Source organism: Verrucosispora sp. ts21, from assembly GCF_002879555.1.
Lineage (GTDB): Bacteria > Actinomycetota > Actinomycetes > Mycobacteriales > Micromonosporaceae > Micromonospora > Micromonospora gifhornensis.
In genome coordinates, this window is sequence record NZ_PNOZ01000030.1 from 1 (window position 1) to 57671 (window position 57671).

Here is a 57671-nt window from a genome sequence, read left to right on the forward strand (position 1 = left end):
CGACTCACCCCGGCCAACAACTGACCACCTCAACAACCAAGATCAGCCGTTAACTTGACACTCCCCATCACAACGCCCCCCGTCGATCAAGAAAATTGATCGACACGCTAAACACCCCACCGACGCCCACACAAGAGCATGATCGACAACCGTCCGTTAAGGACGGTCACAGGCCGCACTTATCAGGCGGGCCATCGGATCACACCTGCCGCCGAGTATCGCCACAAAGCGCGCATCAAGGGCCTACCTCTTCGCCCGCTCAGCCAACACCTTCACGCAACGCGATCTTCAGAAAATTCTCAGCAAGAAGGGGGTTACGGTCGGAGGCAGCCTCCGACCTACTACAAGTCATCTGCAATCAGGAGGACTGGGCAGAACGCCCATAGTCGGACAACTTACCGCCACCGATAATCTCATGATCGAGGCCACAAGGTGGTGGGTGGGTAAGCTCGATTGGGTACAAAACGCACCCATGACGATGTCGCCAGAGGTAGCAGCCATGTCCAGTCAGCCGTCCGTACCCGTCGACGTCGACGTCGCCCGCCTGCGTGAGGTGCTGGACGGGCCGTGGGTCGAGGTCCGCGAGGCCCACCGCTCAGAACTCGACGACAGCTTCCTGCCGGTGTACGGCGAAAGCGGCGACCAGGCACGGGAGCGGATCACCGGGCTGCTGTCCCGGCTGCCGGTCACGATGGGCATGCCCGCCGCCTTCCCCGCCGAGTACGGCGGCCGGTCCGACATCGGCGCCTCGATCGTGGCCACCGAGATGCTGGCCCAGGTCGACCTGTCCCTGATGGTCAAGGCGGGCGTGCAGTGGGGCCTGTTCGGCGGCGCCGTGCTGTCGCTGGGCACCCGGCGGCACCACGACGCCTACCTGCGCGACATCGTCGCCGGGGACATCCTCGGCTGTTTCGCGATGACCGAGACCGGGCACGGCTCGGACGTGCAGCAGCTGCGCACCACCTGCACGTACGACCCGGCCACGCAGGCCTTCGACCTGCACACCCCGCATCAGGCGGCCCGCAAGGACTACATCGGCAACGCGGCCCGCGACGGCCGGATGGCTGTCGTCTTCGCCCAGCTGATCACCAACGGGCAGCGGCACGGCGTACACGCCTGGCTGGTCCCGATCCGCGACGCGCAGGGCAATCCGATGCCCGGGGTGACCATCGGCGATGCGGGCCCCAAGGCCGGTCTGCTCGGTGTGGACAACGGGCGGCTCAGCTTCGACCACGTCACCGTGCCCCGGGACATGCTGCTGGACCGGTACGGCCAGGTGGCCGCCGACGGCACCTACTCCAGCCCGATCGCCGACGACTCCCGACGCTTCTTCACCATGCTCGGCACCCTGGTTCGGGGCCGGGCGAGCGTGGGTGGCGCCGCGGCGGCGGCCACCAAGGTGGCGCTGACCGTCGCGGTGCGCTACGGCGACCTCCGCCGCCAGTTCAGCAGCCCCGACGCCGAGCGCGAGGTGCTGCTCAACGACTACCTGGCCCACCAGCGCAAGCTGCTGCCGGCGCTGGCCACCACGTACGCCCTGCACTTCGCCCAGGCCGAGCTGGTCGCCGCGATCGACGAGGTGCAGGGCGGCGACGGCCCGGTCGACGAGCGTCGGCAGCGGGAGCTGGAGTCGCGGGCCGCCGGTCTGAAGGCCGCGCAGACCTGGCACGCCACCCGCACCATCCAGATGTGCCGCGAGGCGTGCGGCGGGGCCGGCTACCTGGCCGAGAACCGGCTGCCCGGCCTGAAGGCCGACACCGACGTCTTCACCACCTTCGAGGGCGACAACACGGTGCTGTTGCAGCTGGTGGCCAAGGGTCTGCTCACCGGCTACCGGGACGAGTTCGGTTCGCTGGACGGCTGGGGTCGAGCCTCGTTCGTCGCCGAACAGGTCCGCGAGATGGTGTTGGAGCGTACCGCCGCACGGGCGCTCATCGAACGGCTCGTCAGCGCCGTGCCCGGCCGCGACGAGGAGGTGGCGGTCACCGACCGCGGCTGGCAGCTCAAGGCGTTCGAGGACCGTGAACGACACCTGCTCGACGGTGCGGTCCGGCGGCTGCGCAACGGCGCCAGCACCAAGAAGGACCGGCCGTTCGACATCTTCAACGACGTGCAGGACCACGTTCTGGCCGTCGCCGCCGCGCACGTCGACCGGGTCACCCTGGAGGCGTTCGTCGCCGGCATCGAGGCCACCTCGGATCCGGCGGTCAAGGCGCTGCTGTCCCGGGTCTGCGACCTGTACGCGCTCAGCGTCATCGAGACCCACAAGGGGTGGTTCCTGGAGCACGGCCGACTCACCCCGGCCCGCGCCAAGGTGATCACCGCTGTGGTGAACAACCTGCTCAAGGAGCTACGCCCGCAGATGGGCACGCTTGTGGACGGGTTCGGCATCCCGCAGACGTGGTTGCACTGCGCCATCCTGCGTGAGGAGGCCGACCGGCAGGAGGCCATGGCCGCCCACGACGCCGCCGGTGACCCGCAGACCGTCGCGGCGTAGTCGGGCCTACTTCCCGACTGTTCAGTAACGGACCGTGGCGACCACAACCGCGAAACGGCACCGGATCCTGGGGCCACACCCTCGTCGACGGGAGCCCCTGGTGATCTGGATCATCGAGAGCAAGAGCAAGCTGAGCCGAGTGTTCGCGGCCGACCTCAAGCGCCTGAGGGCCAATACGGCGGTCGCGGCACACGTCTCCCGGTCCGTGCTCAACAGCACGATCGCCGAGGTGCAGACCCCACTCGCGCCTGCGCTCGCGCCGGACGAGCCGGTGCTGGTCCTCGCCCACTCCGGCTACGACATCGACGACCGGCACGGCAGGGAGGCACCCTGGATCGGCGGGCGCTGGCTGGACGAGTTCGTCCAGGACGTCACGCTGAAGTTCACCCCCGCCGGTCTCAGTGGCCGAACCCTCTGGTTCCTGGTCTGCCACACCGGGCACGACATCACCGCGCTGGCCGACCACCTGGTCGCCGCGGGGGTGGACAACGTGACGATCTACATGCCGACGGACTTCATGTACATCAGCAACACCGGGATCCCGCACGTGCTGCTGAGCGGGGCCGACCTCGCCACCGTCAACAAGGACGTCGCCAGGTGCGACAGCGACTACCTGAGCATCCAGGGCTCGCAGCCCACCGGCAGCTACTGGGCCGGCTGCTCGATCAGCGGGCAGGTGGTCACCAAGCTGTCCGCGACGACGGTCGAGGACGCCGTCCGGGAACAGTTCGACCCGGACGGGGACGAGGCCTGAGGCCAACATGGCCGGGGACCCGAACGCGGTCCCCGGCCGCCTGCGGACGGTCGGGGACAGCAGCGGTCAGGTAGCCGGCCCGGCGGCAGGGTGTCGGCCGGGTGTCGGTCAGACGCCGAAGCCGACGCGCTTGTTGCCGCCGGTGCTGACGCCACGGATGGCCAGGGCGGCGTCCAGCGCGGCGACGGTGGACGCCCAGCCCTTGTCCTCCGCGGAGCCGGGCAGCCCGGCCCGGTCGCGGGCCTGGTCGAGGGTGTCGACGGTGAGCACCCCGTGCGCCACCGGCTTGCCCTCGTCGAGCGCGACCCGGGTCAGCCCGTCGGTGACCGACCGGCAGACATAGTCGAAGTGGGCGGTGGCGCCGCGTACCACCACGCCGAGGGCGACCACCACGTCGCAGCGGCGGGCCAGGGCCTGGGCCACCACCGGCAGTTCCACCGAGCCGGCCACCCGGGCCACCACGGCCTGCGCTCCGCACGCCTGCGCGGCGGCCACCGCCCGGTCGAGCATGTGGTCGGTCAGCTCGCCGTGCCAGCGTGCGGCGACCACGCCCACGGTCATTCCCGACGCGTCGACCGGGGTCGTCCCCGGCTCACCGAAACCCGCCATCTGTCCTACGCTCCGATCTCGTTGCCGGCCACCGGACGACCCATCGGGGCCTCGGCGGTCTCGTCCACATCGAGCAGGTGCCCCATCCGGTCCCGCTTGGTGCGCAGGTAGCGCACGTTCTCCGGGTGGGTGCGCACCGGCAGGCTCTCCCGGCCGGTGACGGTGAGCCCGTAGCCTTCCAACCCGGCCCGCTTGGCGGGGTTGTTGGTGAGCAGCCGCATCGAGCGCACCCCGATGTCGTAGAGGATCTGCGCGCCGGTGCCGTAGTCCCGGGCGTCGGCGGGCAGACCGAGGTCGAGGTTCGCGTCGACCGTGTCGCGGCCCTGGTCCTGCAACTGGTACGCCTGCAGCTTGTGCAGCAGCCCGATGCCGCGCCCCTCGTGACCACGTACGTAGAGCACCACGCCCCGCCCCTCCTTCGCCACCCGGTCCAGGGCGGCGTTGAGCTGGGGACCGCAGTCACAGCGCACCGAGGCGAAGGCGTCTCCGGTCAGGCACTCGGAGTGCACCCGGACCAGCACGTCCCGGCCGTCACCGATCTCCCCCATCACCAGGGCCACATGCTCGGCCGAGTCGGTCTCGCTGCGGTAGCCCAGCGCCCGGAACACCCCGTGCTCGGTGGGCATCCGGGCGTCGGCGACCAGTTCGACCTGCTTCTCGATGCGACGCCGGTAGGCGATCAGGTCGGCGATGGTGATCAGGGACAGCGAATGCTCGGCGCAGAACTTCTCCAGGTCCGGCAGGCGCATCATGCTGCCGTCGTCGTTGACCAGCTCGCAGAGCACCCCGGCGGGTCGCAGACCGGCCAGCCGGGCCAGGTCGACGGCCGCCTCGGTGTGTCCGGCCCGCCGCAGCACCCCGCCCGGGCGGGCCCGCAACGGCACCACGTGCCCGGGCCGGGCCAGGTCGGCGGGCCCGGTCGACGGGTCGGCGAGCAGCCGGATGGTGTGCGCCCGGTCGGCCGCCGAGATGCCGGTACTCACCCCTTCCCGGGCATCCACCGTCACCGTGTACGCCGTCTGCCGGCGGTCCTGGTTGGTGTGATGCATGGGCGGCAGGTCCAGCCGGTCGCACTCGTCCTCGGTCAGCGGTACGCAGATGAAGCCCGAGGTGTGCCGCACGGTGAACGCCAGCAGTTCCGGGGTGGCCAGTTCGGCGGCGAAGATCAGATCGCCCTCGTTCTCCCGGTCGGGGTCGTCGACCACGACGACCGGCCGACCGGCGGCGATGTCGGCGAGGGCCTGTTCGATGTCGGTGAAGGGTCCCGGCTCGCTGTGCTCGGTCATGCGACGGCCTCCGCGTAGGTGGATGGAATCGGGACGGACGCCGCGGTGGTGGCCCGCGTGGTGCGCCACCGGCTGCCCTCGGCGGTGAGCGACCGGCCGAACGCGCCGGTCACGACGCCACCGGGCCGGGCACGGGCGCGACGGCCGGGCGGGCGCCGAGCAGCCGCTCGACGTACTTGGCCAGCACGTCCATCTCCAGGTTGACCGGGTCGCCGACGGCTCGGGTGCCGAGGGTGGTCAGTGCCAGGGTGGTCGGGATCAGGCCGACGCTGAACCAGTCGTCGCCGACCTCGGCCACGGTCAGCGACACCCCGTCGATGGTGATCGAGCCCTTCTCCACCACGTACCGCGACAGCGCCACGGGCAGGCGGAACCGGACGGTCTCCCAGCGCGGTGCGGGTTCCCGCGCGAGCACCTCACCGACGCCGTCGACGTGCCCCTGCACCAGGTGACCGCCGAGGCGGCTGCCCAGCGCGGCGGCACGCTCCAGGTTGACCGGGTCCCCGGCACGCAGCGCGCCCAGCGCCGAGCGGCGCAGCGTCTCGCCCATCACGTCGGCGGTGAACACCCCGCCGTCGACGTCGACGACGGTCAGGCAGACGCCGTTGACCGCGATCGAGTCGCCGTGCCGGGCGTCGGAGGTGACCAGGGGGCCACGGACCGCGACCAGGACGGAGTCCTGCGCCGTCGGGGTCACCCCGACGACCTCACCCAACTCCTCGACGATGCCGGTGAACATGCCTAGCCCTCCCTCTTGCGGGGCAGCGCGGTGATACGTAGATCGGGACCGATCTGCGTAACGTCGGTGATCTCCAAGTCGATGGCCTCGGCGATGGTGGTCACACCGGCGTCGACCAGAGCCGCCGGGCCCGCGCCGAGCAGCCGGGGTGCGAGATAGCCGACGACCCGGTCGACCAGGCCGGCGGCGAGGAACGCCCCGGCCAGCGTCGGCCCGCCCTCCAGCAGCACGGCCCGCACCCCCTTGGTGTGCAGGCCGGCCAGCAGCGCGTGCAGGTCCACCCCGCCGTCCGGGCCGGCGCCCACCTCGGCCGCGGTGGCGATCCAGGTGCGGGCGGCGGCGTCGCGGACCTGGGCGTCGAGCGGGGTACGCCCGGCGGAGTCGACCACCACGCGCAACGGTTGCCGGATGGCCAGGCTGCCGTCACGCAGGTTGCGCACGGTCAGTCGCGGGTCGTCGGCGAGGACCGTGCCCACCCCGACGATCACCGCGTCGACTGTCGCGCGGAGGGCGTGCACGTCCATCCGGGCCGCCTCGGACGTGATCCACATGCTGGTGCCGTCGGCCGCCGCGGAGCGGCCGTCGAGCGTCGCCGCGTACTTCCAGATCACGTACGGCCAGCCCCGGCGCATCGCGGTCAGCCAGGCGACATTGCCGTTCTCCGCTTCGGTGGCGCGTACCCCCAGGTCGACCCGGATGCCGGCGGCCCGCAGCGTCGCCGCACCCCCGGCGGCGACCGGGGTGGGGTCCGGCACCGCGATCACCACGCGCGCCACCTGCGCCTGCACCAGGGCGTTGCTGCACGGGCCGGTGCGACCGGTGTGGTCGCAGGGCTCCAGGGTGACCACCGCGGTGCCGCCCTTCGCCCGGTGCCCGGCCTGGGCCAGCGCGACGATCTCGGCGTGCGGCCCACCGGCGTACGCGTGGAAGCCCTCGCCGACCACCTCGCCGTCGGCGTCGAGCAGCACACAGCCGACCACCGGATTGGGACTGGTCGTGCCGAGCCCGCGCGCCGCGAGTTCGATCGCGCGACGCATCGCCTCGTCCACGGAGACGCTCGCCATCGCCTGACCCCTGCCCTCTCGCTGTCCAGGGCGCGGGCGGGGAGGCGACAGGGCAGGCATGCGGGCGGAATCCGGGAACGGCACAGCCGCCCCGGCAGGGAGGGTGCGCACGCCACGACACGGCGAGCACCGACCCCTTCCGATCCGCGCGCTGTCTCCCATCCGGACTGTCTGGGCGCGGACGAGCCGCACCCAACCGTCGGCCCCGGATTCTCACCAGGTCCACCGGGCGGACGAACCGCTCCCGGGTCGCGGGCTTACCACAGTCGGACCGTGGATCACCGCCGGTTCGGAATTACACCGAGTCCCGCCAGCGCGTGGTGGGTACTGAGGGAAAGTCTTACACGGCGAGTGGGTGGTTTGGCCAGAGCGGCGAGCTACTTCACATGACGCTGATTCGGATCGGAGACGCCGCGCCGACGATCCACCGCCACGTACGAACCGGGCTGGCTCTTGGCCACGCTCTTCATCTCCGAGGCGATGGTCATCGCCTCAAGTGGGCTGGTCAGACGCTTGTCGGCGTCGGAAACGCAGACCCCGATGGACAGCGTCACCAAAGCCGCTTTTCGCATGTTTCCGCGCCGGTCCTTCAGCTCCACGTACCCCCGTTCGCGGTCCGTGGGGTCGTACAGCGCGTCGGCCGCCTTCTCGAAATCTGCGGAAACTCGGGACGTCAACGCCAGAACCTGATCCGGGGTACAGACGAACACGAAGTCGTCACCGCCGACGTGACCGAGGAAGGCCGGCGGCGGCGCCACCGAGACCACCGCCTGGTGCAGGGTCCGGGCCAACGCGGCGATGAAGTCGTCGCCCCGGACGAACCCGTACCGGTCGTTGACGCTCTTGAACCGGTCGATGTCGATGTACCCGACCGCGTAGTCGGTGCCGCTGCGGACCCGGTCGGCGATCTCCCGGCGGATACGGCTGTTGCCCGGCAGCCCGGTCAGCGGGGAGACCTCACGGAACTCCTTGTTGCGGCGCAGCGTCGAGGTGACCCGGGCCAGCAGTTCCAGGGTGTCGAAGGGCTTGACCAGATAGTCGTCAGCGCCCGCGCTGAGCCCGTTGACCTTGTCCTGGGTCATCCCCTTGGCGGTCAACATGATCACCGGCAGGACCGCGGTCATCGGGTCGGCCCGCAGCCGCCGGGTCAGCTCCAGACCGTCGATGCGAGGCATCATCAGGTCCACCACGGCGAGATCGGGACGCTGCCGTTCGATCAGCTCCAACGCCTCCTGACCGTCGCTGGCCAGCATGACGTCGAAACCGTGCAGCCGCAGGTTGAACTCGACGAAACGGGCGATGTCCTCGTCGTCGTCGACGACGAGGATCACGTCCCTGCGGTCACCGGCGGCCTCCACCTCACTGCCCGTCGGCCGCGCGCTCCGCCAACTGCCGCAGCCGGCGTACCGCCTCGGCCGGATCGTCGGCGCCGTAGACCGCGGTGCCCGCGACGAACGCGTCGGCACCGGCCGCCGCGGCCTGCTCGATGGTGTCGGCGGCGATCCCACCGTCGACCTCGATGCGCAGTTCCAGGTGGCCGGCGTCCCGGTGCCGGCGGACAGCGCGGACCTTGTCCAGCAGCTGCGGAATGAACCGTTGACCACCGAACCCGGCCTTGATCGTCATCACCAGCAGCGTGTCGAAGTTCGGCAGCAGGTCCAGGTACGGCTCGATCGGGGTGTCCCGGTCGATCGCCAGTCCCGCCTTGGCCCCGGCCGCACGCAGATCCTTGGCCAGCGCCACCGGATCGTCACACGCCTCGGCGTGGAAGGTGACGTTGTAGGCACCGGCGTCGGCGTAGCCGGGCGCCCACCGCTGCGGATCTTCGATCATCAGGTGGACGTCGAAGGGGATCTCGGTGGCGGCGCGCAGGCTCTGCACGACCGGCAACCCGATGGTCAGGTTCGGCACGAAGTGGTTGTCCATCACATCGACGTGCAACCAGTCCGCGGCGTTCTCGACGGCACGGACCTCTTCGGCGAGGCGGGCGAAATCAGCGGCGAGGATGCTCGGCGCGACGATCAGCGGCGGTACGGTCACGCGGCCAGTGTACGAAGGCGGCCAGCGACCGCCGGCAGCACGGCACCATCTGACGGACACCGCGTGACCCAGAGGTGACCAATGGTGCAGAATGGCACCCGCCGGAGGCGATGGCACGGTGCGCGGGTGGTCCCGACTGGCCAGACGGGGAAATCGCGGCGACACTCCATCCGGGACGGTGACGGTAACGTGCAGGCCGATTGGCACGGGAGCCGACAACCGGGCACCGGCTCCCGGAAAGGGCGGACGATGCGACGGTGGTTCGCAGCGCTGGCGTTGGCGAGCGCGGCTGCGATTGCACTGAGTGGCTGTGTACGGCAGGGCGCGACGGACGGCGACCTCACCGACGACTGGCCCGCGCTGCGCGTGCCGACGATGTTCGTCCCGGCGACCGACGCCTGCCTGCCGCGGGTCACCGCGATCGTGCAGGCGAGCACCTACGAGACGGTCGACTGCGCGCGTAACCATCTGGCCGAGGCGGTGCACGTCGGCGCGTTCACCGGACGGGCGGCCAACGGTCCGCGACCCGAGCCCGGTTCCGCGGCGCTGCGCACCGCGCGGGTCGAGTGCGACCAGCGGGCCCGGCTGGTGCTCGGCGGCGACTGGCACGTCGCCCGGCTGACCCTGAACATCGCCCTGCCGTCGGTGTCGGCCTGGAACGGCGGCGCGCGCTGGTTCCGCTGCGACCTGAGTGAGACCGACAGCATCGACAACACCCGGCCGGTCAACCGCACCGGCAGCCTGCGCGGGGCGCTGATCGGCGACTCGCCGCTGGTGCACCGCTGCTTCGACCCCAAGCTGATCGGCAACAGCCTGAACTACATGGCGCCGGTGCTGTGCACCGAGCCGCACGGCGCCGAGTTCGTCGGGGTGTACACCGAGCGGGACATGACCTGGGACGAGTTCAGCAACTCGGCCGGCCAGGCACACCGCCGTTGCATGTCGCTGATCGCCGAGTACGCGGACGTACCGAACAACTCCGACCTGCCCTACCGCGCCGGCTCGATCTTCTATCCGCCGTCGCAGCGCGAGTGGGAGGAGGGCGACCGGGGCGTGCGCTGTCTGTTGTGGAGCGACGATCGCAAGCTCACCGGCTCGATGCGGGGGGTCGGCCCGCAGGGACTCCCCGTGACGTGATCACCGTGCCGTATGCTGCCGCTGCGCGAGCCGGCGGGCGGGGCGAGCGCGGACGGCGGGAGGGCCGACGGGGATGCGACGATGGCTGACCGGAATCGCGCTGGGCACGGTGGTGACGCTGGCGCTGGCCGGCTGCACGAAGCCGGCCGGGATCGACGGCGACCTCAGCGACGACTGGGCACCGATGGCCGCGCCCGCCGTGTTCACCCCTGAGTCGCCGACGTGTCACGCCCAGCCGGAGGCGATCGGCTATGTCCGCGCGTACGCCCCGGTGGACTGCGATCAGCCGCACCGGGCCGAGACCCTGCACGTCGGTACGCTGCCCTCGGCCGACACACCGACGCCACCGGGATACGACAGCGACCCGATGCGTACCGCCTTCGCCGAGTGCGACCGTGAGGTGCGTACGGCCCTGGGGGCCGACTGGCGGAGCGGCCGGATCGGGATGAGCGTCGTCTTCCCCGCACCGGCGGCATGGACCGGCGGAGCACGCTGGTTCCGCTGCGACGTGACCGAAGACCGTGGCCTGGACGCCCCGATCCCGGTAGAACGCACAGCCAGCCTGTCCGGGGCCCTGGCCGGGCCGTCGCCGCTGCGGCATGGTTGCTTCGACGCCAAGACCAGCGACGACGAGGTCACCGAGATGGTCGCCGTGAAGTGCACGGCGCGGCACCGGGCCGAGTTCGTCGGCGTCTGGAAGGCGCCGAACAGCAGCTATCGGGCTTTCCTGGACAACGCCGAGCGGACCCATCGCAACTGCCGCAGCCTGGTCGCGAAGTTCGCCAAGGTGCCGGACGACGACAACGTCCAGTACCGCGTCGGCACCATCTTCTACCACCCCAGCGAGACCGGGTGGCACAGCGGCAACCGGGGCGTGCAGTGCTTCCTGTGGAGCGGCGAGCGCGTCCTCACCCGTTCGATGAAGGGCGCCGGCAGCCGAGCCCTGCCGATCACCTGAGGCGACCGGCCGGGCTCGGCCTCAGCTGCGGCGCAGCACGGCGAGGAACATCGCGTCGGTGCCGTGCCGATGCGGCCACAGCTGCACCGTCGGCCCGTCCCCCAGCCCCGGCATCCCCGCCGGCAACAACGGCCGGGCGTCGACGAAGTCCACCGAGGCCCCGGACCGGCGGGCCGCCTCGGTGACCGTCACATGGGTCTCCACGGTGTGCGGGGAACAGGTCACGTAGGCCACCACGCCACCCGGACGGACCGCACGGAGCCCGGCGGTGAGCAGCTCGCGCTGCAACCGGGTCAACGCCGGCAGGTCCGAGGGCTGACGCCGCCACCGCGACTCCGGACGGCGGCGCAGCGAACCCAGACCAGTGCACGGGGCATCGACCAGCACCCGGTCGAAGTGCCCCTCAGGCAGCTTCGGCTCGGCGCCGACCAGCCGCCCGTCGGTGTGCAACACGGTCACCGGCAGGCCACGGGTGGCACCCTCGACCAGACGCGCCCGATGCTCGGCCACCTCCACCGCGGTCACTCGCGCGTCGCGCTGCGCGGCGAGCGCGCCGAGCAGCCCCGCCTTGCCGCCCGGCCCGGCGCACAGGTCGAGCCAGCGGCCGTCCGGGCCGTCGATCGGCGCCACCGCCAGAGCGTTGGCGACGAGCTGGGAACCCTCGTCCTGGACGTGGGCACGCCCGTCGGCCACCGCCGGCAGGTCGCCGGGGGCACCGCCACCGAGATAGACGGCGTACGGCGAGAAGGCGCCCGGCGCGCCACCGGCGGCGTCGGCGAGCTCGACCGGGTCGGCGAGACCCGGGCGGGCGCACAGGTGCACCGGTGGGCGTTCGTTGTCCTCGATCAGCAGCCGGGTGGTCTCGCCGAGGTCACCGCCGAGCGCCTCGGAGAACGCCCTGACGATCCACTGTGGATGACTGTGGGCGAGAGCCAGGTGACCGATCGGGTCGGTCTCCATCGACGGGGCGAGGCGCGACACCCACGCGTCCAGGTCACACGCCGCGACCTCGCGCAGCACCGCGTTGGCGAAACCGGTGGCGCCCTGACCGACCATCCGGACCAGGTCGACGGTCGAGGAGACCGCCGCGTGCGGCGGCACCCGGGTGTGCAGCAACTGGTACGCGCCGATGCGCAGCGCGTCGCGGACCGGCGGGTCGATGCGCTGCACGTCCCGACCGGCGGCCGAGGTGAGAATCGCATCGAGGGTGCCGGAATGCCGCAGCGTGCCGTAGGTCAGCTCGGTGGCGAAGGCGGCATCCCGCCCGAACAGCCCCTCCTCACGCAGGATCGACGGCAGCACCAGATTGGCGTACGCGTCGTCCCGGTTGACCGCGGCGACAGCCTGGTACGCGGCGTACCGGGGGCGGTCCACCGTCGGACGCGCAGGGCGCGTGCCCCGACGGTCCGTTCCCCCGCGGGGCGCAGTGTCCCTCACGCCAGTTCCTCCCCGGCACTGACCCGGACGCCGCGCGCCCAGTCGGTCGCCGGCATGGCCCGCTTGCCTGCCGCCCGCACCTCGCCGAGGCGAACCGGGACGGTGGCCGTGCCGACCAGCACCCGCGCCTTCTCCACCTTCAGCTCCCCGGGCTTGAGGGCGTCGGCGTCCGGTGCCGCGACGACCGGTCCCAGCTTCACCCGCTCGCCTCGGAACGTCGTCCACGGCCCGGGCGCCGGGGTGCAGGCACGAATCCGACGGTCGACCGCGAAGGCGGGATCCGACCAGCGGACCCGGGCGTCCTCCACGGTCAGCTTCGGTGCCAGGGTCACCCCGTCGGCGGGCTGCGGCTCGGCGCGGGCGGTGCCGTCGGCCAGCGCGTCCAGCACCGCCACCAGCAGCCCGGCACCGGAGTGCGCCAAGCGCTCCAGCAGATCACCGGAGGTGTCGGCGGGGCGGATCTCGTCGGTGAGCGTGCCGTAGACCGGACCGGTGTCCAGCCCTTCCTCCAACTGGAAGACGCTGGCACCGGTGAGTTCGTCGCCGTGCAGCACCGCGTGCTGCACCGGCGCGGCACCGCGCCAGGCGGGCAGCAGCGAGAAGTGCAGGTTCACCCAGCCCAGTCGGGGAATCTCCAGCGCGGCCGGCGGCACCAGCGCGCCGTAGGCCACCACCGGCACGCAGTCCGGGGCGAGATCGCGCAGCCGCTCCAGGAACTCCGGCTCACGCGGACGGGCCGGGGTGAGCACCTCGACGCCGTGCTCGTCGGCCCAGGCGCCCACGGGGGAACGGACCAGGCCACGACCGCGACCGGCCGGCGCGTCGGGGCGGGTGACCACGGCGATCAGCTCGTGCCGGGACTCGGCCACGGCGGCGAGGGCGGGCACGGCGACGGCCGGGGTTCCGGCGAAGATCACACGCATGCCGGTCACCGCCCCAGACCGAAGGGGCTGCCGGCGGCGTGCGGACTCACCTTGACCGTGGGCGGGGCGGCGTCGTCGTACCACTCGGCCTGACGGATCGCCTTCATCGCCTCCTTGCGACCGGCCGGGTCCAGCCGGTCGATGAACAGCACGCCGTCGAGGTGGTCGGTCTCGTGCTGCACGCAGCGGGCCATCAGGCCGGTGCCGACGATCTGCAACGGGTCGCCGTAGCCGTTGAAGCCCTTGGCGATCACGTTCTGCCGACGCTTGGTGTCGAAGTACATCCCGGGGATGGACAGGCATCCCTCCGGGCCGTCCTGCTCCTCGGCGTCGGGAAACTCCAGCACCGGGTTCACCAGGTGACCCACCACGTCGTCGACGTCGAAGGTGAACACCCGCAGGCCCACACCGAGCTGCGGCGCGGCGAGACCCGCCCCGGCGCTGTCACGCATGGTGTCGGTCAGGTCGGCGATGAGCTTGCGCAGCTCCACGTCGAAATCGACAACCGGATCGGCCGGCGTGCGCAGCACCGGATCGCCGAACAGACGGATGGGCTGGACGGTCACGCGGGTTGACTCCTTAACGGGCGGGCGGTAGTGCCGTACCAGTCTACGGAGTGTCCGTGGCCGTCCCGACCGGCGCACCATGATCGGCGACCGGGGCCAGCTCACCCACGGTGACCGGCAGCGTCTCGTACCCGCGCAGGGTCAGCCGCGACCGGCGCCGGGGCGTACCCGACAACGCCAGCGCGGGCAGCCGGCGCAGCAGCCGGGTGAAGGCGACCTGCCCCTCCAGCCGGGCCAACCCGGCACCCAGGCAGTAGTGCGGGCCGGCCCCGAAGGACAACGGGCTCAGCAGCGCCCGCCACGGGTCGAAGCGGGCCGGCTCGGGGTAGCGCCGGGGATCGCGGTTGGCCGCCCCGAGCAGCAGCAGCACCCAACTGCCGGCCGGCAGCAGCACCCCACCGGCGCGCAGCGTCTCGCTGCTGGTGCGGCTGGTCAGTTGGACCGGCGAGTCGTAGCGGAGCAGCTCGTCGACGTACGCCGGGGCGTGTTCCGGGTGCTGTCGCAGCACGTCGGCGGCGCGGCGATGGGCCAGCAGCACGGCCAGACCGTTGCCCAGCAGGTTGGTGGTGGTCTCGAATCCCGCGACGAGCAGGACCACGAGGTTGGCCAGCAGCTCGTCGCCGGTGAGCCGGTCACCGGCGTCGTGCGCCTGCACCAGGGCGGTGGTCAGGTCGTCGGCCGGCCTGCGTCGACGCGCCGCCACCAGCTCGGTGAAGTAGCCGACCAGCTCGGTGGCACCGGCGTCGGCGACCACCAGGTCGTCCCAGGTGATCTCGGGTTCCAGGACGCCGGTCAGATCGGCCGCCCACCGCCGGAACAACGGACGGTCGACGGCGGGCACCCCGAGCAGCGCGCAGATCACCGCCACCGGCAGCGGATAGGCGAAGTGGGCCATGAAGTCGACGGGTCGACCGCCACGGCCGGCCGACGCCATCGCCTCGATCAACTCGTCGGCCTGGGCGGACACCACGTCCCGCATGGCCGCGATCCGGCGTGGGGTGAAGGCCCCGGCAGCGAGTCGGCGCATCCGGCTGTGATCCGGCGGGTTGGTCTCCAGCATCGACCGGGCGATCGTGGACAGGGCCGGGCTGTCGCGCCACTGCGGCAGCATCATGTCGCGCCACGTGTCGTCGGACACCCGCATCCGGGGGTCCCGCAGGAGCTCGTCGACCTCGGCATAGCCGGTGACCGCGTACAGGCCCGGACCGGTCTGGACCACCGGCCCGTGGGCACGCAGCCGCTCGTACGCCGGATAGGGGTCGAGGCGTCCCTCGGGCGACATGAGGGTGGCGAAGGTCTCCGCAGGGTCCATGACTGGCCTCCCCGGTGTGCCGGAAGGCTTCATCATGCCCGCCGCACGCCACCCGGCGCGCACGGCGCCGGGTGATCGATCAGCGCGCCGCCCGAATGCTCAGCACGACGGCCGGGCGGTCAGCCGAGGCCACCGGGCTCCCCGGCCAGCACCGCGTCCCCGGCGAGCAGGGCGTGCTCGGGCAGCGGCAGGCGGATGTCGTGGGCCGCCTCCCAGTCGTGGATCAGGCTGGGGCGGGCCTGGGCGGCGAAGAAGTCGACAGCGCTCGTGGTGCCCACCACCGGCTCGTCGACCTCGGCGACCAGCCGGCCGGGCACCAGCCGGAAGCCGTTGCGCAGGGCGGCGCTGAGCCGACGGTGCCCGTTGATCACGAAGAAGTACTCGCCGGTGTAGCCCAGTTCCAACGGCTCCAGCCCCGTCTCGCCAGCCTCGGCCACCTCCCCGACGTACGTCGAGTCCCACATGCCACGCAGACCGGCGACGTCCTCGGTCGGGTAGACCCGCGCCGGGTCGAGCAGCAGCAGCGGCGGCGCGGTGCGCAGCACCTCGGGGGCGAGCTGACCCTCGTACACCTCGATGATGCGCTCGATCACCTCGTCGGCGGGGGCCCGGGTGGTGTCGCAGACCAGGTCGTAGTTACGCAGCCGGGCCTTGTCCACGCCGTAGCGGACCAGGAACCGGCCCCGCTCGCTCTCGCTGCGTTCCCGGAGCTTGGCCTTGGCCTCCTCCAGCGAGGTGTAGCTCTCCGCCGGCCCGGAGGGGCGCAGCAGCACCCGGCGGGCCGCCTCACCCGGCTCGGTGATCATGTGCACCTTGAGTGCGTCGGTGAAGAAGTGCCAGGCCAGCCGCGAGTCCATGACGAGGCTCTCACCGGAGGCGGCGATGTCGCTCTGGAGCTGGTCGACGTAGCCGTCGACGGCCTGGTCCAGCTCGGCGTGCAGATTGAGCTGGAGCGCAGTCATCTGGCGCTCCTGGGCCATCTGCCGGTAGAGGTCGCCGACACTGACCCGGCGCAACCCCAACCGCTTGGCGATCTCCACCGACACGGTGCTCTTGCCGCTACCGAGGTCACCGTTGAAGACGATCGACTGACGAACGGTCACGACTGGCCCACCCCTGATAACCGGCTGATTTGGAAGCATCGATATCGCGCCGGACCGACGCGGTCGCGCCGTCCTGCGACAACCCCTACCCTTGCGCGCCTGCCGCCGCGCCGTGACCTGGAGCTGTCGTGCGCCCCGGCATGACGGGCGACTCTATCACCTTCGGTACGGCGGCCCCGAAGACACGACCACCGACGCGCGCCGTCGACACGCACGGCAATGACGGCCTCACCTTTGGCAGATAATTGCCGTGTCGACCGCCACACAAACCTGAAAACGCACAGATGGCGCGAAGGGCATGGGCGGGTGGCGTCAGAACATCGCGAGCGGGTCGACCTGCAGGCGTACCGAGTCGGCCGCCTTCCGGGCGCTGCGCACCCCGGCCGCCGCGTGCAACGCCTCGGCCAGCGCCGCCGCCCGCGCCCGGGGCACCCGGACGAGCATCCGCTCCCGGTCACCGTCGGCCGGCACCGGACCGAGCAACTGCGCCTCCTCGGGCAGGCGCGCCTGCGCCAACAGGTCGGCCACGGCATCCGGCGCACCGGTCAGGCTGGCCATCCGCACGGCCGGCGGGAAGCCGAGTTCCCGCCGCTCGGCCAACTCGCGGGCAGCGAACCAGGCGGGATCCCAGCGCAGCAGCGCCTGCACAGGGGCGAGCGCGCCGTCGGCCACCACCACGACCCGGCCCCCATCGGCGGCCGGCCGGGCCAACGCGGCGGCCGCCGCCCACCGCCGCAGCGCCTCCTCCCCCGCGCGCAGGTCGGCCCGGGTGAGCAGAGCCCACGTGTCCAGCAGCAGCACCGCCCCGTAGCCACCCTCGGCGACCGGCTCGGCACCCGGAGTGGCGATCACCAGTCCGGCGCCGCCGGGAACGTCCGCCAGCACCTCCTCCCGGCCGGAGGTCCGCACCGGCACACCGGGAAAGGCCCGCCCCAGTTCCTCGGCGGTCCGTCGGGCCCCGGTGACCGAGGCCCGCAACCGCCGCCCACCGCAGTGCGGGCAGGCGTACGCGGCCGCCACCCGCGCGCACCAGCGACAGGCCGGGGTCCCACCGGCGGACGGCAGCGCCAACGGCCCGGCGCAGTGCGCACAGCGTGCCGGGGTACGACAGTCGTCGCAGGCCACCGACGGCAGGTAACCGCGGCGGGGCACCTGCACCAGCACCGGAGACTCCGCCCGCAGCGCCTCCCGGGCAGCGGTCCAGGCCAGGCTGGGCAGACGGGCGGTCGCCGCCGCCGGATCACGGGCCAACTGAGGGTCGTCACCTGTCGGCGTCACCGCCGGGGTACGGGCCCGCAGCACCTCCCGGGCCGCCACCACCTCGCGGGCCCACCCGGTCTCCACCAGCAGTTGCGCCTCGGCGGTGCGGGCGTAGCCGCCGACAAGTGCCGCGGCCTCGTCGAGCTGGGCACGGGTGAGCAACACCTCACGGGCGTGCGGGTACGGTGCCCGCGGCTCGGCGTGCAGGTCGTCGCCGTCGTCCCAGATCGCCACCAGACCCAGCCGGGCCACCGGGGCGAACATGGCGGCCCGGGTGCCGATGACCACCGGCGCATCGTGGTGGCGGGCGGTGAGGAAGGCGCGGTAGCGGCGGGCCGGGCCGAGCGCGGCGGAGAGGCAGACGTGCCGGTCCGGCCCGAGGGTCGCGGTCAACGCGGCGTCCAGCCGATCCAGGTCCCGACCGTCGGCGACCACGACCAGCGCGCCCCGGCCGGCGGCCACGGTCGCGGCGACCGCGGTGGCGTACCTCGCCGCCCAGTCCTCGCCCGGCAATGCCGACCAGACGGCCCGGGCCGGGCGACCGTCCGCGAGGGCCCGCAGCAGCGCCGGCCCGGCCGGGTAGTCCCGCCAGCCGCCCGGCTCGACGGGTCCGACCGGTCCATCGGCCGCGACGGCCGGCATCGGCGGCCCGACGGAAGTGGAAACGGCTCCGGTGAAAGCGGAAACCGGTTCGGCGGGCGGGGTGGGCGTCGCGGTGGCGTCGGTGCGGGGAAGGAACTCCTTCTCCACCCGCGCGTGCCGGGGTGGGATAGCCAGACGCAGCACGTCGGCGAGGCTGCCGGCGTACCGGTCGGCGACCGCACGGGCCAGCCGGAGCACCTCCGGGGCGAGCACCGGCACCGGCGAGACCACCTTCTCCAGGTACGCCAGCCGGGGATGATCGGAATGGTCGAGGCGTTCCAGCAGCCAGCCGTCGACCTGCTGGCCGGCGAAGCGCACCTTCACCCGTACGCCGGGCCGCGCGTCCTCGCCCAGCCCGTGCGCCACCAGGTAGTCGAAGGGGCGATCCAAATGGGGCAGCGGCACGTCGACGCAGACACGAGCGACCGGCGACCCGTCCTCGGGCCGCCGGTCGTCTCGCCTGGTGCCGGTCAGGCTCCCGCGGCCGACTTGAGGTCGGCGGCCCGGTCGGTGCTCTCCCAGGTCAGCTCCGGCAGTTCCCGGCCGAAGTGACCGTAGGCGGCGGTCTGCGCGTAGATCGGGCGCAGCAGGTGCAGATCCCGGATGATGGCGGCCGGACGCAGGTCGAAGACCTCGTTCACCGCCTTCTCGATCGAGGCCACCGGCACGGTCTCGGTGCCGAACGTCTCGATGAACAGGCTCACCGGGTGCGCCTTGCCGATGGCGTAGGCGACCTGCGCCTCGCACCGCTCGGCCAGGCCGGCGGCGACCACGTTCTTGGCCACCCACCGCATCGCGTACGCGGCCGAGCGGTCGACCTTCGACGGGTCCTTGCCGGAGAAGGCGCCACCGCCGTGGCGGGCGTAACCGCCGTAGGTGTCCACGATGATCTTCCGGCCGGTCAGGCCGGCGTCGCCCATCGGGCCACCGATCTCGAAGCGTCCGGTCGGGTTGACCAGCAGCCGGTAGCCGTCGGTGTCCAGGCCGAGGCTCTCCAGCTCCGGGGCGATGACGTGGTCACGCACGTCCGGCGTGAGCAGCGACTCCAGCGAGATGTCGGCGGCGTGCTGGCTGGACACGACGACGGTGTTGAGCCGTACCGGCCGCAGCCCTTCGTACTCGATGGTGACCTGGGTCTTGCCATCGGGCCGCAGGTAGGGGACGGTGCCGTCCTTGCGGACCGCGGCGAGGCGACGCGCCAGCCGGTGCGCCAGGGCGATCGGCAGCGGCATCAGCTCAGGCGTCTCGGAGCAGGCGAAGCCGAACATCATGCCCTGGTCGCCGGCGCCCTGCGCGTCGAGCGCGCTCTCCGACGCACCGGTACGCAACTCGAAGGCGTTGTCGACACCCTGGGCGATGTCCGGTGACTGGGAGCCGATGGAGACGCTGACACCGCACGAGGCGCCGTCGAAGCCCTTCTTCGACGAGTCGTAGCCGATGCCGAGGATGGTCTCCCGCACGATCGTCGGGATGTCGGCGTACGCCTTGGTGGTCACCTCGCCAGCGACATGCACCTGACCCGTGGTGATCAGGGTCTCCACCGCCACCCGGCTGTGCGGGTCCTGGCTGAGGAGGGCGTCGAGGATGCCGTCGCTGATCTGGTCGGCAATCTTGTCCGGGTGGCCTTCCGTGACCGATTCGGACGTAAATAGGCGGCGTGTCACGGCACTCCTAAGTCAGTGGATGTCGTTCGGCGGCAGTGTAGTCACCAACAGGTACGGGTACGTCGATGGTCGTCTAGCGGTCCACCCGTAAGGAGGAGCCTGCTCCCAGCCTAACGACGACCTGATCCCACACCTGGTCGGCGAGATCCTCCTTGGACTGTTCGGCCAGCCGGGTGACCGAACCGTCCACGTCGATCACGGTGGCCGCGTTCGTGTCGGCGCCGAAGACCTTGTCCGGCCCGACCTCGTTGATGACGATGAGGTCGGCCCGTTTCCGGGCGAGCTTGGCGCGGCCGTTGGCCTCGGCGTCGCCGGTCTCGGCGGCGAAGACCACCAGCACCTGCCCCGGCCGCCGGCGCTGACCCAGCTCGGCGGCGATGTCCGGGTTGGTCACCAGGTCGATGGTGGGCGCCAGCCCGTCGTCGGTCTTCTTGATTTTGCCGGGTGCGTAGGTCGCCGGCCGGAAGTCGGCCGGCGCCGCCGCCATCACCACCGCGTCGGCCTCGACCGCGGCCTTCAGCGTGGCGTCCCGCAGCTCGGCGGTGGTGCCCACCCGGACCAGGTCGACCCCGGCCGGATCGGGCAGCGACACGTTCGCCGAGATCAACGTGACCCGGGCGCCACGGGCCACCGCCGAGCGGGCGAACGCGTAGCCCTGTTTGCCGGAGGACCGGTTACCCAGGAAGCGCACCGGGTCCAGCGGCTCCCGGGTGCCCCCGGCGGTGACCACCACGTGCCGGCCGGTCAGGTCGGCCGGGGCGGCGACACCCCGGGCCAGGGTCCGGCGGGCGACGGCGAAGATCTCCGCCGGGTCGGGCAGCCGACCCTTGCCGGTGTCGGCCCCGGTGAGCCGTCCCACGGCGGGCTCGATGACCCGCACCCCCCGACGTCGCAGCGTCGCCACGTTCTCGACGGTGGCGGGATGCTCCCACATCTCGGTGTGCATGGCCGGTGCCAGCACCACCGGGCAGCGGGCCGTGAGCAGAGTGTTGGTGAGTAGGTCGTCGGCGATGCCCTGGGCGGCCTTGGCCAGCAGGTCGGCGGTGGTGGGTGCGACCACCACCAGGTCCGCCTGCTGGCCGAGCCGCACGTGCGGCACCTCGTGCACGTCGGAGAAGACGTCCTCGGCGACCGGTTGCCCGGACAGCGCGGCCCAGGTCGGCGCGCCGACGAACCGCAGCGCGGCGGCGGTCGGTACGACCCGGACCTGGTGGCCCGACTCGGTGAACAGTCGCAGCAGTTCACACGCCTTGTACGCGGCGATCCCGCCGCCGACCCCGAGGATGATCCGGGCGCTCATCGAACGCGGAACGGTTACGGCTGGTCGGTCGGTTCAGCGGTGAGCAGACCCGCGTTGATCTCACGCATCGCGATGGAGAGCGGCTTCTCCTGAGGGGTGGTCTCGACCAGCGGGCCGACGTACTCGAGCAGACCCTCGCCGAGCTGGCTGTAGTAGGCGTTGACCTGACGCGCACGCTTGGCCGCGAAGATGACCAGGGCGTACTTCGACGTGGTCTTCTCCAGGAGCTCGTCGATCGGCGGGTTGGTGATGCCTTCTGGGTTGGCGATGGATCCCACGGATAACCTCTGCGTCTTTCGCACGGACCGCGCGAACGCGGTGCCGGCGCTCAACCGCGCGGACGCGGCCGGGCCGGAGCCAGGAAGGAAGAACCGATGAATCCTACCAGTTCGTCCACGACCTGCTCAGTGCGGTCGTACGACACGGCGTGGTCGAAGGCCGCCGTCACGGTCGGAGCCGGACTCCGACCGGGTGGGTGAAGCAACACCAGGCGGGCCTGCGGCCAGGCGGCCCGCACCAGCAGCGCCCCGTCCAGGTCCAGGGGCAGCAGGATCGGCACTCCGGCGGCGACGCGGCTGCGCAGCGGGGCGATCTCGGTGCCCCGGCGGTACGCACCGAGCCGGCTCCACTCCAGCAGCTCACCGGCGGCCAGCCGCCGGTCGAACTGCTCAGGGGTCAGGAAATGGCGATCGACCCCGTCGAGCTCGCCCTCACGTCGGGGGCGGGTGGTGACCGGAATCGGCCGCCACACGGACGGAGAACGCGCCCGGACCAACTCGACGACACTCTCCCTACCGGCACCGGATGGGCCAGCCAGGACAGTGAGCCGAGCCGCCGGGCGCGTCTCGTCATCCAAGCTCACTGCTTGTTTCTACACGCAGCCACACTCAGTTGGCGGCGAACTCCCCAAGCAGGGCCTTGCGCTGCTGCTCGCCGAGGCCACGCAGGCGACGGCTGTCGGCGATCTTGAGCTTCTCCATGATCTGGGTGGCCCGGATCTTGCCGATGCCCGGCATCGCCTGCAGCACGGCCGACACCTTGAGCTTGCCGACGACGTCGTCGGACTCGGCCCGTTCGAGAACGGCTCCGAGGGTGGTCTTGCCCTGCTTGAGCTGCTCCTTCAGCTCGGCACGGGCTTTGCGGATCTCCGCAGCCTTCTCCAGCGCGGCTGCGCGCTGCTCGGGGGTCAGTGACGGGAGCGGCACCAGTTCTCCTCAGGTCCCTATCGCGACGGGCGGGACGCACCGCCGCATCTGTGAAACGTGGTGTCGCTGTGAACCAAGGGGTTCCCAGCGCGGGGAAAACTAGCGGTCAACGGAGCTTTCGGCAACGTGGGCGCGCGATGATCACCACAAAGTGACCGAGCCGTCAGTCAGTCATGACAGCTTGAGTGCGGCCCGGCAGTCGGCGACCGTTCGGTCGGCTGCGGCCCGCAGAGCCTCCGGGTCTGGGCCCGCTCCCAACACCTCTCGGGAGTACGACGGCAGCACGGCGGGCAGGCTCGAGCCGAACACGACGCGGAGATCCGCCGCCGTGGCGCCCTGCGCGCCGAGGCCCGGCGCGAGCAACGGACCGTTCATCGCCGACAGGTCGCAGCCGGTCTCGCCGACCGTCGCCCCGACCACCGCACCGATGCTTCCGAGCGGCTCCGCACCGGCGTTGAGCTGGGAAATCTCGTCAATCACGGTCTGCGCGACGGTGCGTCCGTCGGCGGTCGTGGCGCGCTGGACCGAGGCGCCCTCGGGGTTGGAGGTGAGCGCCAGGACGAAGACCCCGCCGCCGTGTTCGGCGGCCAGTTCGAACATGGGGGCCAACGATCCGACCCCCAGGAATGGGCTTGCCGTGATCGCGTCGACATGCATGGGGCTGGATGGGTCGAGGTAGGCCGAGGCGTACGCCTGGACCGTCGAGCCGATGTCGCCACGCTTGACGTCGAGGAGAACGAGCGCGCCGCGCTCACGCAACTGTCGGATAGTTGACTCAAGCACCGCCACCCCGTGGGACCCGAATCGTTCGAAGAACGCCGACTGCGGCTTGACCACCGCAACCCGGTCACCGAGGGCGTCGACGACCGTCGCGGCGAAGCGGCGGAGCCCGTCCACGTCGTCGGCCAGACCCCACCGGGCCAGCAGTGCCGGGTGCGGATCGATGCCGACGCAGAGCGGTCCGCGCTCGCGAACGGCCCGATGCAGCCGGGCCCCAAAGCTCTCCATCCGTGCCTTCCTCTCAGTGCTCAATCTGCCCTGTCCGACTACTCAAACTCGGCTCCTGCGGGCTACCGGTTACTCAGGCGACCCGGGCGGCCGCGCCGACAGCCGCCGCGATCCGGGCCAGGTCGGCGTCGTCGGTGACGTACGGCGGCATCGTGTAGATCAGATCCCGGAACGGTCGCAGCCACACCCCCTGGCCCACCGCCGCGGCGGTGGCAGCCGCCATGTCCACCTCGTGGTCGAGTTGCACCACCCCGATGCCGCCGAGCACCCGGACATCGGTCACGCCCGGCAGGCCACGCAACGGCTCCAGACCGGCCCGCAGCTGACGCTGAAGCCTGGCCACCTGCCCGGCCCAGTCCCCCGCCCGCAGCAGCCCCAACGAGGCGTTGGCGACCGCACAGGCGAGCGGATTACCCATGAACGTGGGGCCGTGTGCCAGCACCCCACCCGTACGGATGCCCGCCGCGACCTCGGGGGTGCACAGCGCGGCGGCCAGGGTCAGGTAGCCGCCGGTGAGGGCCTTGCCCACACACATCACGTCCGGAACGACCCCGGCGTGCTCGGCGGCGAACATCGTCCCGGTACGCCCGAACCCGGTGGCGATCTCGTCGAAGATCAGCAGCACCCCGTGCGCCCGGGTCACCTCGCGCAGCACCCTCAGGTAGTGGGGGTGGTGGAACCGCATGCCACCGGCGCCCTGCACCACCGGCTCCACGATCACCGCGGCCAACTCGTCGGCGTGCCGCTGCACCGCGTCGACAAGCGCCGCCTCGTACGCCGGATCGGGGGGTGTGTCGAAGCCACCCGGCGGCACCGGCGCGAAGACCTGCCGGGGCAGCACGTCGCCCCAGAGATGGTGCATGCCGCCCTCGGGGTCGCAGACGCTCATCGGGTGGAACGTGTCCCCGTGGTAGCCACCGCGCCAGGTGCCCAGCCGCCGCCGCTGCGGCCGGCCGGTGGCCCGCTGGTACTGCAGGCACATCTTGATCGCGACCTCGACGCTGACCGAGCCCGAGTCGGCCAGGAACACGTGCTCCAGCCCGTCGGGCGCCAACTCGACGAGCGTGCGGGCCAACTCGACGGCCGGGGCGTGGGTCAACCCGCCGAACATGACGTGGCTCATCCGACCCAACTGGTCGGTCACCGCCGCGTCCAGCACGGGATGCCGGTAGCCGTGGATCGCCGCCCACCACGACGACATCCCGTCGACCAGCTCACGCCCGTCGGCCAGCCGCAGCCGCACCCCCTCGGCCGCCTCCACCAGGTACGGCGGCACAGCCGGCGGCAGGGCCGCGTACGGATGCCAGACGTGCGCGGCGTCGGCGGCGAGCAGCTCCTGCGGAGTCACCAGTTCTCCCCTCCGGCACCCGGTCGTCGGTGCCGCGAACGGCCCGCCCCCGGCGCCCGTCGCTCGTACACCTCCGGTGGGTGAAGCGGGCCGGTCGCGGTCCGTCTCCGGATCCGGCACAGCCCGCCCCACCGTGGTCGGTCATGGTGTGGTGGTGGCTGCCTGCGGTGCGGTCGCCGCCGCCCGGGCGACGGCGCGGGGCAGGGCAGGGCCTCGGTAGATGAAGCCGGTGTAGAGCTGCACCAGGCTGGCGCCGGCGTCGAACATCCGGGCGGCGTCGTCGGGGTGCACGATGCCACCCACCCCGATGATCGGCAGCCGTCCGCCGGTCTCCCGGTGCACGAAGTCGACCACCTGTCGGGCCCGGTCGGTCAGCGGTCGACCGGACAGGCCGCCGGCCTCGCCGGCGCGGTGCCGGTCGCTCGGCGCGAGGCCGTCGCGCCCCAGGGTCGTGTTCGTGGCGATCACCCCTGCGGCACCCCGCGCCAGGCACACCTCCAGCAGTTCGGCGATGGCGGGTTCGGTCAGGTCCGGGGCGATCTTCACCAGCACCGGCTTCTCCCCCACCAGGGCTGCGAGCAGCGCGTCCAGGTGATCCCGGTCCTGCAGGGCACGCAGGCCGGGGGTGTTCGGCGAGGAGACGTTTACCGCGAAGTAGTCGCCGTGCCCGCGCAACGCGCGGTACGACGCCTGGTAGTCGGCCACCGCCTCGTCCAGCGGCGTCACCTTGGACTTGCCGAGCGAGATCCCCAGCGGTACGCCCAACGGGCGCGGCAACGCCGCCAGCCGGGCCGCCAGGGCCTCGGCTCCCGCGTTGTTGAAGCCCATCCGGTTGATCACTGCCTCGCTGTCCGGCAGCCGGAACAGCCGGGGCCGGGGGTTGCCCGGCTGCGGGTACGCCGTCACCGTGCCGACCTCGACGAACCCGAAGCCCAACGCCGGCCACGCCGGCAGCGCCGCCCCGTCCTTGTCCATCCCGGCGGCCAGTCCCACCGGGTTCGGAAAGCGCACCCCGAACACGGTCCGGGGTGCGGCCACCGCGTACCGGGCGCGCAGCACCGCCAACGCCCCCGGCGTCCGCGACAGGGCGCTCAACCGCCGCAACGTCCACTCATGGGCCGCCTCGGCGTCGCCGCCACCGATCCGGAACAACCCTCGCCGCACCGTCTGCTCAAACATCACGCCCACCGCCCGGCGCCACCGCCACCAACCCCATGATCGACATGGGTGCAGCGAGGGTCATCGGGAGGTCCGGAGGGTGGCGTGCAGGGCCTGCAGGGGGCGGACCTGCATGTCGCCGCGGATGCGGGCCTCGATGCCCATCACGGCGGCGGCCACCCCGGGCACCGTGGTGACGCAGGGGATGTCCGCCGTGACCGCAGCGCTGCGGATCTCGTAGCCGTCGGAACGGGCGCTGGCACCGGACCCCTGCGGGGTGTTGATCACCAGGGCGATCTGGTTGCTGCGGATCAGCGACACCGCGTCGTCGTCGGCACCGGCCTCGTAGTGCTTGCGGGCAACCTCGCAGGCGATGCCGTGCCGGCGCAACACCTCGGCGGTACCGGCCGTCGCGACGATCTCGAAGCCCAGATCCGCCAGCCGCTTCACCGGGAAGATCATGCCGCGCTTGTCCCGGTTCGCCACCGAGACGAAGATCTTGCCCCGGATGGGCAGTGACCCGTACGCGGCCGACTGGGACTTGGCGAAGGCGTGCCCGAAGGCGGTGTCGATGCCCATCACCTCACCCGTCGACTTCATCTCCGGGCCGAGCAGCGAATCCACCCCCTTGCCGGCCGGCGTCCGGAACCGCTTGAACGGCAGGACCGCCTCCTTGACCGCGATCGGGGCGTCCGGCGGCAGGGTGCCACCGTCCCCGGTCGCCGGCAGCATGCCCTCGGCCCGCAGCTCGGCGATTGTCGCCCCGAGGGCGATCCGGGCCGCCGCCTTGGCCAGCGGCACCGCCGTGGCCTTGGAGACGAACGGCACCGTACGCGAGGCGCGCGGGTTGGCCTCCAGCACGTACAACGTGTCGTCCTTCAACGCGTACTGCACGTTGAGCAGGCCGCGTACGCCGACGCCCCGGGCGATCGCCTCGGTGTACCGGCGGACCTGCGCCACGTGCGAACCGGCCAGGGTGATCGGCGGCAGCGCGCAGGAGGAGTCGCCGGAGTGGATGCCCGCCTCCTCGATGTGCTCCATCACACCGCCGAGATACACCTCCCCGTCGGCGTCGCAGAGCGCGTCCACGTCGATCTCGATGGCGTCGTCGAGGAACCGGTCGACGAGCACCGGGTGGTTCGGGGAGATGTCGGTGGCCCGCCCGATGTAGTCACGCAGGGTCGCATCGTCGTAGACAATCTCCATGCCCCGACCGCCAAGCACGTACGACGGGCGGACCAGCACCGGGTAACCGATCTCGTCGGCGATCTCCTTCGCCTCCTCGTACGAGGTGGCGGTGCCGTGCTCCGGAGCCCGCAGACCGGCCCGGGCCAGCAGCGACCCGAACGCGCCCCGCTCCTCGGCCAGGTGGATCGACTCCGGGGAGGTGCCGACCACCGGCACCCCGGCGTCCTTGAGCCGCTGCGCCAACCCGAGCGGGGTCTGCCCGCCCAGCTGCACGATCACGCCCACCACGCCGGGCCCACCGGCCTCCCGACCGGAGGTGTCCTCGGCGTGCCAGACCTCCAGCACGTCCTCGAAGGTCAACGGCTCGAAGTAGAGCCGGTCGGCGGTGTCGTAGTCGGTGGAGACGGTCTCCGGGTTGCAGTTGACCATCACGGTCTCGAACCCGGTGCCGCCGACGCCCGACTGCGCACCGCGCAGCGCCTGGACCGCGTGCACGCAGGAGTAGTCGAACTCGATGCCCTGCCCGATGCGGTTCGGTCCGGACCCGAGGATCAGCACCTTCGGTCGCGGCGACCCCATCACCTCGGTCTCCGCGTCGTACGACGAGTAGTGGTACGGGGTGGTCGCCTCGAACTCGGCGGCGCAGGTGTCCACCGTCTTGTAGACCGGCCGGATCCCGAGCCGGTGCCGCAGGGTCCGCACGCCGTCCTCGGCGGCCAGTTCGGGCCGCAGCGCGGCCAACTGACGGTCGGACAGGCCGGCCCGCTTGGCCTGGTACAGCAGGTCACCGTCGAGCACCGGCGCGGCCACGATCTCGTTGCGCAGCTCCACCAGCGCGGCGATCTGGTCCACGAACCACGGGTCGATGCCGCCGGAGGCCGCGGTGACCTCGGCGATCGAGGCGCCCAGGCGCAGCGCCCGCTCCACCGTGTAGAGCCTGCCGTCGTGCGGGGTGGCCAACGCGGCGAGGGTGTTCTCCTTTGTCGCGCCGGCCGGGTCGGGCACCGTCCAGAAGCCTGCGGCCCTGGTCTCCATCGACCGCATCGCCTTGTTCAGCGCCTCGGGGAAGTTGCGGCCGAGGCTCATCGCCTCGCCGACGGACTTCATCGTGGTGGTCAGCTCCGGGTCCGCGCCGGGGAACTTCTCGAACGCGAACCGGGGGATCTTCACCACGACGTAGTCCAGCGTCGGCTCGAACGCCGCCGGCGTCTTACGGGTGATGTCGTTGGGGATCTCGTCGAGGGTGTAGCCGATGGCCAGCTTCGCGGCGATCTTCGCGATCGGGAAGCCGGTCGCCTTGGAGGCCAGCGCCGACGAACGGGACACCCGCGGGTTCATCTCGATGACCACGATCCGCCCGTCGGCCGGGTTGATCGCGAACTGGATGTTGCAGCCGCCGGTGTCCACCCCGACCTCGCGCAGCACCGCGATACCCAGGTCACGCAGCTGCTGGAACTCGCGGTCGGTGAGCGTCATGGCCGGTGCCACGGTCACGCTGTCGCCGGTGTGCACACCCATCGGGTCGATGTTCTCGATCGAGCAGACCACCACCACGTTGTCGTGCCGGTCCCGCATGAGTTCGAGCTCGTACTCCTTCCAGCCGAGCACGCTCTCCTCGATCAGCACCTCGTGCACCGGGCTGGCGGCCAGCCCCGCGCCGGCGATGCGCTCCAGGTCCTCGTCGTTGTGCGCCATGCCGGAACCGAGCCCGCCCATCGTGAACGACGGCCGGATCACCACCGGCAGGCCGAGGTCGGCAACGGTCTCCCGGACCTCGTCCATCGAGTGGCACACCCGCGAGCGGGGCACCAGGCCCTCCGGGTCGGCCACCTCGAGCCGTACGCCCGCCTTGGCCACGATCTCCTTGAACAGCTGCCGGTCCTCGCCGCGGCGGATCGCGTCGATGTTCGCGCCGATCAGCTCGACGCCGTACTTCTCCAGCACCCCGGCCTCGTGCAACGCGACCGCGGTGTTCAGCGCGGTCTGCCCGCCGAGGGTCGGCAGCACCGCGTCCGGCCGCTCCTTGGCGATGACCAGCTCGACGAACTCCGGGGTGATCGGCTCGACGTACGTGGCGTCGGCGAACTCCGGGTCGGTCATGATCGTGGCCGGGTTCGAGTTGACCAGGCTGACCCGGATCCCCTCGCTGCGCAGCACCCGGCACGCCTGGGTGCCGGAGTAGTCGAACTCGCAGGCCTGCCCGATGACGATCGGCCCTGAGCCGATCACCAGAATGTGCTTGAGATCGCTCCGCTTAGGCATTGCTGTGTCCCTTGTTGTGGGTCCGACCCTCGATCAGTTCGGCGAAACGGTCGAAGAGGTAGTCCGCGTCGTGCGGGCCGGACGCCGCCTCCGGGTGGTACTGGACGGTGAACGCGGGCACGTCCAGGGCCCGCAGCCCCTCGACCACGTTGTCGTTGAGGCAGACGTGGCTGACCTGCACACCGCCGAACTCGGTCTCGATGACCGTGTCGGGCACCGTCGCGCCGGGCGTGACGCCGGGCACCTGCACGGCGAAGCCGTGGTTGTGGCTGGTCACCTCGACCTTGCCGGTCATCCGGTCCAGCACCGGCTGGTTGATGCCGCGGTGGCCGTAGTCGAGCTTGTAGGTGCCGAAGCCGAGCGCCCGACCGAGGATCTGACTGCCGAAGCAGATGCCGAACAGCGGCACCTTGCGGCGCAGCACCTCACGGGCCAGCTTCACCGGCCCGTCGGCGGTGGCCGGGTCACCCGGACCGGGCGAGAAGAAGATCGCGTCCGCGCCGGTGGCCAGCAGATCGTCGATGGTCGCGGTGACCGGCAGCACGTGGGTGGTCACACCCCGGGCGGCGAGCCGACGCGGCACGTTGCGCTTGATGCCCAGATCCAACGCGGCCACCGTGAACCGGTGCTCGCCCTCGGCGGCCACCACGTACGGCGCGGTGGTGGTCACCTCGGCGGACAGGTCCGCGCCCACCATCTGCGGCGACTGGCGGACCCGGGCCAGCAGGGCGCGCGGGTCGTCGTCGATGCTGGAGATGCCGACCCGCATCGCGCCACGCTCGCGCAGGTGCCGGGTCAACGCCCGGGTGTCCACCCCGCTGATGCCGACGATGCCCTCGGTGGCCAGCCGGTCCTCCAGCCCGCCGGTGGCGCGCCAGTTCGAGCTGATCCGGGCCGGATCACGCACCACGTAACCGGCCACCCAGATCCGCCGGGACTCGTCGTCCTCGGCGTTGACACCGGTGTTGCCGACGTGCGGGACGGTCTGCACCACGACCTGCCGGTGGTACGACGGGTCGGTGAGCGTCTCCTGATAACCGGTCATCCCGGTGTTGAAGACCGCCTCACCGAAGGTCTCCCCGACACTGCCGTACGCCTCACCATGAAACGTGCGCCCGTCCTCCAGGACGAGAATCGCTGGACGCCTACGACTCACTTGACTGCCTTTCCGTCCAGGACCGTCGCCTCGCCACGCAGGAAGGTCGCCACGATGCGACCCGGCAGCGTCATCCGGGCGTACGGGGTGTTGCGGCTGCGACTTGCCGACTCAGCCGGGTCGATCAGCCGGCGGCTCGCCGGGTCGACCAGGGTCAGGTTGGCCGGAACTCCGGGGGCGGGATCACGGCCGTGCTCGGTCAGCCCGGCGATGCGGGCCGGGGTGCGCGACATCCGCTCGGCGATCATGTCCCATTCGGGGCCGAGTACGTCGAGCGCGATCGACAGCGCCGTCTCCAGCCCGAGCATGCCCGGCCGGGCGTACGCCCACTCGCACTCCTTGTCCTCCACGGCGTGCGGGGCGTGGTCGGTGGCGATGATGTCGATCACGCCGTCGACCAGCGCGGCCCGCAGGGCGGCGACGTCGGCGGCGGTACGCAGCGGCGGGTTGACCTTGTACACCGGGTCGTACGCCCCGGCCGGGTGCCAGGTGTCCGCGATGGCGGGGCTGGCGAGTTCGTTGCTGCCGCCGACGACCGAGTCGGTGAGCAGCAGGTGGTGCGGGGTCACCTCGGCGGTGACCCGTACGCCGCGCGCCTTGGCCTGACGCAGCACCTCGACGCTGCCGGCGGTGGAGACGTGGCAGACGTGCAGCCGGCCGCCGACGTGCTCGGTCAGCAGCACGTCCCGGGCGATGATCGCCTCCTCGGCCACCGCCGGCCAGCCGGTCAGGCCCAGCCGGGTGGAGACCTCACCCTCGTGCATCTGCGCGCCCTCGGTGAGCCGGGGCTCCTCGGCGTGCTGGGCGATGATCCCGTCGAACGCCTTGACGTACTCCAGGGCGCGGCGCATCAGCCTCGGGTCGGCGACGCAGTGCCCGTCGTCGGAGAAGATCCGCACCCGGGCGGCCGAGTCGGCCATCGCGCCCAGCTCGGCGAGGCGCTCGCCGGCCAGCCCGACGGTGACCGCGCCGATCGGCTGCACGTCGACCAGCCCGGCCTCCCGACCGAGCCGCCAGACCTGCTCGACCACCCCGGCGGTGTCGGCCACCGGCGAGGTGTTCGCCATCGCGCAGACCGCGGTGTAGCCGCCCAGCGCCGCCGCCCGGGAACCCGTCTCGACGGTCTCGGCGTCCTCCCGGCCCGGCTCGCGCAGGTGGGTGTGCAGGTCGACCAGGCCGGGCAGGGCCACCAGCCCGTCGGCGTCGATCACGACTGCGTCCGGCGCGGACAGCCCCCGACCCACCTCGGCGACCACGCCGTCGCGCAGCAGCAGGTCGGTCGGTGCCGCGCCGAGCACGCTGACGTTTCTGATCAGGTACGAGTTCACCGGTTGTTTCCCCCGAGCAGCAGGTAGAGGACGGCCATCCGTACGGAGACTCCGTTGGTGACCTGTTCGACGATGGTGGAGCGAGGCGAGTCGGCGACCTCCGGGGTGATCTCCATGCCCCGGTTCATCGGACCGGGGTGCATGACGATCGCGTGCTCCGGCAACCGGCGCATGCGGGCGCCGTCGAGACCGTAGCGGCGGGCGTACTCGCGGGCGGACGGGAAGTAGGAGTCGCCCATCCGCTCCCGTTGCACCCGCAGCATCATCACCACGTCCGTCGACGGCAGCACCGCGTCGAGGTCGTAGCAGACGGCGGTGCCGGGAGCCAGGGCGGCGGCGATGTCGACCGGGATGAGGGTGGGCGGCCCGACCAGGGTGACCTTCGCGCCGAGGGTGGACAGCAGCAGCACGTTCGACCGGGCCACCCGCGAGTGCAGCACGTCCCCGACGACCGCGACCGACAGGCCGGCCAGCCGGCCCATCCGGGAGCGCATCGTGTACGCGTCCAGCAGCGCCTGGGTGGGATGCTCGTGGGTGCCGTCACCGGCGTTGACCACCGAACCGTCGACCCAGTCGGCGAGCCGGTGCGGGGCGCCGGAGGCCGGGTGCCGGACGACCACCGCGTCGGCGCCCATCGCCTGCAGGGTCAGCGCGGTGTCCTTGAGGCTCTCGCCCTTGGCGACGCTGGACCCCTTGGCCGAGAAGTTGATCACGTCGGCGCTGAGCCGCTTCGCCGCCGCCTCGAAGGAGATCCGGGTCCGGGTGGAGTCCTCGTAGAAGAGGTTGACCACCGTACGTCCGCGCAGCGCGGGCAGCTTCTTGACCTCGCGGCCGGAGACGGCGGCCATCTCGGCCGCGGTGTCCAGGATCTGGATGGCGGTGTCGGCGTCGAGATCGGCGCCGGAGAGCAGGTGCCTGATCATGAAAGCGCGGCCTCCCCGTAGAGCCGTACCTCGTCGACGCCGTCGGTCTCGGCCAGCGTCACCTTCACACTCTCGGCGAGGGCGGTCGGGATGTTCTTGCCGACGTAGTCGGCGCGGATCGGCAACTGCCGGTGGCCCCGGTCGACCAGGACCGCCAACTGCACGGACGACGGACGTCCGAGGTCGCTCAGCGCGTCGAGGGCGGCGCGCACCGTACGGCCGGAGAAGAGCACGTCGTCGACGAGGATCACCCGCATGCCGTCGATTCCGCCCGGCGGAACCTGGGTCGGGCCGACCGCCCGGGTGGCGTTGCGACGCAGGTCGTCGCGGTAGAGGGTGATGTCGAGCACACCGACCGGCACCGCGGTGCCCTCGAAGGCGTTGATCCGCTCGGCGAGGCGTCGCGCCAGCGGGGCGCCTCGGGTCGGCACTCCGAGCAGTACGGTGTCCGCCGCGCCCTGGGTCTTCTCCAGGATCTGGTGGGCGATCCGGTCGACGACACGTTGCACCTCGGCACTGGTCAGAATCACCTTCACCGAGGGTTGTCGCGGTGGCGACGGGTGGGCAGCCGGTGGGCAGGCCACGGCGGACCTCCTTCCCCGCCTCACGGGACGGGTCGTTAAAGGATGTCGGATCCCCCCAGGTCAGCCGGGTACGGCCGGCGGGAGGGCTTGGGCCACGTTACCAGTGGTCGTTGCCGTAACCACGGTCGGGCACGAGTGGCTCAGACCACGTCGGGGAGAGACCGGTCGGCGTATCGGTTCAGCGGGCAGAACGGGACAAGTCGACCGGGGTGTTCAACTGAGGTATCGCCACCACTTGACCACGTTTACGAATCCCCGTACCGTCACGCTCCGTAGCGATCGCTGGGAGAACCCCGAGCAGCACTGGGAGTGTCCGAATGCCCTCTGAATACGCCAAGTCTCTGGGCGCCCGTCTGCGCTCCATTCGCCAGCAGCAGGGTCTGTCCCTGCAGGGCGTGGAGGAGAAGTCGAACGGGCGTTGGAAGGCGGTTGTGGTCGGCTCGTACGAGCGCGGTGACCGGGCCGTCACGGTGTCCCGCCTGGCCGAGTTGGCCGAGTTCTACCGCGTACCGGTCTCGGAGTTGCTGCCCGACGGCAGCGGGGTGCGGCACGAGCCCACCAGCAAGATCGTCTTGGACCTGGAGCGGCTCTACGACGAGGCCAGCGAGGACCTCGCCTACGTCGCCCGGTACGCCCGCGCCATCCAGCAGCAGCGCGGCGACTACAACGGCCGGGTCCTGTCGATCCGCGCCGACGACCTGCGGGCCCTCGCGATCGTCTACGACGCCTCGCCCTCCGGCCTGATCGAGCGGTTGACCGAGCACGGCGTGCTGGTCGCCGACCCCCGGGCGTTCTTCGCTTCCTGAATTCCCAGCAACGAAAAGGCCCGCGCCGGACGGCGCGGGCCTTTTCGTTTCGTCGCACTCCCCGACGGCCACCGCAAGCGGTGGCCCGCATCGAAGCCGATCAGCGGGTGGCGTACTCGGCGATGCGGCCGAGCAGACCGTTGAGGAAGCGAGGCGAGTCGTCGGTCGACATCTGCCGAGCCAGTTCGACGGCCTCACTGATCGCCACCGCGTCGTCGATCTCGTCGACGTAGAGCAGTTCGTAGACCGCGATCCGGGCGAGGTTACGGTCGACCACCGGCATCCGGTCCAGCGTCCAACCCTCGGCGTAGCTGGCGATCAGCTCGTCGATCCGGTCGAGATGACCGGCCACGCCCTCGACCAGGCCGACCGCGTACCCGAGGTGGTCGGGGCGCGGCTTCTCGATCCGCTCGATGTAGCCGGCCAACACCTCGACCGGCGGACGATCACGCAGGTCGGCCTCGAAGAGCACGTCCAGCGCCCGCTTGCGCGCCTTGCGGCGCGCGGGCATCTGCTGCTTCGGACCCTCGGCCATCAGGCGCGGCCGAGGTAACGGCCGTCGCGGGTGTCGACCTTGATCTTCTCGCCGGTGGTGATGAAGAGCGGCACCTGCACGGTCGCGCCGGTCTCCACCGTCGCCGGCTTGTTGCCACCGGTGGACCGGTCGCCCTGCAGGCCCGGCTCGGTGTAGGTGATCTCCAGCACGACCGAGGTCGGCAGCTCGACGTAGAGCGGCACGCTCTCGTGCGTCGCCACGATCGCCTCGGCCTCGGGCAGCAGATAGTTCGCCGCCTCGCCGACCGTCCCACCGGGCACGGTGATCTGGTCGAACGTCTCCATGTCCATGAAGACGTAGTCCTCGCCGTCGGCGTAGAGGTACTGCATGGTGCGCTTGTCAACGGTCGCGGTCTCGACCTTGGTGCCCGCGTTGAAGGTCTTGTCGACGACCTTGCCGGAGAGCACGTTCTTCAGCGTGGTACGCACGAACGCACCACCCTTACCGGGCTTGACGTGCTGGAACTCAACGACGGCCCAGAGCTCCCCGTCGAGGTTGAGTACCAGGCCGTTCTTCAGGTCGTTGGTGGTGGCCATTTCCTGCCTTGATCGTCATTTGGCGGACAGACCTAGCAAGTCTACTAGCCGCCCTGCGGTACCCCGACCGCCGCCGTCCACGGTCAGTCCGGCCCCACCCGACCCGGACCGCCACCCTCCGTGACACAACCCACCCCACCGCCTCCCCCACCCCGCCCCTTTGCTCTGCTTCAACCCACGCAACGGTTACACCCCGTGGCGAAAGCGCGGGACATCTCGCGCCACCCGCAACACGAAGATGCTGCTCATCGACGGTTGCGTGGGTTGAAGCAGAGCAAAGGGCGAAGCGAGGGTACGAGGGACGGAACGGCGGACATCACCGAGCGTGATTGAAGCAGGGGAAGCCGAGCGTAGTGCTCGCCCGGCCGACCGGAGCATGCGTGCCGGCGGGGAGATCAGCTGCTCTGGTCGCGGCGGGCGGGAGGTCAGCTGCGCTGGTCGCTGCGGGCGGCGAGGTGGTGCAGGGCGAGGCGGTAGCCGTCGACGCCGAGCCCGCAGATCACGCCGGTCGCCACCGCCGAGACCACCGAGCGGTGCCGGAACTCCTCCCGCGCGTGGATGTTGGACAGGTGCACCTCCACCAGCGGCCCGCGCAGCATGGCGCAGGCGTCGCGCACCGCGATGGAGTAATGCGACCAGGCGGCCGGATTGAGCACCACGGCGGCACCCTCGTCCGCGGCGGCGTGCAGCCAGCCGAGCAGTTCGTGCTCGGCGTCGGTCTGCCGCACGACGACGTCCAGGCCCAGGTCTCGTCCCGTCGTCTCGCAGAGTGTGACCAGGTCGGCGTAGCTGGTCGTCCCGTAGACGTCGACCTGGCGGGTGCCCAGCCGGCCCAGGTTCGGCCCATTGAGCACGTACACCTTCATGCTGGTTCGCCTTCCACTCGCGACAGTTCAGCCGCAGAAACCCGCGACGATTCAGCCGGACACCGCGGCGTACGCGGTGTGCAGCAGGTCGTCGTCGGGACCGTCCAGGATCGCCGGTCGGGCCAGCCCGTCGAGCACCACGAACCGCAGCCGGTTGCCTCGGGCCTTCTTGTCGACCCGCATCGCGGACAGCAGCCCGGGCCAGGCGTCGGCCGGGTAACGGGTCGGCAGGTCGAGCGCGGTCAGCACGGCACGGTGCCGGCCGGCGGTGGCCTCGTCCAACCGGCCGGTGAGGCGGGCCAGTTCGGCGGCGTAGACCAGGCCGACCGAGACGGCGTGACCGTGCCGCCAGCGGTACTCCTCGACCTTCTCGATGGCGTGCGCCAGGGTGTGCCCGTAGTTGAGCACCTCGCGTACGCCTGACTCACGCAGGTCTCCACCGACCACGTCGGCCTTGACCCGGATCGCCCGCTCGATCAGCTCCCGGGCCACCGGCCCGGTCGGATCGACGGCCGCCGCCGGGTCGTTCTCGACCAGGTCGAGGATGACCGGGTCGGCGATGAAGCCACACTTGACCACCTCGGCCAGACCGGCGGCCAGGTCGACCGGCGGCAGGGTGTCAAGCGTGCTGAGGTCCGCCAACACCCCGACCGGCGGGTGGAAGGCGCCGACCAGATTCTTGCCGGCCGCGGTGTTGATGCCGGTCTTGCCGCCCACCGCCGCGTCGACCATGCCCAGCAGCGAGGTGGCCACCGGCACCCAGCGCACCCCGCGAAGCCAGCAGGCGGCCACGAACCCGGCCAGGTCGGTGACCGCGCCGCCGCCCAACCCGACCACCGCGTCGGTACGGGTGAACCCCGCCTCGCCGAGCCGGTCCCAGCAGGCCGCCGCCACGTCGACGTGCTTGCCGGCCTCGGCGTCGGGCACCTCGATCGGCAGCGGTGTCATGCCGGCGGCGCCGAGCCGGTCACCGATGGCGTCGGCCAACTCCTTCAGCGGCGGGGCGTGCAGCACCGCCACCCGGGTGGCATCGGGCAGCAGGCCGGGCAGCGTGTCGAGCAGGCCACGACCGACCAGCACGTCGTACGGCCGTTCGCCGCCGACCGGGATCCGGGTCACGTTGTCCATCGCCGGGAGCCTAGCCCACCGTCGACCGCCTGGACCGGATCCGCTCACCGGTGCCCGATCAATGGAACGGAGGTTTACCGGTTCGTGGACCGGGCAGGGGCACCATCACCAGCTATCCAGGGGGCACCATGACCGAGCGGACGATCGACGGCGCCGACATCCGGCTGCCGGCCACCATCCTCGGCGTCGGGCTCGGCGGTTTCGTCGACGGCATCGTGCTGCACCAGGTGCTCCAGTGGCACCACCTGCTCAGCAACACCGGCGCCGACAACATCGGCATCCGCGAGTACCCGGTGGACACCGTCGCCGGATTGCAGATGAACACCCTGTGGGACGGGCTCTTCCACGTGGTCACCTGGGTGGCGGTGCTGACCGGCCTGGCCATGCTCTACGCCCGGGTGACCCGGTCCCGGGGGCGACTGTGGCGCTCGCCGATGCTGTGGGGCTGGGCGCTGATCGGGTGGGGGCTGTTCAACCTGGTCGAGGGCATCATCGACCACCACATCCTGGCCATCCACCACGTCCGGGCCGGCGAACACCAACTCTGGTGGGACCTCGGCTTCCTCGCCCTGGGCGTCGTGCTGATCATCGTCGGTCTGCTCGTGCAACGCCGCGCCACCGCCGTGGACCTCTGCGCCGACGACACGACGTCGGCGAGCCCACGCCGATGAGCGTGGCGCACACCGCGCAGCACGCCACGACCGTCGGCCCGGCTGTGCTCGTACCCCTGGTGGCGGGTTGGTGTTATCTGGCTGCCGTGTTGCGGCAGCGCGCACCGGACCGGCCGGGCTGGAGCCATTGGCGTACGGCCGCGTTCGCCGCCGGATGTGCGCTGCTCGCCGTCGCCCTGCTGCTGCCGGCCGACGGGTTCGCCGCGCACATGTGGCAGCACCTGCTGCTCGGCATGCTCGCCCCGCTGGGCCTGGTGCTCGGCGCGCCCGGCACTCTGCTGTTGCGGACCGTCGACCGGCGGGTCGGTCGGGCTGCGCTGCGGGCGGCGCGGCATCCGGTGGCGCGCACGCTCGCCCACCCGGTCACCGGCCTGCTGCTCACCGCCGGTGGGCTGTGGCTGCTCTACCTCACCCCGCTGTACCGGGCCACCCTCGCCAGCCCGGTGCTGCACGACCTGGTCAACCTGCACTTCCTGCTCAGCGGGTTGCTGTTCACCTGGTCGATCGCCGGCCCGGAACCGTACCGGCACCGGGCGTCCGTGCCGGTACGGCTGGTGGTGCTCGGCGCCGCGGTCGTCGCGCACGCCAGCCTGGCCCAACTCCTGTACGCGGGGCTGCTTGTCGACGTACCGGCCCCGCCGCAGGCGCTGCGGGCCGGCGCGGCGGTGATGTACTACGGCGGCGATGCGGCCGAGATCCTGCTCGCCCTGGCCCTGCTGGCCAGCTGGCGCCCGCAGCCGCGCCGCGCACCGGCACCGGCCGCCGCGTCAGGCGTTAAAAGGGGACCCCTGCTCTACCTGAGGCGTTGAGAAGGTGCCCTTCCTTACCGCTTGAGCAGGGGGATGATCTCGGCGGCGATCTCCTGCGGAGTGCGGCCGTCGGTCACCACCGTCACGGTCGCCACCTCGGCGTAGAGCGGTCGCCGCTGGTCCATGAGGTGTTTGAGGGTGGCCCGCGGGTTGATCGCCAACAGCGGACGCCCGACACCGAGACCGACCCGCTTCACCGCGTCGGTCAACTCGACCGACAGGTGCACCACCTGGTGACCGACCAGCGCAGCGCGGTTCTCCTCGGCCAGCACCGCGCCGCCGCCGAGGGCCAGCACCCCGTCGCAGGAGGCCAGCGCCGCGGCCACCGCCGCCCGTTCGAGGGCACGGAAGTGCTCCTCCCCCTCGTCGACGAAGATCTCCGGGATCGGCTTGCCGGCCAGGCGCTCGATGTCGGCGTCGGTGTCCCGGAACTCGACCCCCAGCTCGGCCGCGAGGACCTCACCGACGGTAGTCTTGCCGGAGCCGGGCGCGCCGACCAGCACGCAGACCGGACGGGTCCGACCGGTCACCGGATCACCAGCGCGTCGAGGTAGCCGGCGAGGTTGCGGCGCATCTCGGCGATCGAGTCGCCGCCGAACTTCTCCACTGCCGCCTCGGCCAGCACCAGCGCCACCATCGCCTCGGCGACGACGGCGGCGGCGGGCACCGCGCAGACGTCGGAGCGCTGGTTGATCGCGGTGGCCGGCTCACCGGTGGTGATGTCGACAGTCGCGAGGGCCCGGTTCAGCGACGAGATCGGCTTCATCGCGGCCTTCACCCGCAGCGGCTCACCGGTGGTGATGCCGCCTTCCAGGCCACCGGCCCGGTCGGTGACCCGACGTACGCCGGTGGCGGTGGGGATGATCTCGTCGTGCGCCTCGGAGCCGCGCGAGCGGGCCTGCTGCCAGCCGTCGCCGATCTCCACACCCTTGATCGCCTGGATCGACATCAGCGCGGTGGCCAGCCTCGCGTCGAGCTTGCGGTCCCACTGCACGTGGCTGCCCAGGCCGGGCGGCACGCCGTACGCCAGCACCTCGACCACACCACCGAGGGTGTCGGCGGCCTTCTTCGCGGCGTCGACCTCGGCGACCATCCGGGCGCTGGCCTCCGGGTCGAGGCAGCGCAGCGGGTCGGCGTCGATGCGCTCGGCGTCCTCCGGGCGGGGCCGCAGCCCCGGCTTGACGGCCACCGGGCCCAACTCCACCACGTGCGAGACGATCTCCACGTCGAGGGCTTGGCGCAGCAGCGCCTTGGCCACCGTGCCGACGGCGACCCGGGCGGCGGTCTCCCGCGCGCTGGCCCGCTCCAGGATCGGACGGGCGTCGGTGTGGCCGTACTTCTGCATGCCGGCCAGGTCGGCGTGGCCGGGCCGGGGCCGGGTGAGCGGGGCGTTACGGGCCTGGCGGGCCAGCTCGTCGGCGTCGACCGGGTCGGCGGCCATCACGGTGCGCCACTTGGGCCACTCGGAGTTGCCGACCCGCAGAGCGACCGGGCTGCCCAGTGTCACCCCGTGGCGCAGGCCACCGATGACCTCGACCTCGTCCTGTTCGAAGGACATCCGCGCACCCCGGCCGTAGCCGAGCCGGCGGCGGGCCAACTCGCCGGCGATCTCGGTGGTGGTCACCTCGATTCCGGCCGGCACCCCCTCCAGCAACGCGACGAGGGCGGGTCCGTGCGATTCCCCTGCGGTCAACCAGCGCAACACAGCCATGAGTCTGTCACGCCCGGTGCCCGCCGCACCGCACCGCCCGCCCTGTCCCGCCCTACGGACGTCTGCCTCAGATGCCCCGGCCGCGCTTATGCAGGGTGCGCAGCACGGCGTCGGCGCGGACCACCCGCCCGGCCACCGCCAACGCCAGGTACGCCCGAGGCTCGCGCGGGTTGCGGCGCAGGGTGCGCCGGGCCCACCGCATCGCCCCGCGCCGGTCCCCCGAGGCGGCCCGCGCGAAGGCGATCTGCCCGGTGACCCGGGCCTGACCGGCCGGCTGGGTGGCGAACTCGGGATAGCGCTCCAGCAGCCACTGCAACGCCTCGGAGATGGTGTCCCAGCGCTGCGCGAAGTACGACCGCTTGTGCCAGCGCACCAGCACGTACGGGGTGCGCAGGTTGACCAGCGGGGCGCTGCGGGCGGCCCGCAGCAGGAACTCGTAGTCCTCGGCGTAGCTGCCCGGGATCTCCTCGTCGACCAGCCCGAACCCGTCGCGCAGGGCCGCCGCCCGGATCAGGAAGGTCGACGGGTGCAGTTCGGTCATCCGGTCCCGCAGCAGGTCGGCCAGGCTGATCGAGTCGCGTTCCAGTACCCGCTCGACGGTGTGCCCGTCGTAGCTGACCTGGATGCCGCAGCTGACGAACTCGGCACCGGGCACCGCGTTGAGGGCGTCGACCTGGGCCGCCAGCTTGCCCGGCAGCCACTCGTCGTCGTCGTCGCAGAAGGCGATCAGCTCACCGGTGGCGGCCATGGTGCCGGAGTTGCGGGCCCCGGCCAGCCCGGGGGTGCGGGTGTTTGTCACCACCCGCACCGGCCGGTCCGCTGCCGACAACTCGGCCAGCGACGGGTCCGGCTCGGACTGGTCGTACACCACGACCGTCTCGACCTGCCCCGGATAGTCCTGCCCGACGATGGCCCGTACCGCCGCCCGGAGCAGTTCGGGACGGTCCCGGGTGGGTACGACGGCGGTGACGCTCGGGTACGCGGTCATAGCTTGTGCCTTCCATTCGGGCCGGGCCCGCGCCACGGCCGCCACCAGGGCCGGTGACGCCGCTGCGCGGCCTCGGCCACCAACTCCTCGACGATCATGCCCACCCGGCGCACGGCGGTGCGTTGCGCCTCGGCCGCGTCGGCGTCCACGGTCACCGTGAACCGTCCCGGCTCTGCCAGGCCGGCGGTGAGGGCGTCCCGCAACTCCTGCCGGGTCTCGCAGAGCGCGACCAGGCCTGCCGCACCGAGCCGACGGGCGAACAACTGCTGGTGGTTGTCGACGTGCTCGCCGAGACTCGGGTCCCGGGGCACGACGATCGGCAGGTGCCCGTGCCGGCGGGCCTCCAGGATGGTGGCCGGGCCACCGTGGCAGACCACCAGGTCCGCCCCGGCCATCGCGGTCTGCAACTCGGCGTGCCCGAGGAACGGCACCGCGTCGGGCAGACCCTCGACCCGGGTGTGGCCGTGCTGCACGGTCAGCACCACCTCGTCGGCGACCTCGCCGTACCACTCCCGCAGCCAGCCGACCAGCCGGTCGAAGGGGTGCTTGTCGGTGCCGACCGCCACCAGCAGCTGGGCCCGCCCGACCCGGTTGCCGTCACGGGGCGCCGGGATGTGGGCCGCGGCGGCGTCCGCGGATGCGCCGAACTGCGCGTCGGTGCGCGTCGCCTCGCCGCTCACAGCAGCGTCCCCACGACGGTGGCCTCCGGGTACTGGCGGCGCTGCTCGTCCCACTGCACGAGCATCTTCGACAGGAACGGACGACACAGCCGGGCGGTGAGCGTCGGGGTGTCGATCCGGTCGTAGACCTCGATGTAGACCGTCGGGATGCGGCGCAGCCGGGCCAGCACGACGAACGGCAGCGCCACCCCGGCGCCGGTGGTCACCACCGCGGCGATCCGCCGCCGGCGCAGCACCCGGGCCGCCAGCAGGGCGTTGCGCAACAGGTTGCGCACGTTACGGGTGGTCGGATGGTAGGCCGGGATCAGGTCCTCGCCGGCCAGCAGGGACACCGCCTCCGGCGTGTCGAAGGTCACCCAGCAGCGTTGCCAGGTCTCGTACCAGGGTTTCAGGGCGAGCAGCTGGGCCAGGTGCCCGCCGCTCGACCCGACCAGCAGTAACTGCTGCCCCACTTTGTCTACGTTGTCCACGCGACTCCCCACAAGTCAGCTGTGCCTGCACCACGGTCGAGCCGTACCCCCAGCGGTCGGCCCGACCTTCTCTCACTGTCGTTTCTCGATGACGTCAAGCAACGCCGGATGCAGCGCCGGGTTCCAGCCGGCACCGGCGTCGGCCAGCCGCCAGGTCCGCAGCCACATCTCGATCAGGTACGCGTCGGCGACCAGGCGGCGGCGGGCCGGGTCCAGGCCCAGCCGGTCGCCGTACCGGTCCAGCCACTGGCGTACCTGCTCGGCCGCGGTCGCGGCCGGTTCACCACGCAGCACCAGGGACCGCTGGAACGCGTCGTGGGCCAGGTCGAAGCCGACAGGTACGTCCGGCCCGCTGTGCTCCCAGTCCCAGGCGACCAGCTCACCGGCGTGCCGACCGAGGTTCCACGGCACCCAGTCGCCGTGCCAGTGGCCGAACTCGACGGCCACGTCACCGTGCCTGCTAGCCAGTTGCGCCACCGCCGCCACCGCCCGCGCCCCGGCCGGATCCGTCTCGGCCGCCCGCTGCGCCTGCGCCGTCAGCCGATCGAGGAACGACGAGCCGGCCAGCGGACGCGGTGTCGCCGGTGGCCGACCCCGCCGGGCCACCGCGAGCAGCGCCGCGAGCTCCGGCGGGGCGTCGACCGGCACCCCGCGTACCCCGGTGGGCAGCGGCTCGACAAGCGCCACGGCCTGCCCCGCCCAGTTGGTCTCGGCGAGCAGCCGGGGGGTGGCCGGATGCCCGGCGACGCCGGCCACCTCCGCCACCTCACGCAGCGCCGCCGCCTCGGCGGTGACAAGCGCCCGGGTCGCGTCGTTCCAGCCGATCTTGGCGTAGCCACGGGGTGTCCCCGAGTGGTCGAACAGTTGCAGGGTCGGCTTGTGGTTCGGATCCGGCGGGCGGACCCCGCAGGCCGCGTACGCCCGGCCGCCACCCAACTCGGTGCTGAGCCGCTCGGCGAGCAGCACCTCGGCGGGATCGAGCGCGGCCGGCACGGCGACGCTCAGCACCGGAAACGGTGCCCGGGCGACCACACCGGCCCGCGCCGCCACGCCGAGGGCGGCCCGCACGGCCCGCACCTTCACCGGCCGCAACGCGTTGTACGCCAGCAGCGCCGCCGCGGTCGCCCGCGACGAGCCCAGCGGCAGCAGGAACCGGGCCCGGTCCACCGACGGGACGACGGCGTAACGGGCCACCACCGTGTGCCCGGCCGGGACCGGGGCGTCCACGGCCAGCGTGATCCGCTGGTCACCGAAGACCGCCCGGGTGACCCACCCCAACCCGTCCTCGCGGCTACGCAGGTCGTCGGCCGTCACGCGACCTGGTCCGGCCAGTCGAGACGCAGCCCCAGCCGCTGCCGCAACGCCTCGTTGTACGGGCGGTAGTACTGCGTCAACTCGGCCCGCAGCGCCGGCTCCAGCGGCGCCGACCGCCGGTCGTTGTAGACCTTGAAGTCGGGCAGGTCGTGCGCGGGCAGCCCGAGGAAGTCCAGGGTGCGCCGGTAGGTGGCCCGCGCGTCGCGGTACAGGTCCTCGCTGGGCAGGAAGAGCAGCTGCGCGCGGTCGAAGTGCGTCAGCCACGGCTCCAGGTGCTCCAGGTAGCGGCCCCGCGCCCGGTAGGTGTACCAGTCGTAGGGCTCACTGAAGTACTCCGGCTCGGCGATCAGCCGCTCCCGCTCCCCCGCCGTACGCTCCGGCTCGGCGGCCAGCGCGGCGGCGAAGTCCAACGGCTCCACCCCGTTGGTGCGCCGCTCCTTCCAGTGCGAGTACGCCCGCTCCACCGGATCACGCAACAGCACGATGAGCTTCACCTGCGGCATCAACGCGGCGACCCGCTGCGCGGCCAACGGGTGGAACATGTACAGCGGCGCGGCCTCGCCCACCCGCACCGGACCACCGTGCCGGTTCTCCAGCGTCTCCCGCTGCCGCTGGGTCGGGAAGTGCGACCGGTACCACGCCTCGCCGCGGCCCCAGTTCTCCTCGAAGTAGTGCGAGGACTTCGTGTTCCAGGCCGGGAAGAGTCGCGGCACCAGCGGATGCTGGATGAGGTAGTTCCACAGCGATGTGGTGCCACCCCGCTTGGTGCCGATGATGAGGAAATCCGGTAGTGGCCGACGGTCGCTGGTGCGTACCCCGTAGTCGACGAGGCCCTCCCGCACCCGGCTCGTCACCTGGGTCGGCACCAACTGCTTAACCCGGTCGCGGATGGACGCCACGACGATGTCACCTGCCCTTCGAGGGACGCGGCGCGACGCTCGGCGCCCCGCCACGGATCTGCACCATGGTCGCCCGGATGCCCTGCCGCACCCGAGGCAACGTCAACAAACCGACGCAACCGACCGCCAGTACGGCCAGCGCCACCGCCAGACCGACGATCCCCCGGCCGCCGGCCAGCACTCCGACGATCGCGGCGGCACCCACGCCGCCGACCGTGAGCAGTGCGGCCCGCAGCATCGACGTGTCGGCCAACGGCTGACCGACGACGATGCGGGCACAGGTCACCGCGATCAGGTTCTCCGTGACGATGCCCGCCGCCCAGGCGCAGGCCGCGCCGGTGGCACCGTGGGCGGGGATCAGCACCAGGCCGAGGGAGACGGTGACCGTGAGGCCGGCCACGGTCGCCGCGAGATGCAGCCCGCTGCGCCCGCTCATCAGCAACATGCTCTGCACGTTGCCCACACCCGTGTTCACCAGCATGGCCAGCGCCAGCACGGTCATCGCGGTGGCGCCGCCGGCGAACCCGGAGCCGAAGAGTTCGAGGAACCCCGCGCCGAAGACGGCCAGCAGCAGGTACACCGGCCAGGACAGCACCAGCGCCCAGGTGGTCAACTGCCGGTGCAGGGCGGCGGCCGCGTCAGGGCGGTCCTGCCCGAACAACCGGGACAGCTGCGGCGACACCGCCACCCGCAGCCCCTGCATGGCGAGCTGTCCGGCCAGGATGTAGCGGCTCACCGCGCCGAAGATGCCGGCATCTGCCGCACCAGCGAGCACTGTGGTGAGCAGCACACCGATCCAGACCGCACCCGAGTCGATGGCCGCCGACGCGGCCCGGGGCAGGGAGAACCGCCAGAAGGACCCCCACTCGTCGCGCCCGGCGCGCAGTCCCGCTCCCCGGCCGATCCCCAACGGCCCGACGACCAGCAGCAGGGTCACCGCAGCAGCCAGCAGGGCCGGCACCACCCAGCCGGTCATGCCGGCCAGCAGGCCACCGCCAGCCAGTAGCACGGCCGCGCCGACCAGCAGGGGCCGCGCGGTGGGCAGCAGCACCGACTGCACCGCCACGTACATCCGCATCGGCCGTACGCAGCGCAGCACGCCGAACAGCAGGGTCATCGCCACCACCACCGGCACCGCGGCGAAGCTGACCCGCAGCAGCGCACCACCGTCGACGCCCGCGCCGTCGAGCAGCCGGCGCGCGAGCGGGTCGGCGGCGAGGATCCCGACGGCCGCGATGACGAGCGCCGCCGACAGCGGCGGAATCAACGCCACCGGCAGCATCCGGGCCGCGTCGCCCTGCGGGCCGAGCCGGCGTCGGGGCAGGCTCCAGATCAGGCCGGTCTCCGCGCCAAGCACGCAGAGCGCCGCGGACACCGTCACCACGCCGATCGCCGCGAAGAAGACACCGGAACCCTCGGTGCCGTAGCCGCGGGTGATGACGACCACCAGGACGAAACCCATCAGCCCGTTGACGGCGGCACCGAGCAGCCCGGCCGCGCCGCTGCGGGCGCCCCGGCGGGTCTCGGTCGCGGTGCTGTCCGGCGCGGGCTCGGCCGGGCCGCCCGTGGCGGGCGGCTGCGGCGCGGGCGGGTGGACGGGGAGGCTCATGCCACCACCTCCGGTTGGGCCGCGGACGGGTGGGGCAGGGCCGGGCCGGGTGGCCGGGCCTCGCGTTCCACCAGGGACATGGTCAGGGCGACGGCGAAGAACGCCACCGCGAGGTTCGGGCTGGCCAGGCCGTAGAACGGGATCTGCACGATGCACACCACCGGCACCACCGCCAGCCACTGGCCCGCCGCCGAGCGGGCCCGCGCGCAGATCACCGCCACGAGCGCGAACCAGGCCAGGAAGAACAGCAACGCCGGTACGCCGTGACAGAACAGCACCATCCACAGCTGGCCCTGGGTGCCCACCGGAACGGGTGCGCTGATCGTGTCGACGGTGGCCGGCGCGCCGTAACCGAGCCACGGTGACTCCGCCACCCGCCGCAGCACCTCTTCGTAGAGGGCGAACCGGTCGCTGTTGGTGTCACTGGACTCGACCCGGTTGCCGATCAGCTCGGTGACCGGGATGAACAGGGCGGCCAGGCCACCGATGAGCAGCACACCGACCACGGAGGCGCCGACCCGGACGTTGCCGCGCCGGGCGGCCCGCAATCCGAGCACCAGCAGCCCGGCGCCGAGGCTGACGAACATCGTCCGGTTGAGGGTGAGGAAGGCCGGCGCCAGCGACAGCGGCAACGACGCGATCACCGCCCAGCGCAGCACGCCGTGGCGGCGCAGCATGACGAAGGCCACCACGCAGGGCAGCGTCATCGCGTACGCGCTGCCGTAGTTGTTGGTGTACGGGAACGGCGCCGACGGCCGGTAGATGGGGTTGAGCGCGCGGGGGCTGTACTCGCTGGCCGCGATCCGTACCAGGTCCTGGATGTAGGCGTTGCCGGAGACGCCACCCGGCAGCAGCATCTCCATCGGCGTGCTCATCTCGAAGCGGGGCGCCAGCACACCCAACCAGCCGAGCACGACAAGCCCGAACCAGAACAGGCAGATCGGCACCAGCAAGGTGGACAACTCGATGCCCTGGCGCGCCACCGCGTACACGTACACGCCCACCACGAGGGCGGTCACGTAGAAGCCGAGTCGCAGGCCGAAGGCGAGCAACGAGCCGACCGAGGACAGCTGGGTGGCGCTGACCACCACCAGCGCCAGGAACAGCAGCCACAAGCCGGTGCCCGGCGGCAGCGGCACCCGGCCACGGACCAGCAGCAACGCCAGCAGCACCGCGCCCAGCAACGACCAGCCCAGATAGAACGCGCCGGCCAGCCACCAGAGCGGCACCAGCCCGAACATCACCACCAACGGCCAGACCGGCAGCCGGGGCAGCACCGGAGCCACCAGCCGGGCGCCCGGATGCTGGCCAGCCGGCTCGTCGACCGACGGCGGGCTGAGGGTGGGCACGGTCAGCCCCGGCCGGTACGGGTCAGGACGAATCCCAGCGGGGCCACTCCGGCGGCCCGCAGCCGCTCCGCCAGGCGGCGCAGATCGCCCTGCTTCGTCCGATCCTGCTCGACCACCACGACGGCGGTGCCCTGCCGGGCGGCGGCCACGCCCCGCTCGTCGGCCTCGGCCGGCGGGGCGTTGAACAACACCAGCCCCTGGGCGGCGCGCTGCCGCCAGGTGCCGAAACGCACCCCACCGGCACCCACCGGCACCTCGTCGGCCTGCTCGGCGACCGGGCTCTTCGCCGTCACCGGGCCACCGCTCATCCGGGGCAGCATCATCGTCGCCTCCGGGTCACCGGGCGCCGGCCGGGCCGGGCCGGGACGCGGGGACGGACGGCGTACCGGCGTGATCTGCTCGGTCACGTCGTCGATGGAACCGGAGCCGTCCGGGCGCGGCTTGGGGATGCTGGGGCGGGCCGGGTTGACCGCAGCGGGCAGCCGACCCCGATCCGTCATCACCGTCGCGCGCAACTCGTCCAACCGGCCGCTGTCGTCGGCCACGTAGACGTCCCGGCCGGTGGCCGCCAGGGCCACCGCCAGGCCGGCGGTGAGGGTGGTCTGGTCTTCCCGGGTGGTCAACAGGGCGATCCGGGCCGGTTCGCGTACCCGCTCCGCGATGGCCATCGCCACGTAACGGATGTCCGCGTCCACCGGCCGGCGCCGCCCGAACAGCCCCTGTCCCCGCACGGTGCCCAGCAACGGTAGGCCGGTGGCGTCGCGCCCGTCGTCGACCGAGCGGATCCGCCGGTCCATCGACTCCCAGGCGTAGGCCAGCACCACCCCGAGCAGGAGACCACCGAGCAGTCCCGCCGCCACGTAGAGCGGGCCGCGCCCACTGGAGGAGACCAGGGCCTTCTCGGCACTCTGGGTGACCCAGCCCGGGTTGACGTCGACCGCCGCGATCTCGGTACGGGCGGAGCTGAGCTGGGTCAACTGGTTGTTCACCCCGGCGAGTTCGGCGACGACCGCTTCGCGCGCCCCGTTCCGCGCGTTGGCCATCCGTTTCTGCAGGGCAGCTTGCCTCGCGGCGACATCTTCGATGCTCTTGTCGTACGAGCGCAGCATCTCTTCCCGCTGCCGTTCGTACATGTTCCGCCGTACGTCCAGATAGGACTGAGCGGCCAGGTTGGCATTGTTCACCGCCGACTCGGCCGAATCGGCGGTGAAGGTGAAACGCAGGATCTGCCCGCCGGCGGGTACCTCCACGTCCAGCGCGTCGCGCACGTCGCGGGGATCCCGGCCACCGGAGTCGGCGAGCCGCTGCACCACGTCGGTGCCGGTGGCGATTCCGCTCTCCACGTTCATGTTCACCGCCCGGTCGGCGGCCGCACCGCTGGGGGTGAAGGCGTCGGTGACCACCGGGCGGACCGCGACCACCGCGCTCGCGCTCACCGCACCGGGGATCAGGAAGACGTACCCGATCGCCGCCGCCAGACCCAGCACCGCGACCGCGGCCACCAACCGGATCCGGTGCAACGGAACCCGCAGCAGATCGGTCAGCGTGACCGTACGAGCCGCAACCGTACCGCCGGACCAGCCGGGCTGTGCATCAGTCATGTACGCCACCGTCGCTACGTTGTCGAAAAGGAGCATCGCGGGTGCAGCGGCCTGCGCGACAGCTCCGCCCAGCGCTCGGGCCGGCGACGGGAATCCGCCGCCGGCCCGACCTGAACAAGTTACCGACCTTCTGCTACAACGGGTACACCCCTACTGCACCGCGAAGAACATCCGCGGAATCGACCAGGAGAGCCCGTCTGCGGCCGTGGTGAGCACCGTACTCGCCGTCCCGGTGACCGCGGGCGCGGCCGTCGGGTCGAACGGCGCGCTGCGCAGACTGCCGTCGGTGTGACCGTACACGATCTTGCCATCGACCCAGGCCAGCCCCCGGACCGCAGACCAGGTCACGCCGGTGGTCGGCAGGGTGAACTCGGTGGCGCCCAGGTAGTTGCCGTCCACCTCGAAGTACCGGTAGTAGAGCTGGTTGGCGCCGGTACGGGTGTAGTAGAGGCGACCGTCGAGGAAGAAGGCGCCGGTCATGTTCGCCGGGTTGTACCAGGCGTTGAAACCGGACGACTCCCACGGCACCCCGACATTGCCGCCGTTGAACATCGAGATGTCGATGCGGCTGCCGGTGGTGCTGCCGGGGACGGTCCGCGACCAGTAGATCCGGTCACCCAGACCCCAGGTCGCGCCGGCACCGGTGTAGTTGGGCTGGCTGACCGTGGTCGGCGTGCCGACCGTGGTGCCGTCGAACGGCACCCGCTGCAACTCGCCCGCGGTCACACCCAGGTACAGGTTTCCGGAGCTGGCCGACGACGGGTTCCGCGGAGTGATCGTCCGACCACCGGCGATCGGGAACATGCCGAGCCGGCCGTGGTACTCGTTGGCCATGCCGTCGGAGTTGTGCCCGAAGTACAGACCGGTGCTGCCCCGCCAGATCACCGGCACGGCCGAGCCCCAGTTGCTGGCCCCCGAGGGCAGGGCGCTGCCGCCCCGACGACCCGGGTTCCAGTTGACCGGCATGCCGGTGGCCGGGGTGACCGCGGCGATACCGAGCCGGTCGACCGCGCCGTTGCCAGCCCGGTCGCTGGCGTTCGGGTTGTTCAGCCAGCGGAAGTGACCACCGAGGTAGATGATGTTGTCGGCCACCTCGACCGACGTGATCGTGTCGTTGCCGGTGTAGTTGACCCAGGTGCCCAGCTGACCGGACCCCCGCGCGGCGGTCTCGAACCGGACCAGCGCGTCGCAGTAGGCGGCCGGCCAGCCGGTGCCGCCGTTGGTGCCGACGACGAACCAGCTGCCGTCGCCACCGAAGCGCAGGTCCTGCACGTAGTGCACGAAGGTGGCCGGGTCCCCGCACGGTGCGACGAACCGCTCCGAACTCCAGTCGATCACACTCGGCGTGCCTGTGGTGTCGATGAGCACGATCTGGTTACGGGGCAGCCCGTCGACGAGCGTGAAGTTACCGCCCACGGCCAGGGTGCTGCCGTCCGGGGTGATGTCGATGGTCCAGGCGTACGAACCGGTGCCGTGCCGGCCGACCGTGGCGTTGACGTTGAACGTCGAGTCGATCGCGCCGGTGGAGGCGTTGATCCGGGCGATGCCGGAGTGCGCCGTGCCGTTGATCCAGTTGAAGGCACCGGCCAGGTACAGGTCGTTGTCGTGCAGGACCATGTCGCGGATCATTCCGCCGTCGGAGCGGCCGACCCAACTGTCGATGGTCTCGCCGGTGGCCGGGTCGAGGGCGACCAGGTTCCGACGCGACACACCGTTGACGTTCTTGAAGGTCCCACCGACGATCAACGTGCCACCCGGCCCGGCGATGAGGGCGTTGACCGCGCCGTCGAGCACCGGCACGAAGGCGGTGTTGATGGCGCCGGTGGTCCGGTTGTACGAGAACAGGTAACGCTGGGTGATCCACGGAGAACTGGCGGTCTGCCGGATCTGGGTGAAGTTGCCCCCGACGAACACGGTGTTGCCCACTTCGGCGAAGGCACGGGCCTCACCGTCGCGGCCGTGCGGGGTGTTGTCGACCGGGTTCGTCGACACGAGGGTGCCCGTCTCAGGTACGGGCACCACGGCCGCCTCGGCCGCCTTGGGCACGGCCAGTACCGCCGCGAGAGTTGCCAACGCGACAGCCGCGACCCGTACTCGACGTCTACGGGTGGGATGCCGTCGGAAGGAGATTAAGGGCACGCTACGCCTCCAGGGTGGACGGGAATGCCGGTAGCCTCTCGCGTCCACCCCGCAGGGCGACATCCGCCGATTGGGCGGTCGGTGAATCCGTTAGCGGACAGTGGCGACACCAGAGGCTTCAGCAGCGACCGAGTGTCCCAAACCGCTGTCCGGTTGCTGTCAGCGGCTCCCTCCGGTGGGTTGCCGCAGGTAGCTGTCCCGTCCCGCGGCGGTGAACCCGGCCAGCGCAGCGGCATCGTGGTTCATCGTCATGTTGCAGGTCTTGGTCGTGGTCGTCATGCCCGGCGAATTGAAGTAGATCGCCGCCTTGATTTTCGGGTGGGCCTTCAACGCCGCCGGGAATTCCTCGAACCAACGCCGCTTGGCATTCGGATCATTCGCGTCGAAGTTCGTACCGAACTCGGCAAGCATCCGCGGCTTGCCCGCACCGATGCCCTTCTCGTCCAGCCACCGGTAGAACGATCCGACGGTGGTGCTCGGACTCTTCCAGACCGTGCTGCCGTTGCACACGTGGAAGTTGTACGGATCCCAGGCGACCCAGTCGACGTACCGGTCTCCGGGGTAGAGCCCGGCGTACCTGTCGTAGTGACCGGACCAGCCCATCATCGTCCACACCCAGACCGCGTTGCGGACGTTGGCTGCGGCGAACCGGTCGTGCACGTACCGCCAGGCCTTGACGAAGTCGGCGTCGCTGCCCTTGGCCGGCTCGTCCTCCGGCTCGTGGTCGAAGCCGATGAAGACCGGCTGCCCCACCGCCCGGATCCGGCCGGCGACCGCGTCGATCGTCTCGTCGTACCGGCCGCTGTACACGTCCTTCCAGGTCAGCACCGTGCCGGAGGAGAAGACCCGGCTCTCCCAGGCGAAGAACATCAGCCGACCCTCGCGCATCTGCTGCTGCTGGTACGCGTCCGGGAACGCACCGTTGCTGCCGGTGTTGGAGAAGTCGTGGTAGCGGTGCACGATGTCGAACTTGCGACCCACCTGCGCCTCGACGTCGGTGACGGCCCGGCCGTGGTCCCAGGTCTGTGGGTTGGTCGGCGAGTACATCCCCCACCAGGCGCCGCAGGACGGCACCAGCTTGTCCGACACCTTCCCGCACGCGCCGGAGTCGGCCGGCGGTCGGGTCGCGGTCGGCGTCGGCCGCGCCGGCGTCGGGCTCAGGCTGGGCGAGACGCTTGGCGACGGGCTCGGCGAGACGGGCGGTCGCGTCGGCTCTGCGGTGGGCGGCAGGGTGGCGCTCGGCGGGGGCGGCGCCGGACGGCCGGCGACGTCGTAGCTGAGCACCAGGTTGGGCCGCAGATCCGCGCTGCGGTTCTCGGCGGAGGCCCAGTAGATGCGGGTGTCGAGGCCGGCCTGGGCCAGCGAGACGGTCCAGATGCCGTTACCCGTGACCAGCCCGGAGACGTCCCACTCGTTGAATCCCTTGGCGACGCCGGTGACCGTGTCCAGAGCCGAGGCGAGGCGCTCCGGTGCCGGGCGCTGCGCGGTGGCGTCCAGGTTCGATGCGTGCGCGCTCACCGTGGCCTTGAACGCCTGCCAGGCGTGCACCCGCAGGGTGGCCCGGACGTTCGTCGCGTTCGCCGGCAGCGTGGTCACCATGAAGGCGAGCACCGCGTCCCGGCCACCACGTGGATTCCCGTCGCAGCGCGCCGGGCAGGTGGCCAGGGTCGACTTGACGCTGTTGTCCCCGTCCTGCACCACGGCCGTGGCGGTGGTGTCGGCGACCACCGGGATGGAGACGTCGTCGTCGGCGAGCAGCGGCACCATGGTCGCGGTGAGTCCGAGCACGACCGTGATGCCGAGGGCACCGAGGACAACGGCCTTGCGCCGGGGACCGGGGTGCCGGATGAGGCGATGCAGTCCACGCCTGGTCACGGAAACTCCTTGCGTCTGCGGCGGTAACGCTGTGCAGCGTATCGGTGTACACAACAGAGCAAGGGCATGACAGGGGGACCTAAGCGGGTCTTAATCCTCACCTAAGACTCAGCGCAGAAACGACCCTTTCGGTCCGTGATCACCCTCGTCCGGATCGAGCATCATGACACTCGTTCGTAGATCATGGACGGTTGGTGTAGGCGGCGGTCAGCGCTGAGGACATCGCCGCACGTGGGGCCGGCACACCGGTGAACTGCTCGAACTGGCCGATCGCCTGGGCCAGCAGCAGGTCCAGACCGGAGACGATGCGGCAGCCGGCGGCGGCGGCCGACGCGGCGAGCGGGGTGGGCCAGGGGTCGTAGATCGCGTCGAAAAGGACCGTGGTGGAACGCCAGGCCACCGTGTCGGCCAACCCGTCGGCGGCACCCTTGGGCACTGTGGAGATCAGCACGTCGGCGTTCGTCGACGTCGCCGCCTCGGACCAGGGCGCGGCGGTCAGCGCCAGGCCCAGGGAGTACGCCACCGGCGTCAACTCGGCGACCGCCGCCGGTCGGCGGGCGATCACGGTGACGCCGGCCGCCTGCAACCGGGCCGCCGCCGCCAGCGCCGCCCGGGCGGTGCCACCGGCACCCAGCACGGTGACCGTGGCGCCGGTGCCCACCCCCGCCTCGGTCAGCACCTCTACCATGCCGGTGACGTCGGTGTTGTCGGCGTACCAGGAACCGTCGGGTCGGCGTACCAACGTGTTTGCCGCGCCGACGGCGGCGGCGACCGGCGAGACCTCGGCGGCCACCGCGAGCGCCGCCTCCTTGCCGGGCATGGTCACCGACAACCCGGCCCACTCCGGGCCCAGGCCCGCGACCAGATCCGCCAGCTCCGCCGCCGCGCACTCGATCCGGGTGTACGACCACCCGTCGAGCCCGGCGGCCGCGTAGCCGGCATTGTGGATCACCGGGGAGAGGGAATGCGCGATCGGCTTGCCCACCACCGCCGCCTTGTGCACCGAACCCGCCACCGACGCTCCTCCACCGCAGGGACGACTGTCACCTAACATCCAACAATGTTCGACAGCAGCCTGCGACACCGCATCGCAAAGACCACCCTCACCCTGCGCGGGCCGGACCGGCGGGCGCTCGCCGAACAGGTCGTCACCCTCGCGCAGCAGCGGCACGCCTTCGCCTTCGGCAACATCGGCTTCGACTTCGTCGACCTGGTCGGCGGCCCCGACCCCGAGAATGCCCAGCCGTTCGGCGGTACGGATTCCTCGGATCTCGACCGGCTCGCCGACCTGTGGCTCGGCCTCTTCAACACCGCCACGCTGCCGTTCTACTGGGGCAGTTACGAGCCACGACGCGGCGCACCGGACACCGAGCGGTTGACGAAGACCGCGCGCTGGCTGGCCGATCGCGGCGTGACAGTCAAGGGTCACCCGCTGGTCTGGCACACCGTGCAGCCGCCGTGGCTGCTCGGCCTCGACCTCGACGAGGTCGAGGCGCTGCAACGGGCCCGCATCCGCGACCTGGTCGGCGGGTTCGCCGGCCTGATCGACACCTGGGACGCGATAAACGAGGCGGTCATCATGCCCGTCTTCGTCAACGGCGACAACGCCATCACCGACCTGGCCCGGGCCCGGGGTCGCATCCACATGGTGCGGATGGCGTTCGAGGAGGCCCGGGCGGCCAACCCGACGGCGACCCTGGTGCTCAACGACTTCGACCTCAGCTCGGCCTACGAGTGCCTGATCGAAGGCGTCCTCGAAGCCGGCGTGCGCATCGACGCGATCGGCCTGCAGACCCACATGCACCAGGGGTACCGGGGCGAGGAGTACATGCACGAGATGCTCGACCGATTCGCCCGCTACGGCCTGCCGCTGCACCTGACCGAGACCACGCTGGTCTCCGGCCACCTCATGCCGGCGGAGATCGAGGACCTGAACGACTACCAGATCCCGCAGTGGCCGAGCACCCCTGACGGGGAGGCCCGACAGGCCGAGGAGATCGTCCGGCACTACCGGTCCCTGCTCGCCCATCCGGCAGTCGAGTCGGTCAACTACTGGGGGCTCACCGACCGGGGTGCGTGGCTGGGCGCCCCCGCCGGCCTGGTCCGCGCCGACGGCAGCCGCAAGCCCGCGTACGACGCCCTCGAAGCCCTGATCAAGGGCGAGTGGTGGCTACCACCGACCCCGATGCGCACCGACGCCGACGGCCGGATCACCGTCGAAGGCTTCCTCGGCGACTACACGGTGAGCGCGGGTGAGCACCGCGCCCACTTCACCCTCGACGCCGCCGACACCACCACCACGATCGACCTGACCTGAGCACGCGCGGAGCGGAACTCAGATGATGCCGGCCTGGCGGGCCTTGGCCTCATTCTTCTTGTGGTCCTGGTAGGTCTCGGCGAAGGCCGAGTTGCCCTCCTTGTCGATGGCCACGAAGAAGAGCCAGTCCCCGGCCGGCGGATCCATCGCGCCTTCGAGGGCATCCTTACCCGGGTTGTTGATCGGGGTCGGGATCATGCCACGCAGTTTGCGGCTGTACGGATTCTTGGTGTCGAGCAACTCGTCCTGGGTCATCTCGGCCGAGGTCTTGGTCTTCTGGCCGGTCAACTCCAGGTAGTAGTTGACGGTGACGTCCATCTCCAGGCAACCGCAGTCGAACGTGCCCTTGTACACCCGGTTGTAGGCGACCCGGGCGACCTTGCCGAGGTCCTTCTTGGTGCCGGCCTCGGCCTGGGCCAGCGAGGCCACGATCAACGCCTCGTACGGGCTGATCCCGCGATCCTTCTGCACCCGGTCGGCGAACTCCATCTCCCCGGTGACGGTCAGGAAGTGGTCGACCATCTGCCCGAGGATGGTCTCGGCGGTGGCGTTCGGCGGGATCTCGTAGGTGTCCGGGAAGAGGAAGCCCTCGATGGACTTCTTGGACTTCTTGCCGTCGTCGCGCTTGAACCACCAGTCCGGCACACCGAGCTTCTTCGGGTCCTTCGCGGCGGCCTCGAACTCCTTGACCGGGATGTCGGTCTTGTCGCTGAGCAGCTTGAAGATGCTCTTGGCGGTACGCCCCTCGGGGATGGTGATCCCATTGACGATCCGGCTGGCCGGGTCAAGCATCGCGGCCAGCGCCAACTCGCCGCTCATCTGCTTGCGCAGCTTGTAGGTGCCCGACTGGATGTTGCGGCTGCGGGAGTTCTTCTCGGCCGCCTCGATGAACGCCTTGGTGCTCTTGATCACGCCCGCGTCGTAGAGCGCCACGGCCATGTCGGCCAGGAACGCGCCCTGCGGAATCTGGATCGTCACTTCCTCGGTGCCCGCGCCGTCGTAGTCGGGGGTGACGAAGTAGCTCTGGACCCGGTCGAAGCCGTAGAAGGCACCACCACCGATAGTGCCAAGCAGCACCAGGGCCAGCAGCAGCGCCAGCGCTGTCTTGCCCCGGCCCCCGCCGGAGCGACCGCCCCGCTTGCGACCTCGGCGGTGCTTGCCCTTGTCCCCCCGATCCTGCTCGTCGTGACCGAGGTCCAGCTCGTCAAACATCTACGTCCGCCTCCGCTGCGTGTCCAGCCAGCTCTGCAGAATCTCCACCGCGGCGGCCTGGTCGACCACCGCGCGTTGCTTCTTCCCCCGGACACCTCGTTCGGCCAGCCTACGGCTCGCCACGACCGTGGACATCCTCTCGTCGGTCAGCGTCACCGGGACAGGCGCTATCACCTCGGCCAGTTGTCGAGCGTACGCCTTGACGTGCTCGGCTGCGGGCCCATGTCGACCAGCGAGGTTGACCGGCAGGCCGACCACCACCTCGACCGCCTCGTGCTCGACGACCAACGCGGCGATCTCGACAAGATCCTTCGGCACCGCGTCCGGCCTGGGCTTCTGCTCCCGGGCGACGGTGACCAGCGGGGTGGCGAGCACCCCGTGCGGATCGGACCGGGAGACCCCGATGCGGACCTGACCGACATCCACACCCAGCCGTACACCCCGGGAAAACTCAGTCACCGACCGTCACCTCTGTAGCGAAGGGGCCAGGGCGGACCGAAGTGGTCCGCCCTGGCCCGCTGTGCCGATGATTCACGCCTCGGCGATCGCCTTCTCGACCGTCAGCAGCAGGGTCGGCACCTCGGACTCGGGCAACCCGCCGCCCTGGGCGAGGTCCGGGCTGCCGCCGCCGCGCCCGGAGAACGCCGCCTTGACCAGGTCGTTGGCGGCAAGACCCCGGCTGCG

At 71.4% G+C, this 57671-nt stretch carries 53 protein-coding genes and 1 riboswitch (1 of these 54 running past the window's edge); of the genes, 8 read left to right on the forward strand and 45 right to left on the reverse strand.

Annotation, left to right across the window (positions count from 1 at the left end):
• Window positions 1–499 precede the first annotated feature (499 nt).
• Window positions 500–2497, forward strand: coding sequence for an acyl-CoA dehydrogenase family protein (locus C1A38_RS14950; RefSeq protein ID WP_102658439.1), 1998 nt, complete (start codon window positions 500–502; stop codon window positions 2495–2497).
• 100 nt (window positions 2498–2597) lie between these two features.
• Window positions 2598–3251: a hypothetical protein gene (locus C1A38_RS14955; protein ID WP_102658440.1), complete on the forward strand. Its 654-nt coding sequence runs from the start codon at window positions 2598–2600 to the stop codon at window positions 3249–3251.
• Window positions 3252–3359: 108 nt separating this feature from the next.
• On the opposite strand, the gene ribH is transcribed toward C1A38_RS14955, so the two are convergent.
• From ribH to rpe, 6 genes are all read right to left on the reverse strand, one after another.
• On the reverse strand, window positions 3360–3860 hold the full coding sequence (ribH, locus tag C1A38_RS14960; protein WP_102658441.1) for a 6,7-dimethyl-8-ribityllumazine synthase: 501 nt from the start codon (window positions 3858–3860) through the stop codon (window positions 3360–3362).
• A gap of 5 nt (window positions 3861–3865) precedes the next feature.
• On the reverse strand, window positions 3866–5146 hold the full coding sequence (locus tag C1A38_RS14965; protein WP_102658442.1) for a bifunctional 3,4-dihydroxy-2-butanone-4-phosphate synthase/GTP cyclohydrolase II: 1281 nt from the start codon (window positions 5144–5146) through the stop codon (window positions 3866–3868).
• 109 nt (window positions 5147–5255) lie between these two features.
• Window positions 5256–5885 carry a riboflavin synthase gene (locus C1A38_RS14970; protein WP_102658443.1) on the reverse strand — a complete coding sequence of 210 codons (630 nt, stop codon included), beginning with the start codon at window positions 5883–5885 and terminating at the stop codon, window positions 5256–5258.
• Window positions 5886–5887: 2 nt separating this feature from the next.
• Window positions 5888–6949 (reverse strand): bifunctional diaminohydroxyphosphoribosylaminopyrimidine deaminase/5-amino-6-(5-phosphoribosylamino)uracil reductase RibD, encoded by a 1062-nt coding sequence (gene ribD, locus C1A38_RS14975; RefSeq protein ID WP_102658444.1) that lies wholly within the window; start codon window positions 6947–6949, stop codon window positions 5888–5890.
• 146 nt (window positions 6950–7095) lie between these two features.
• Window positions 7096–7268, reverse strand: a riboswitch (FMN riboswitch).
• Between the two features lie 58 nt (window positions 7269–7326).
• A complete protein-coding gene (locus C1A38_RS14980) occupies window positions 7327–8307 on the reverse strand; it encodes a GGDEF domain-containing response regulator (protein ID WP_013732795.1) in 981 nt (326 codons plus the stop codon).
• A 1-nt stretch (window position 8308) separates the two neighbouring features.
• Window positions 8309–8989 carry a ribulose-phosphate 3-epimerase gene (rpe, locus tag C1A38_RS14985; protein ID WP_102658445.1) on the reverse strand — a complete coding sequence of 227 codons (681 nt, stop codon included), beginning with the start codon at window positions 8987–8989 and terminating at the stop codon, window positions 8309–8311.
• Between the two features lie 249 nt (window positions 8990–9238).
• Between rpe and C1A38_RS14990 the strand changes: the two genes are divergently transcribed.
• Window positions 9239–10126: a septum formation family protein gene (locus tag C1A38_RS14990; RefSeq protein WP_102658446.1), complete on the forward strand. Its 888-nt coding sequence runs from the start codon at window positions 9239–9241 to the stop codon at window positions 10124–10126.
• Between the two features lie 73 nt (window positions 10127–10199).
• Complete coding sequence (locus tag C1A38_RS14995) at window positions 10200–11084, forward strand: septum formation family protein (protein WP_102658447.1); 885 nt, start codon at window positions 10200–10202, stop codon at window positions 11082–11084.
• Between the two features lie 21 nt (window positions 11085–11105).
• Here the strand turns inward: C1A38_RS14995 and C1A38_RS15000 are convergent, their stop codons facing one another.
• From C1A38_RS15000 to pyrR, 19 genes are all read right to left on the reverse strand, one after another.
• Window positions 11106–12458, reverse strand: a complete 1353-nt coding sequence (locus tag C1A38_RS15000) for an RsmB/NOP family class I SAM-dependent RNA methyltransferase (RefSeq protein WP_102658448.1) — start codon at window positions 12456–12458, stop codon at window positions 11106–11108.
• Between the two features lie 59 nt (window positions 12459–12517).
• The gene (gene fmt, locus C1A38_RS15005; RefSeq protein WP_102658484.1) at window positions 12518–13444 is read right to left on the reverse strand and encodes a methionyl-tRNA formyltransferase; all 927 of its coding nucleotides are present in this window, start codon (window positions 13442–13444) and stop codon (window positions 12518–12520) included.
• A 5-nt stretch (window positions 13445–13449) separates the two neighbouring features.
• Window positions 13450–14010 carry a peptide deformylase gene (gene def, locus C1A38_RS15010; protein ID WP_102658449.1) on the reverse strand — a complete coding sequence of 187 codons (561 nt, stop codon included), beginning with the start codon at window positions 14008–14010 and terminating at the stop codon, window positions 13450–13452.
• 43 nt (window positions 14011–14053) lie between these two features.
• Window positions 14054–15322: a cytochrome P450 gene (locus C1A38_RS15015; RefSeq protein ID WP_102658450.1), complete on the reverse strand. Its 1269-nt coding sequence runs from the start codon at window positions 15320–15322 to the stop codon at window positions 14054–14056.
• Between the two features lie 119 nt (window positions 15323–15441).
• Window positions 15442–16425, reverse strand: coding sequence for an AAA family ATPase (locus tag C1A38_RS15020; protein ID WP_102658451.1), 984 nt, complete (start codon window positions 16423–16425; stop codon window positions 15442–15444).
• A gap of 312 nt (window positions 16426–16737) precedes the next feature.
• Window positions 16738–18726 carry a primosomal protein N' gene (locus C1A38_RS15025; RefSeq protein ID WP_233196840.1) on the reverse strand — a complete coding sequence of 663 codons (1989 nt, stop codon included), beginning with the start codon at window positions 18724–18726 and terminating at the stop codon, window positions 16738–16740.
• Window positions 18727–18797: 71 nt separating this feature from the next.
• The gene (metK, locus tag C1A38_RS15030) at window positions 18798–19991 is read right to left on the reverse strand and encodes a methionine adenosyltransferase (RefSeq protein WP_102658452.1); all 1194 of its coding nucleotides are present in this window, start codon (window positions 19989–19991) and stop codon (window positions 18798–18800) included.
• 73 nt (window positions 19992–20064) lie between these two features.
• Window positions 20065–21291, reverse strand: a complete 1227-nt coding sequence (coaBC, locus tag C1A38_RS15035) for a bifunctional phosphopantothenoylcysteine decarboxylase/phosphopantothenate--cysteine ligase CoaBC (protein WP_102658453.1) — start codon at window positions 21289–21291, stop codon at window positions 20065–20067.
• Window positions 21292–21305: 14 nt separating this feature from the next.
• Window positions 21306–21569, reverse strand: coding sequence for a DNA-directed RNA polymerase subunit omega (rpoZ, locus tag C1A38_RS15040; protein ID WP_007075826.1), 264 nt, complete (start codon window positions 21567–21569; stop codon window positions 21306–21308).
• Between the two features lie 50 nt (window positions 21570–21619).
• A complete protein-coding gene (locus tag C1A38_RS15045; RefSeq protein ID WP_102658454.1) occupies window positions 21620–22153 on the reverse strand; it encodes a nucleoside/nucleotide kinase family protein in 534 nt (177 codons plus the stop codon).
• Window positions 22154–22178: 25 nt separating this feature from the next.
• Entirely contained in the window at window positions 22179–22496 is a 318-nt protein-coding gene (gene mihF / locus C1A38_RS15050) for an integration host factor, actinobacterial type (RefSeq protein ID WP_007458370.1), read from the reverse strand.
• A 171-nt stretch (window positions 22497–22667) separates the two neighbouring features.
• Window positions 22668–23504, reverse strand: a complete 837-nt coding sequence (gene pyrF / locus C1A38_RS15055) for an orotidine-5'-phosphate decarboxylase (RefSeq protein WP_102658455.1) — start codon at window positions 23502–23504, stop codon at window positions 22668–22670.
• Window positions 23505–23577: 73 nt separating this feature from the next.
• Complete coding sequence (locus C1A38_RS15060; protein ID WP_102658456.1) at window positions 23578–24852, reverse strand: adenosylmethionine--8-amino-7-oxononanoate transaminase; 1275 nt, start codon at window positions 24850–24852, stop codon at window positions 23578–23580.
• Window positions 24853–24993: 141 nt separating this feature from the next.
• Complete coding sequence (locus C1A38_RS15065) at window positions 24994–26034, reverse strand: quinone-dependent dihydroorotate dehydrogenase (RefSeq protein WP_102658486.1); 1041 nt, start codon at window positions 26032–26034, stop codon at window positions 24994–24996.
• Window positions 26035–26091: 57 nt separating this feature from the next.
• Entirely contained in the window at window positions 26092–29460 is a 3369-nt protein-coding gene (gene carB / locus C1A38_RS15070; RefSeq protein WP_102658457.1) for a carbamoyl-phosphate synthase large subunit, read from the reverse strand.
• Window positions 29453–30616 carry a glutamine-hydrolyzing carbamoyl-phosphate synthase small subunit gene (carA, locus tag C1A38_RS15075; RefSeq protein WP_102658458.1) on the reverse strand — a complete coding sequence of 388 codons (1164 nt, stop codon included), beginning with the start codon at window positions 30614–30616 and terminating at the stop codon, window positions 29453–29455. The genes carB and carA overlap by 8 nt, the downstream gene beginning before the upstream one ends.
• On the reverse strand, window positions 30613–31944 hold the full coding sequence (locus tag C1A38_RS15080; protein WP_013732777.1) for a dihydroorotase: 1332 nt from the start codon (window positions 31942–31944) through the stop codon (window positions 30613–30615). The genes carA and C1A38_RS15080 overlap by 4 nt, the downstream gene beginning before the upstream one ends.
• Window positions 31941–32867 carry an aspartate carbamoyltransferase catalytic subunit gene (locus C1A38_RS15085; protein WP_013732776.1) on the reverse strand — a complete coding sequence of 309 codons (927 nt, stop codon included), beginning with the start codon at window positions 32865–32867 and terminating at the stop codon, window positions 31941–31943. Before C1A38_RS15085 ends, C1A38_RS15080 begins: the two co-directional genes overlap by 4 nt.
• Window positions 32864–33451 carry a bifunctional pyr operon transcriptional regulator/uracil phosphoribosyltransferase PyrR gene (gene pyrR / locus C1A38_RS15090; RefSeq protein WP_043720330.1) on the reverse strand — a complete coding sequence of 196 codons (588 nt, stop codon included), beginning with the start codon at window positions 33449–33451 and terminating at the stop codon, window positions 32864–32866. Before pyrR ends, C1A38_RS15085 begins: the two co-directional genes overlap by 4 nt.
• Before the next feature lie 317 nt (window positions 33452–33768).
• Between pyrR and bldD the strand changes: the two genes are divergently transcribed.
• Window positions 33769–34257, forward strand: a complete 489-nt coding sequence (bldD, locus tag C1A38_RS15095) for a transcriptional regulator BldD (RefSeq protein WP_007458348.1) — start codon at window positions 33769–33771, stop codon at window positions 34255–34257.
• Between the two features lie 100 nt (window positions 34258–34357).
• Here bldD and nusB read toward each other — a convergent pair whose 3' ends face one another.
• From nusB to aroB, 4 genes are all read right to left on the reverse strand, one after another.
• Window positions 34358–34768: a transcription antitermination factor NusB gene (gene nusB, locus C1A38_RS15100; RefSeq protein WP_199180211.1), complete on the reverse strand. Its 411-nt coding sequence runs from the start codon at window positions 34766–34768 to the stop codon at window positions 34358–34360.
• Window positions 34769–34791: 23 nt separating this feature from the next.
• Entirely contained in the window at window positions 34792–35349 is a 558-nt protein-coding gene (gene efp / locus C1A38_RS15105; protein WP_102658460.1) for an elongation factor P, read from the reverse strand.
• Between the two features lie 425 nt (window positions 35350–35774).
• On the reverse strand, window positions 35775–36215 hold the full coding sequence (gene aroQ / locus C1A38_RS15110; RefSeq protein WP_102658461.1) for a type II 3-dehydroquinate dehydratase: 441 nt from the start codon (window positions 36213–36215) through the stop codon (window positions 35775–35777).
• Window positions 36216–36266: 51 nt separating this feature from the next.
• Window positions 36267–37343: a 3-dehydroquinate synthase gene (aroB, locus tag C1A38_RS15115; RefSeq protein ID WP_102658462.1), complete on the reverse strand. Its 1077-nt coding sequence runs from the start codon at window positions 37341–37343 to the stop codon at window positions 36267–36269.
• Window positions 37344–37471: 128 nt separating this feature from the next.
• On the opposite strand from aroB, the gene C1A38_RS15120 reads away from it, so the two are divergent.
• Both C1A38_RS15120 and C1A38_RS15125 read left to right on the forward strand, forming a co-directional pair.
• On the forward strand, window positions 37472–38014 hold the full coding sequence (locus C1A38_RS15120; protein ID WP_102658463.1) for a DUF2243 domain-containing protein: 543 nt from the start codon (window positions 37472–37474) through the stop codon (window positions 38012–38014).
• Window positions 38011–38823, forward strand: coding sequence for a cytochrome c oxidase assembly protein (locus C1A38_RS15125; RefSeq protein ID WP_102658464.1), 813 nt, complete (start codon window positions 38011–38013; stop codon window positions 38821–38823). Before C1A38_RS15120 ends, C1A38_RS15125 begins: the two co-directional genes overlap by 4 nt.
• 14 nt (window positions 38824–38837) lie before the next feature.
• Here C1A38_RS15125 and C1A38_RS15130 read toward each other — a convergent pair whose 3' ends face one another.
• The 13 genes from C1A38_RS15130 to C1A38_RS15190 all read right to left on the reverse strand — a co-directional run bounded on the left by C1A38_RS15130 (window position 38838) and on the right by C1A38_RS15190 (window position 54473).
• Window positions 38838–39353, reverse strand: a complete 516-nt coding sequence (locus C1A38_RS15130; protein ID WP_013732767.1) for a shikimate kinase — start codon at window positions 39351–39353, stop codon at window positions 38838–38840.
• Window positions 39350–40528 carry a chorismate synthase gene (gene aroC / locus C1A38_RS15135; protein ID WP_102658487.1) on the reverse strand — a complete coding sequence of 393 codons (1179 nt, stop codon included), beginning with the start codon at window positions 40526–40528 and terminating at the stop codon, window positions 39350–39352. Before aroC ends, C1A38_RS15130 begins: the two co-directional genes overlap by 4 nt.
• A gap of 73 nt (window positions 40529–40601) precedes the next feature.
• Window positions 40602–41522, reverse strand: a complete 921-nt coding sequence (locus C1A38_RS15140) for a glycosyltransferase family 2 protein (protein ID WP_102658465.1) — start codon at window positions 41520–41522, stop codon at window positions 40602–40604.
• Window positions 41519–42202, reverse strand: a complete 684-nt coding sequence (locus C1A38_RS15145; RefSeq protein WP_013732763.1) for a glycosyltransferase — start codon at window positions 42200–42202, stop codon at window positions 41519–41521. The genes C1A38_RS15140 and C1A38_RS15145 overlap by 4 nt, the downstream gene beginning before the upstream one ends.
• On the reverse strand, window positions 42199–42672 hold the full coding sequence (locus tag C1A38_RS15150) for a glycosyltransferase family protein (RefSeq protein ID WP_043720323.1): 474 nt from the start codon (window positions 42670–42672) through the stop codon (window positions 42199–42201). The genes C1A38_RS15145 and C1A38_RS15150 overlap by 4 nt, the downstream gene beginning before the upstream one ends.
• Window positions 42673–42744: 72 nt before the next feature.
• On the reverse strand, window positions 42745–44004 hold the full coding sequence (locus C1A38_RS15155; protein ID WP_102658488.1) for a hypothetical protein: 1260 nt from the start codon (window positions 44002–44004) through the stop codon (window positions 42745–42747).
• A complete protein-coding gene (locus tag C1A38_RS15160) occupies window positions 43983–44885 on the reverse strand; it encodes a sulfotransferase domain-containing protein (RefSeq protein WP_102658466.1) in 903 nt (300 codons plus the stop codon). The genes C1A38_RS15155 and C1A38_RS15160 overlap by 22 nt, the downstream gene beginning before the upstream one ends.
• 7 nt (window positions 44886–44892) lie before the next feature.
• Window positions 44893–46494 carry a lipopolysaccharide biosynthesis protein gene (locus C1A38_RS15165; protein ID WP_102658467.1) on the reverse strand — a complete coding sequence of 534 codons (1602 nt, stop codon included), beginning with the start codon at window positions 46492–46494 and terminating at the stop codon, window positions 44893–44895.
• Window positions 46491–47843 carry an O-antigen ligase family protein gene (locus C1A38_RS15170; protein ID WP_102658468.1) on the reverse strand — a complete coding sequence of 451 codons (1353 nt, stop codon included), beginning with the start codon at window positions 47841–47843 and terminating at the stop codon, window positions 46491–46493. Before C1A38_RS15170 ends, C1A38_RS15165 begins: the two co-directional genes overlap by 4 nt.
• A gap of 2 nt (window positions 47844–47845) precedes the next feature.
• Window positions 47846–49444 carry a P-loop NTPase family protein gene (locus tag C1A38_RS15175; protein ID WP_102658489.1) on the reverse strand — a complete coding sequence of 533 codons (1599 nt, stop codon included), beginning with the start codon at window positions 49442–49444 and terminating at the stop codon, window positions 47846–47848.
• 150 nt (window positions 49445–49594) lie between these two features.
• On the reverse strand, window positions 49595–51517 hold the full coding sequence (locus C1A38_RS15180; protein WP_102658469.1) for a hypothetical protein: 1923 nt from the start codon (window positions 51515–51517) through the stop codon (window positions 49595–49597).
• A gap of 225 nt (window positions 51518–51742) precedes the next feature.
• Complete coding sequence (locus tag C1A38_RS15185; protein ID WP_102658470.1) at window positions 51743–53458, reverse strand: glycoside hydrolase; 1716 nt, start codon at window positions 53456–53458, stop codon at window positions 51743–51745.
• A 181-nt stretch (window positions 53459–53639) separates the two neighbouring features.
• The gene (locus tag C1A38_RS15190) at window positions 53640–54473 is read right to left on the reverse strand and encodes a shikimate dehydrogenase (protein WP_233196838.1); all 834 of its coding nucleotides are present in this window, start codon (window positions 54471–54473) and stop codon (window positions 53640–53642) included.
• A gap of 45 nt (window positions 54474–54518) precedes the next feature.
• Here C1A38_RS15190 and C1A38_RS15195 point away from each other — a divergent pair, with 45 nt between their 5' ends.
• A complete protein-coding gene (locus C1A38_RS15195) occupies window positions 54519–55775 on the forward strand; it encodes an endo-1,4-beta-xylanase (RefSeq protein ID WP_102658472.1) in 1257 nt (418 codons plus the stop codon).
• 18 nt (window positions 55776–55793) lie between these two features.
• On the opposite strand, the gene mltG is transcribed toward C1A38_RS15195, so the two are convergent.
• From mltG to alaS, 3 genes are all read right to left on the reverse strand, one after another.
• Window positions 55794–56987: an endolytic transglycosylase MltG gene (mltG, locus tag C1A38_RS15200; protein ID WP_102658473.1), complete on the reverse strand. Its 1194-nt coding sequence runs from the start codon at window positions 56985–56987 to the stop codon at window positions 55794–55796.
• Window positions 56988–57446 carry a Holliday junction resolvase RuvX gene (ruvX, locus tag C1A38_RS15205; RefSeq protein WP_102658474.1) on the reverse strand — a complete coding sequence of 153 codons (459 nt, stop codon included), beginning with the start codon at window positions 57444–57446 and terminating at the stop codon, window positions 56988–56990.
• Window positions 57447–57518: 72 nt separating this feature from the next.
• Window positions 57519–57671: the final stretch of an alanine--tRNA ligase gene (gene alaS, locus C1A38_RS15210; protein ID WP_102658475.1), read on the reverse strand. The gene runs 2526 nt beyond the window's last position; only the last 153 of its 2679 coding nucleotides appear in the window; its start codon lies beyond the right edge, outside the window; the stop codon is at window positions 57519–57521.

What these genes read in the sequence shown, in the direction of transcription:
- C1A38_RS14950 (WP_102658439.1), top strand. Translation starts at nt 500, where the DNA reads ATGTCCAGTCAGCCGTCCGTACCCGTCGACGTCGACGTCGCCCGCCTG.
- ribH (WP_102658441.1), bottom strand. Translation starts at nt 3,860, where the DNA reads ATGGCGGGTTTCGGTGAGCCGGGGACGACCCCGGTCGACGCGTCGGGA.
- C1A38_RS14965 (WP_102658442.1), bottom strand. Translation starts at nt 5,146, where the DNA reads ATGACCGAGCACAGCGAGCCGGGACCCTTCACCGACATCGAACAGGCC.
- C1A38_RS14970 (WP_102658443.1), bottom strand. Translation starts at nt 5,885, where the DNA reads ATGTTCACCGGCATCGTCGAGGAGTTGGGTGAGGTCGTCGGGGTGACC.
- ribD (WP_102658444.1), bottom strand. Translation starts at nt 6,949, where the DNA reads ATGGCGAGCGTCTCCGTGGACGAGGCGATGCGTCGCGCGATCGAACTC.
- C1A38_RS14990 (WP_102658446.1), top strand. Translation starts at nt 9,239, where the DNA reads ATGCGACGGTGGTTCGCAGCGCTGGCGTTGGCGAGCGCGGCTGCGATT.
- C1A38_RS14995 (WP_102658447.1), top strand. Translation starts at nt 10,200, where the DNA reads ATGCGACGATGGCTGACCGGAATCGCGCTGGGCACGGTGGTGACGCTG.
- fmt (WP_102658484.1), bottom strand. Translation starts at nt 13,444, where the DNA reads ATGCGTGTGATCTTCGCCGGAACCCCGGCCGTCGCCGTGCCCGCCCTC.
- C1A38_RS15015 (WP_102658450.1), bottom strand. Translation starts at nt 15,322, where the DNA reads ATGGACCCTGCGGAGACCTTCGCCACCCTCATGTCGCCCGAGGGACGC.
- coaBC (WP_102658453.1), bottom strand. Translation starts at nt 21,291, where the DNA reads ATGAGCGCCCGGATCATCCTCGGGGTCGGCGGCGGGATCGCCGCGTAC.
- pyrF (WP_102658455.1), bottom strand. Translation starts at nt 23,504, where the DNA reads ATGGAGAGCTTTGGGGCCCGGCTGCATCGGGCCGTTCGCGAGCGCGGA.
- carB (WP_102658457.1), bottom strand. Translation starts at nt 29,460, where the DNA reads ATGCCTAAGCGGAGCGATCTCAAGCACATTCTGGTGATCGGCTCAGGG.
- C1A38_RS15085 (WP_013732776.1), bottom strand. Translation starts at nt 32,867, where the DNA reads ATGATCAGGCACCTGCTCTCCGGCGCCGATCTCGACGCCGACACCGCC.
- bldD (WP_007458348.1), top strand. Translation starts at nt 33,769, where the DNA reads ATGCCCTCTGAATACGCCAAGTCTCTGGGCGCCCGTCTGCGCTCCATT.
- nusB (WP_199180211.1), bottom strand. Translation starts at nt 34,768, where the DNA reads ATGCCCGCGCGCCGCAAGGCGCGCAAGCGGGCGCTGGACGTGCTCTTC.
- efp (WP_102658460.1), bottom strand. Translation starts at nt 35,349, where the DNA reads ATGGCCACCACCAACGACCTGAAGAACGGCCTGGTACTCAACCTCGAC.
- aroQ (WP_102658461.1), bottom strand. Translation starts at nt 36,215, where the DNA reads ATGAAGGTGTACGTGCTCAATGGGCCGAACCTGGGCCGGCTGGGCACC.
- aroB (WP_102658462.1), bottom strand. Translation starts at nt 37,343, where the DNA reads ATGGACAACGTGACCCGGATCCCGGTCGGCGGCGAACGGCCGTACGAC.
- C1A38_RS15120 (WP_102658463.1), top strand. Translation starts at nt 37,472, where the DNA reads ATGACCGAGCGGACGATCGACGGCGCCGACATCCGGCTGCCGGCCACC.
- C1A38_RS15125 (WP_102658464.1), top strand. Translation starts at nt 38,011, where the DNA reads ATGAGCGTGGCGCACACCGCGCAGCACGCCACGACCGTCGGCCCGGCT.
- C1A38_RS15140 (WP_102658465.1), bottom strand. Translation starts at nt 41,522, where the DNA reads ATGACCGCGTACCCGAGCGTCACCGCCGTCGTACCCACCCGGGACCGT.
- C1A38_RS15165 (WP_102658467.1), bottom strand. Translation starts at nt 46,494, where the DNA reads ATGAGCCTCCCCGTCCACCCGCCCGCGCCGCAGCCGCCCGCCACGGGC.
- C1A38_RS15175 (WP_102658489.1), bottom strand. Translation starts at nt 49,444, where the DNA reads ATGACTGATGCACAGCCCGGCTGGTCCGGCGGTACGGTTGCGGCTCGT.
- C1A38_RS15195 (WP_102658472.1), top strand. Translation starts at nt 54,519, where the DNA reads ATGTTCGACAGCAGCCTGCGACACCGCATCGCAAAGACCACCCTCACC.
- mltG (WP_102658473.1), bottom strand. Translation starts at nt 56,987, where the DNA reads ATGTTTGACGAGCTGGACCTCGGTCACGACGAGCAGGATCGGGGGGAC.